Origin of the sequence: Streptomyces sp. DT2A-34 (assembly GCF_030499515.1) — a bacterium.
GTDB lineage: Bacteria > Actinomycetota > Actinomycetes > Streptomycetales > Streptomycetaceae > Streptomyces.
This window is the reverse complement of the sequence record NZ_JASTWJ010000001.1, coordinates 4,813,637-4,870,431: the sequence shown is the minus strand read 5'-3', so window position 1 is coordinate 4,870,431 and position 56,795 is coordinate 4,813,637. Positions and strand designations below refer to the sequence as shown.

The window sequence follows — 56,795 nt, the reverse complement described above, 5'->3', positions numbered from 1 at the left end:
CAGGCCGTCCGGTTCTTGCTCCACAGGGTGTCGTAGGGGACCAGGGCCGGACGGTCCCAGCTCCCGTTGCCCCACGCCTCCGCCCGCTCTCCCGCCTTGGCGAAGCGGAAGGAGTGTGTTCCGAAGGCGCCGCGCGGGAGGCTTCCGTCCTTGTGGTAGACGGCCTTGAAGCGCTTGCCCTCCCGCTCCACGTCGTTGAACCGCTTGGTGGTGTAGTTGCCGTGGGCGGAGACGGACACGTAGCTGGGCCACTGGTCATTGCCGTGGTACCAGACCACGGTGGCCTCGAAGTCGTGCCGGTGCCCGAACTTGTCGACGGCGCCGGCGACGCCCTGGTCCTTCTCGAAGTACAGGGTGTAGACGACGCCGCACCAGCCGGAGCCCTTGTCGCACTTGGCCCGCGAGTAGGTGTTGGCCTGGCCGAGGTGCTTGCTCTTGCATCCGCCGCCGAGCGACCCGCTGTTGTTGAGGCCGCCGTTGAGTCTGCCGCTCGCGTCGACGGCGGCCGCGGGGTAGCAGCCGTCCTCGTCGTAGTCGAAGAGCGGCTGGAACATCTCCTGCTTCACGGCGCCGTCGCCCATGTAGCCGAAGGGCTTCAGCAGGGCGGCGTTGGCGCTGCCGGTCACGCCGACGGTCAGCGCGGCGACGCTGCCCAGGACGAGGGCGGCCTTGCCCAGGCGGGACGTCCTCTTGGTCTTGCCCTTGGTCTTGACTGCCTGCGACACGAGGGTCTCCTGCATGCTCGGTCTGCCGGGAATCCGGCGGTGCGAGATCGAGACTGGAGAGCGGAAAATTGTTCGGTACCCCTTCTGACCAGGGCAATCAATTCCTCTCGGCGTTTTGGAGGGCTGTTCGCCCGGGCGTCATGACCGCCGCTGACTCGTTTCTGTGTCGTTCACCCCGCGTTTTACGGCCGCCGCGCGACAGCCGACCTCCGCGACCGACTCCTGGGACCGGAGAATTGATTGACGCGTCTCCTTTGTCAGGACAATTAAATTCCATGATCAGTGGTGATTTGTCCGGTGATGCGCGTCCTGTTGCCTTTCATTTGCCTGCACGTCGCCGAGGGCGTGCTCGGGCGAAAGGTTCCGCGACGTATGGTCACCGCTCTGACGTCGGTTTCGTCGGCTGTGTGGAGGTACGTGCGCATGGGCCGCCCTGAAAGACCCCTGGACCCGGAAGCCGGTCCCATAGCCCGGCTCGCCCACGATCTCCGCGAGGTGCGCAAGGCCGCCGGCACTCCCTCGTACCGGCGCATGGCCGAGGCGGCCGGGTTCTCCGCGACAACGCTGTCCCAGGCCGCGGCCGGCGAACGGCTGCCGTCCCTCGCCGTCGTCCAGGGCTACGTCAAGGCCTGCGGCGGCGACCCCGCGGAGTGGGAGCCCCGCTGGAAGGAGGCGGACGCGGAGGTCGCCGAGGCGGTGTGCCAGGAGTCGGCGGACACCGCACCGCCGTACCGGGGCCTGGCCCGCTTCGAGCCCGGCGACCGGCACCTCTTCTTCGGCCGGGACCGGATGGTCGAGGAACTGCACCGTCTGGTGTGCGACCACCGGTTCGCGGTGCTGTTCGGGGCGTCCGGCAGCGGCAAGTCCTCGCTGCTGCGGGCCGGGCTGATCCCCGCCCTGCGCGAGGAGATCGCCCGTGGGATCCGGCCGGCGGTGCTGCGGGTGCTCACCCCGGGAGCGCGGCCGGCCGAGACGTACGGACGCCTGCTGACCCCCGCCGAGGACGAGCCGGAGAGCTGGGTCGTGGTCGACCAGTTCGAGGAGGCCTTCACCCTGTGCCGGGACCGCGAGGAACGGGCCCGCTTCATCGACCTGCTGCTCGCCGCCCGGTACCCGGGCAGCCGACTGCGCGTCCTGATCACCGTACGGGCCGACTTCTACGCCCGCTGCTCCGAGCACCGGGGCCTGGCCGACGCGGTCTCCGGCGCCGGGCTGCTGCTCGGGCCGATGACGGCGGACGAGCTGCGCGAGGCGGTGACCAAGCCGGCGCAGGCCGCCGGGCTGCTGGTGGAGCGGGAGCTGGCGGCGCGGATCGTCGGCGAGGTCGTCGACCAGCCGGGCGGACTGCCCATGCTCTCGCACGTCCTCCTGGAGACCTGGCGGCGGCGCAAGGGCCGGGTGCTCACCCTGGCCGCGTACCAGGCGGCCGGCGGGGTGCGCGGCGCGATCGCGGCGACGGCGGAGGAGGTGTACGAGCAGCTGACCGAGGACCAGGCGCGCACGGCCCGCCAGCTGCTGCTGCGGCTGGTCGAGCCGGGCCGGGGCACCCCCGACACCCGGCGCCCGCTGACCCGTGCCGACCTGGCGGAGTGGACCGGTCCCGACGTGCCGGAGGTGGTCGAGCGGCTGGCCCGCGCCCGCCTGCTCACCGCCGACGAGGACGGCGTCCAGCTCGCCCACGAGGCCCTGATCACCTGCTGGCCGCGCCTGTCCGGCTGGCTGGACGAGGACCGCGAACGGCTGCGCCACCACCGGCGCCTGACCGAGGCCGCCCGCGCCTGGCTGGAGCACGATCGCGACCCGGGCGGGCTGTACCGGGGCAGCAGGCTGGCGCGGGCCGAGGAGCTGTTCGGGGACGACGACGGCACGCTCACCGTGTCGGAGCGGGGGTTCCTCGTCGCCGCGCTGGAGGCCCGGGAGGCCGAGCAGCGGGCCGCCGCGCGGACCGCCCGAAGATCCCGGGCACTGGTCACCGCCCTGTCCGCCGTCCTGGCGGTGGCGCTCGTGGTGAGCCTGGCCGCGTGGAGCCAGCACCGCGACAACGAGCGGCAGCGCACCGACACCGCCGCCCGCCGCATCGCCGCCGTCGCCGACTCGCTGCGCACCACCGACCCGCGCGCCGCGATGCTGCTGGGGGTCGCCGCCTGGCGCGTCTCCCCGCTCCCCGAGTCCCGCCGGGCCCTGCTCGGCGCCCTCGCCCAGCCCGAACAGGACATCTTCTCCGACCCCGCCCCCGGCGAGACCCCTTTCCGCTACCTCACCGCCTCCGGCCGCACGCTGCTGAACATCGAGGACCGCACCTGGCGGACCTACGACGTGGCCACGCACCGCCGCACCGGCTCGGGCCGGCTGCCGGTCGAGGACCACGAGGTGGTGGCGGTCTCTCCGGACGCCAAGGTCATGGCGGTGAGCGGAGCGGACGGCATCCGGCTGTGGGACACGGCCACAGGACGCTGGACCGGCGGTGGACCGTGGCCGCTGCTCTCCGACGTCGTCATCGGGGACCACGCCTATCTGGTGACCGGCCCCGAAGGCGAACGGGCTCGCGTGCGCTCCGTCACCGACGGCAAGTCGATGTTCGAGAGCCCGGCGGCCGACCGCACGGACATGGCCCCCGACGCACGCACGGTCGCCTTCTGCCCCACGGGCGGCCAGGGCGCAAAGCCACCACAGGTGTGGGACACCGCCCGCCACCGGCCGCTGCCCGGCGAGTGGACGCAGGACCAGAACGTCTGCGCCGACAACGACTCGTCGCTGATCATGGGCGCCGGGCAGCGGATGGCCGCCGTCTCCGCGTCCGGCATCCGCGTCTGGGACACCGGCTCCGGGCGGCTGCTGGCCGATCTCACGGCCCCGGGCGTCGAGTACACCTCCTTCAGCAGGGACGGCAAGTTCCTGGCGGCGGCCGACGGTACGGAGATCAAGGTGTGGCGGCTGTCGTACCCCGACGCCCCGGTCTACCGGCATTCCCTCAACAACCAGTACGCGTACGGCGGCCTCGCCTGGGACCCCGAACAGCCCGTCCTGCGCTACCTGGAGGCCGGTACGGTCCACTCGCTCGACGTGGCGACGGCGGTGACGCCGGCCTGGCACGACGACGACAGTGCCCTGTCCGGCGTCCGCCTCGCCCCGGACGGCCGCGCCCTCGCCACCGCCGAAGTCAAGGACAACGGCTACCGCTTCCAGCTGCGCGACACCCGCGACGGCCATGTCGTACGGACGCTGCCGTCGCCGCCGGTGCCCGCCTCCCTGGCGGGTACAGACCGGGCCGCCGCTCAGGCAGGCACAGACCAGGCCGCCGCTCAGGAGGGCACAGACCAGGTCATACTCGGCGACACCCAGGCCCTGACGGCGTTCAGCCCGGACGGCGGGTTGCTCGTCTACGGCGTCTCGGCGCCGGGCCGAGAGGCGGCCCCACAGCGGATCACGATCTGGGACCTGCGCCACAACAGGGTCCGGGACACCCTGGACCTGGCCACCGCCGACTCGGATGGGGCGGTCATCGACCTCGCCCTGGGCTCCGGCGGCCGCACGCTGTACGCCGTGCGCACGCCCGCTGTCGGAGAATTGCGCGACGAGGTGTGGGACACGGAGAGCCACCGCCGCCGTTCCGTGGTGACCGGCCTGGACAGCGGCAACCTGGCCGTCCGCCCCGACGATGGACTGCTGGTCGGCGACAACCGCGTCGCCCGCCTCCCGAACGGGTCGGTGACCGGAAAGGACCTCGTCCAGGGCGACCAGATCGGCGCCATCACCTTCAGCGCGGACGGCTCACGGCTGGCGGTGGGCGACGGGACCGGACGGGTCGCGCTGTGGGACGGGGACGTGCGGCACAAGGCCGGGGTCCTGCGCAACGTCTTCCCGGCCCGGCTCGGCGACACCCCGGAGGGCGTCAGCGCGCTGGCGCTCAGCCCCGACGGCCGCACGCTCGCCGTGGGCGGCAGCTCGGGCACGCTCCAGCTGTGGGACGTCGCCACGCAGCAGCCGCTCGGCGACCCCCTGCCGACGCCGGGCGAGGAGATCGTCTCGGTGGCGTTCAGCGAGGACAGCGGCACGGTGTACGCGGCGGGGACCCATGTGCCGCTCCAGCGGTACGTCGTCGGCCCCGAGCGGGTGGCCGAGCGGGTGTGTGCCCGGGTGGGCGGGCAGCAGCTGACGCGGGCGCAGTGGCGGACGTATGTGCCGGACGCGGCATACCGGAAGGTGTGCGGGGACTGACGCCCTGAGCTGTCCATTGGTTGATTGCCCTGATGAGACGGGCTGCCCATCAATTCCCCGGCCTGTCAGCCTCGTTCCAGCCGTGGCGCGGGCAACCTCCTCCGCTCGCGCCGCGGCGGGCTGCCCCGATCAGGGCCGCGAAGGGCAGCGCCCGACACGACCGAACCGGGAGATCCCTCCACAGGAAGTCCATCAAGAGCGGCGGCCGACGCCTCGCCGTGCTCGCTCCCGCCCTCGCGCTCGCCCTGATCCCCTTCTCCACGGGCACGGCCAACGCGGCCACCCCGGCTGGGGCTCCGACAAGCCCGACGTGATCGGCGACTGCAACGCCGGCACGCCCGACCTAACGTGTTCAACGACTGCCAGGGCACCGACAACGCCACGTACGCGCGTGCCGCCGCCTACGAGACCAACACCTCCTACTCCTACGGCACGAAGCAGACCGTGGAGGTCAGCGCCGGTTTCTCTCCGACGAGATCCAGTCGGGCATGAAGGCCGGCGTGGAGAGCAACGAGACCTGGACCGTGGGCGACAGGCGCACCGTCACCGAGACCCTCACCAACACCGTCCGGCCCGGCTACAAGGGCCAGTACTGGTACCAGCCGCTCATCCACCACTCGCAGGGCGGCAGGGGCCTACCGACAGGGCAGGGACCTACCGACCGGGCGAGGACGGGCGCGTGCCAGAACCAGCGGAGCGTGGCCGACGGGCTGCGGCTCGGCGTGCGCGCGCTCGTGTACGCCCTGCTCGGCGGCGCCGCCCTCATCGCCATCGCCACGGTCGTCTCGGTCCTCGGGCCGATGCTCGCTCTCCTCCTCTTCCCCCGCCCTCGGCTCCTACAGCGCCGAGCGCGAGGCGGCGCAGCGAGCGGCGCAAGGGTCGGGGCCTTCCCGGCGCTGGCGGCCGGGAACCCGGTGGAGCTGACGGTGGCGGAGTTCGGTTCCCGGGCGATCCACGACAGCGGACGGTCGCTGGCGGGCCGCACGGTCCGGCTGACCGGCTTCGTCACCCGCGACGACGACGGCGCCTGGTACGTCACCCGCCTCCTCGTCGCCTGCTGCGCCGCCGACGCCACCACCGGCAAGGTCGAGATCGGGACGCGGACGCCCCGCCCGTCGACGCCTGGGTCACCGTCACCGGCACCTGGCACCCCAAGGGCGCGCTCGGCACGCACGCGGCATGGCCGCCGGTCCTGGACGCGGCGTCGTGCGGCGGATCGCGCAGCCCGCGAACCCGTACGAGAAACGGTAGAGGCGGTCGCCGCGCGGCGGCCGGCGGGGTTTCGCGGGGCGTGCCACGGGTAGTCGGGCGGCGTCCGGGCGAGCGGTGGAAGGACCACCCGAGGGCCCTGGACAAGCAGGCCGCTCTCACGATGAGGAGGCTGCCGTGCGGCCCGAAGACGGTCATCCTGATGAGCGGGGACGAGAGCGGACCGGTGCCACGGACGCGATCGCCGAAGGCGTACGCGGTGCGGGCCCCGGCGAGATCCCGGCGCGGCTGTGCGACGTCGCCGTGGAGCTGCTGCCCGTGACCGGCGCGAGCGTGTCGCTGCACAGTGACGGCATGCCCGTCCAGCTGGGCGCGAGCAGTGCGCAGGCCGCGTTTGTGACCGAGATCCAGGCCACCTTGGGCGACGGCCCCTGCCAGTCCGCCGCACAGAGCGGTGCGCCGGTGCTGGCCTGCGACCTGACGGCCGGGCGGGACGTCCTGCGCTGGCCGGTCTTCGCCCAGCAGGCCACGGCCGCCGGGGTGCGGGCGGTGTACTCGATGCCGCTCGGCAACGACACGGTGTGCGTGGGCACGCTCGACCTCTACCGGGACACCCCCGGCGACCTCACCGACCGGGACCTGCGGACGGCACGGCTGGTGGCCGGGATGATGACGGTGGCGCTGATGGCACTGCCGCGCGCGGAGGACGCGGGCGACCAGGACGAACAGTGGCTGAGCGGCCTCGCCGCCGACCACGACCAGGTCTACCAAGCCACCGGCATGATCATGGCCCAGCTGGGCGTCGGCACGGACGAGGCACTGGCACGGCTACGGGCCCACGCCTTCGCCGACGGAAGCACGGCACTCGACGCGGCACGGGACGTGGTGGAACACCGGTTGCGGTTCGACCGGGAGTAGGCCGGAGTGAGCCCTGCGGGCCCTGCGGGCTCACCTATGATCGTCGATCATGGACATAGTGGGTCTCTTCTTCGTGCTGGCCGCGTTCGCGGGCATCATCACCATCCAGAGCAGGATTTCCCGGACGGATCAGCGAGTTGCCCGGGTCGAGCGCAAACTCGACCTGGTTCTCGACCACTTGGGGCTGCAGGAGGACGAGCCCCGCATGGACGAGGTCCTCGTGCTCCTGCGGAACGGCAAGAAGATCGAGGCGATCAAGGTCTATCGGGAGATCACCGGGGAGGGCCTGAAGGAGGCCAAGGAGGCGGTCGAGCGTCTCGCCGAGCGCATGGTCTGACCGAGCGCATGGCCTGACCGAGCGGTCAGACCTCCACCCGACCCCGTTTCCTGACCTCCGCCAGGCGCTGGGCGCCCAGTTCGACGGCGGCCAGGGTGGCGTCGCCCGGCACCTCGCCGAGGCCGCCGTTGGTGACGGTGATCGCGTCGTCGCCGACGCGGACGACGGCGACGTGGAGGGTGAGCGTGGGCGCCTCCTCGTCCTCGGAGACGCCGCTGAGGACGATGTGCAGGCCCCGCCGGGCGTCGCCGACCTCCGGCATCTGCGCTTCGCCGACCTCCACGGTCATCATCCCGCCGCGCGCGGTCCTCGCCATGAACTGCCCGCACGTGTCCGGCAGGCTGCCGAGCCACTCCAGCGTCCGGTCCACCTCGTCCGGCCGGTGGGCCACGACCTGGTAGCGCAGCTGGGCCTCGTCGTACTCGTCGTCCAGCCCGACCGAGGCGCGCGTACGGGCGTCCGGCCCGAACAGCTCCTCCGCGTACAGGGCGTCGAGCAGCCGCCGGCACTCGGCCGACTCGGCGCTCGCCTTCAGCATGGAGTCCCGCCAGGTGGCGACGCCCTGGGTGGGGACCCAGGGTTCCCCGAGATCGGCCTCGCTGATGAGGGCGGCCCGCGCCTGCGCCTCGGTGAGGGTCGGGGCGGCCGCCGGGGTCGGGGGCCCGGTGGCCGTGTCCGCGGGCGAGACCGCGGCGGGGACACCCGAGACCGTCCTCTCCGGCTGGGCGAGGGAGCAGGCGGAGGCGGTGGTCAGCAGGCTGGCTGCCGAGAGCGTCGAGGCGATGACGGCGCGGGCCGGGGGACGGGGCATCGCGGGCCTCCTGTGCTGGGTCAGGCGTGCACTCAAGATCGGTGCGTGCTCTTAAGGCATCACCCCACGAGTACGACCACCAGCGCGCCGAGCCGTCCGGGTGACGTGGTCCGCTCCCCCCGCGGGCGGGCCGGATCGCCGATTCGGGCCACGCGGAGGCGGGCGGGCGGGGAGGATGCGCGGGTGACGACGGAGATGTGGCGGAACGTGGCGGTCGAGGACGACGCCCGGTCCGTCCTCTCCGCGCAGACCCGGTACGCCGCCACGCTGGGCGGCACCGATGCGCCCCGCGCCGCCCGGTGGATCGCCGACGCGTCGCAGGCCCCCGTCACCGCCGACGAGTGGGAGGCCGCCATCAGAGTCGTCCCGTACATCGACTCCGACCAGTACGACGTGGCGCACGCCGTGACCCAGGTACGCGCCTATCTGGCCCTCGAGCCGTGAACCGCTACCGCGCCGAGATACCGGGCCTCGCACCGTTGCCCGAGCCGACATAGCCTACGAAGGCGCCGTATGCCTCCGGCGAGAGCGTGAGGGTGCCGACCTCGGGGTTCTTGGAGTCGCGGACGGCGATGCAGGGGGTGAGGTCGGCGACCTCGACGCATTCGCCGCCGCTGGTGCCGCTGTAGGAGGACTTGCGCCAGGCGGCGGTGCCGAGTGGGGCGCACTCGACGCAGTCGCCGCCGTTGGTGCCGCTGTAGCTGGACTTACGCCACGTCGCGGCCTTCCGCTGCTTGCTGGTGTCCATAGCGTTCCTCCATCACGCGGGCGATCAGGTCGGCCGACTCATCGAGTGAGAGGGCGGCGGCCTGCAAGCGAGCGTAACCGACCGAACGTTCCCTGATTACCTGCGGGTTGGCAGTCATGTGGCCCTGGTCGTAACTCTCGCTGTAGAAGAGGTCCGGGTGCTCATCGAAGCGCAGGAGGTTGAATGAGCCCACCATCCCGGTGTGCGCACCCGCGGAGTACGGCAGCACCTGGATGTGCACCGACGGGTTGTTCCGGAAGCTCAGCAGGTGGGCGAGTTGCTCGCGCATGACGTTCCGGTCGCCGACCATCCGGTACAGCACCGACTCGTCCAGGACCACCCACAGCGCGGGCGGTTGTTCACGCTCCAGGACGCGCTGCCGTTCCATGCGGGCGGCGACCATGTCCTCAACCTGGTCCGGTTGATCCACGCACAGCAGCGCCGCCGCGTACGCCTTCGTCTGCAGCAGCCCGTACACCAGCTGGCACTGGTACGTGGAGATGTACGTCGCCTTCGCCTCCATGTCGGCGTACGGCTGGAACCAGGTCGGCAGCTGGCTGCGCAGCACCAGCCCCACCAGCCGCGAGAAACACCCGTCCGTTCCCAGCGCGACGTCCACCCGCTCGGAGAACGGTCGCGTCGGCACCTTCAGCGTCGTCTCGATCTGGCCGATCAACGACCCCGTGCAGAAGACGATCGAGCCCAACTGCTTCAGGGTCAGCCCCGCTTCCTCCCTCCTTCTCCTCAGCTCCCAGCCGTAGTAGTCCAATGGCGAGGCCGTGGGATCGAGTTGACGAATGTGAACCAAGGCGTACACCCCCAGAGTCCGGTCTGTAGCTGAGCGTAACCGCACGGCTTCACAGTGGTGATGTGAATCGGGAAATCACCGCGACCTCCCCGCCGACCCCCTGTTACGGTCCCGGCATGCAGCGCGCCATCCCGTCTCTCACGACGACGCCGGACCCCGTCCCGGCGCGCTGACACCTGAGCGAATCCGAAGCCCCGGGGCGAGTGCCCCGGGGTTTTGTCGTGGGTGCTCGTCCGTATCCCCTGGAGGAGCAGCCATGCACGACCACCGCCGCCTCGGCCGCGAACTCGACCTCTTCGACACCGACCCGCTGATGGGCGCGGGCCTGCCCTACTGGCTGCCCGACGGGGCGATCGTCCGGCACGTGCTGGAGGAGTACATCCGCGAGGCGGAACGCGAGGCCGGGTATCGGCACGTCTACTCGCCGGTCCTCGGCAAGCGCGAGCTGTACGAGATCTCCGGGCACTGGGACCACTACAGCGACGACATGTTCCCGCCGATGGAGCTCGGTGCCGAACAGGTCGTCCTGCGCCCCAGCCTCTGCCCCCACCACGCCCTGATCTACCGCTCCCGCTCCCACAGCTACCGCGAACTTCCCCTCCGCATGGCCGAGTTGGGCGGCATGTACCGCTCTGAGCTGTCCGGCGTCCTGGGCGGCCTCACCCGCGTACGGTCGATCCAGCTCAACGACGCGCACATCTTCTGCACCCTGGAGCAGGCGGTGGAGGAGGCCCGCGCCGCCCTGCGACTCATCGCCCGCGCTTACGCCGATCTGGGGATCCGGGCCGCCCGCCACCGCCTCTCCCTCCCCGGCGAGGGCGAAGGCGGCGGCAAATACGTCGCCGATCCCGAGCTGTGGCGGCGAGCCACCGCGCTGCTGCGCGAGGTCCTCGACGGCTCCGGCATCCCGTACGAGGCGGCCGAGGGCGAGGCGGCCTTCTACGGCCCCAAGATCGACGTCCAGATCACCGACCCGGCGGGCCGCGAGGCGACCCTCTCCACCGTGCAGATCGACTTCCACCAGCCCGAACGCTTCGACCTGCACTACATCGGCCCCGACGGGGCCAAGCACCGCCCGGTCATGGTCCACCGCGGCATCATCGGCAGTGTGGAGCGTGCGGTCGCCCACCTCATCGAACAGCACGGCGGCGCTTTCCCGGCCTGGCTCGCGCCGGTGCAACTGCTGATCCTGCCCGTGTCGGAGGCCCAGCTCGCCCCGGCCCAGCGGCTGCTGCGCCGGGCCCTGGACCAGGGCCTGCGCGCGGAACTCGCCGGTCCCGAGCACGGCACCCTGGGTGCCCGCATCCGCGCGGCACGCCTCGTGCCGTACCAGGCGGTCATCGGAGAGCGGGAGGCCGCGGCGGACGGTGACCTCGTGGCCGTACGACTGCGGGACGGGCGCAGGCCGGGCGCCGTACCCGCCGCGGAGCTGCTCGGCCGGATCGCCGCTCGGGTGGCGGCGCGCGGCCCGGAGCTGTGGGACGCGGTGGTGGACGCCGCATGACGCCGCACGCACGAGCCGCACGACGACGCCATACGGCGACGCACTCCACCTGCATCACACCGTAAGGTCGCTTTCTCGGACCCCGCCACCGCACAGCCGCCGCCCGTGAGAGGAACCCCGCCGTGACGAACGCCGAAGGGCAGCCCATCCCGGTGATCATCGACTGTGACACCGGTGTCGACGACGCCCTGGCGCTGCTGTTCGCCGTACGCCATCCGGGGCTCGACGTGCGCGCGGTCACCTGTGTGGCGGGCAACACGGACGTGGACGGCGTCGTACGCAACACCCTCACCGTCCTGGAGCAGGCCGGCGCCCCCGACATCCCCGTCGCGCGGGGCGCCGGCGTCCCGCTGATCGAGCTCGCCCGCTCGGCGCGGCATGTGCACGGCGACGACGGCATGGGCGACCTCGGCCTGCCCGCCCCGACCCGCGCCCCGGCCGACGTGGACGCGGTGACGCTGCTGCGCCGCGAGATCCTGGCGTCCCCGCGCCCGGTCACCCTCGTCCCCACCGCGCCCCTCACCAACATCGCCCTGCTGCTGCGCACGCACCCGGAGGTGACCGACAACATCGAGCGGATCGTCTTCATGGGCGGCGCGGTGGCCTGCGGGAACGCCACGCCGGTCGCGGAGTTCAACGTGTGGCACGACCCGGAGGCGGCCGCGATCCTGCTCACCGCCGGGGTGCCGATCACCATGTACGGGCTGGACGTCTTCCAGCGGGTCGTGGTCCCCGGGGCGGACGTACGGCGCCTGCGGGCGAGCACGGAACCCGGCGCCCGGCTCGCCGGCGACCTGCTGGCCCACCGCCCGGCCACGCCGGACGTCGACGCCGACTCCGAGGCCGGCGGCATCGGCGACGCGGGCGCGGTCTGTACGGTCGTGGACCCGGCGGGCATCACCACCCGCCTCCTCCCCGTCGAGGTCTCCCTCGCCCCCGGCCCCACCCGAGGCCAGACCCTCGTCGACCGCCGCCCCCGCCCCGGCGAGTCCGAGATCCACACCGGCATGCGCGAACAGGCCCTGGTGGACGTGGCGTTGGACGTGGACGTGGCCCGCTTCGTGCAGCTGTACCTGGCGACGGTGGAAGGCGTCTGACGGCCGTTCCCATCGTCTGCCGAGCGTCTGGCCGATCGCCTGTCGAAAAAAAGTTGCCAATTAAATTGAATTGGCGCATTGCTTTTACATGTCCCGCACGCGCAAACACGGTTTCTGGCCAAGTGGCCTCAGGCTGTGTTATTTTCTCTCTGCGTCGAACACCCGTCCTGACCAGCGGCGTTGAGACGCAAGGACCCCGTAATCCAGCACCCGTGGGTTTGGCCTTACCGGCCCCCTATGGGGCTTTTTTCGGCGTGTCCGCAGAGAAGTAATCGGGGGAAGAAGTCCGGGGGGACCCTTTTCGGTTTCCACGCCTGTTCAGGTCGCCCGCACGGGCTTCCTCCCCTTGCGATTGAACGCAAGGGAGATTCTACATGACCCGCAATACATTGCGTATGGCGGCGGTTTCCGCCATGGCCGCGGTGGCGCTCGGCTCCGGTGCCGCTCTGGCGCAGGCCGCGGAGGCCACCCACGCCCGTACGGCGTCCACCGCTGAGGTGAGCCTGTCCGCGGCTCAGGCCCGCACGTTTCTCGCCAACCCGACCGTCAAGGCCGAACTGAGCACGCAGGACGTGCAGTCGGTGCGCGCGGTGGCCGACGGCAAGGCGACCAAGGCCCAGACCCGTGGTGCCGCCAGCAGCGCCGTCAAGGCCCTGTACAACCTGATGAAGCGGCACGGCGGCAAGCTCTACGACGACGCGGTCAAGGCCGCCAAGGCGGGCTGGGGCAAGTTCCGCGGGTACATGAACGGCCTGCCCTGGTACCACCCGGTCCGTATCGCCTGGGTCGCTGCCGGCGGTGAAGTGCAGTACGCGCTGTGGAGCTACATCAACAGCCTGTTCTAGAAGTCGAGGTGGCGTCCGGGGGCCGGTCGGAGAAACGGCCGACCCCCGGGTGCCCCGCCCAATAGCGAGGAAGAACTCATGGCCTCCACCACCGAAATGTCCTCCGCCCTCAAGAACCTGTGGGCCTCGCCCTTCTGCTTCATCACGGCAGCGTTCATCGCATTCCACGTGGTCGGAAACAAAGACGCGGGCTGGGCTCTGATGGCCGCCGGGCTCATTGGGCCGCTTGTCGCCCTCGTCTGGGGCGCGGCCCGGCGCGAACGGCCCGACTCGTTCGTGATCGTTCCGATGGGAGCAATGGTGCTGTTCACCGTTCTCTTCATCATCAACAAAGGATTTCCCTGGTCCTGACGCTCCGTCAGGGACAGGTTCGTAGGTTGGGTCCACGCACGGAGGAACACGCTGTGCCAAAAGGCGACGTACTGGCCGAAGCACGGGACCTGAGACGCTCGTTCGGCAGCAGAACGGTCCTCGACGACGTGTCGCTGACACTGCGCTCCGGCGAGGTCACCGGCTTCGTCGGCGCCAACGGCGCGGGCAAGACCACCACCATCCGCCTGATGCTGGGCCTCGCCCACGGCGAGGGCACCAGTCACTTCCTCGGCCGCCCGCTGCACGCCTGGGGCTCCCCGGGCGCGGTCGTGGGCGCAGTCCTCGGCGGCATCGTCGGCCACCCCAAGCACCGGGTGCGGTCCCATCTGCGGATGGTGGCCGCCGGGTGCGGCGCGTCGGACCGGCGCGTCGACGACATGCTGGAGCTGGTGGGCCTCACTCAGGCGGGCCGGCTGCGACTGTCCCAGCTGTCCCTGGGAATGGCCCAGCGCGTGGGCATCGCGCAGGCGTTGCTCGGCGATCCGCCGGTGCTCATCCTCGACGAGCCCGCGAACGGACTCGACCCGCACGCGATCCGCTGGCTACGGGACTTCCTGCGGGACCAGGCCGCGCAGGGCAGGGCCGTCATGGTGTCCAGCCACCTGCTGGGCGAGATGGAGCAGCTCGCGGACCGAGTGGTCGTGCTGTCGCGCGGCCGTGTCGTGGCCGACTCGCCGATCGCGGAGCTGCTGTCCCGGGCGGGCAGCCGGAGCGTGGTGACCGTGCAGACGCCGGACCTGCCGAAGCTCACGCGTCTGGTGGAGGAGCAGGGCGGGCGGCTGAGCCCGGCGGGCGGGCCGAGCGCACACGTCACCGGACTGGACCGGATCCGGATCGCCACCCTCGCGGCGGACGGCGGCGTGCCATTGCACTGGCTGTCCGAGGACATGCCTTCGCTGGAGGACTTCTACCTGTCCATCGCGGAAGAGGAGTTCAGGATCTCGTGACCCCTGACGTGACACACACCCCTCGGACGGTTCCCGCCGGTGAGGCGTTGCGCAACGCGTGCCGGTACGAGTGGCGGCATCTCACCGCGCTGCGGTCCACCTGGGTGTTGCTCGCCGTGGTGGCCGTGCTGAGCCTGCTCACCGGCCCGGGGATGCTGTTCGACCTGGACAGGACGCGGCCCATGGGTGCCGCGGCGATGGGCGACCTGCTGGCATGGGCGCCGATGACGACCCAGATCCCCATGCTGTGCTTCCTCGTGCTGATCCTCGGCACAGGCCCGGTCTCCACCGACCTGGTGCGGGGCGCGGCGCGTACGACGTGGCTCGCAGTCAACGGCCGGCGGACCGCGTACCTAGCGAAGAGCGTGGTCGGGTTCCTGGTGGGTGCCGGGACGGCGGCGACGAGTGCGCTGGTGGGCGGGGTGTCGGCGGCGGTCGTCCTCGCCGTGTCGGGCGCGCCGCAGCCGGCGTGGGGTGCGGTTCTGGTGCCGATGCTGCGGTTCGTGCTGTGGATGGGCTGCTGGGCGCTGGTGTGCATGGCGCTGGTGGCGCTGATGCGGAGCAGGACCGTGCCGGTGGTGGTGCTGTGCCTGTGGCCCATGCTGGGCGAGCGGCTGACCGGGCTGCTGCTGGGATACATCCCGGGGCTGGACGGGGTGGGCAACTGGCTGCCGTTCTCGGCCGGCCGGGCGATGCTCACCGATGTATCGGCGTTTGCGGGCGATGAGCGAACCTTCGTGGAAGCAATGGTCGGGTCGGATCTGTCGACCCCGGTGGCCCTGGTGGTCTACCTGCTCTACACGGCCGCGCTGACCGCGGCGGGCTACTGGGCGTACTCGCGCCGGGAGGCCCCGACCGGCTGAGGCGAGACTGTGCGGAACAGAAAGGGGCCCAGGGAATCACCCCGGGCCCCTTCACATTGCCGTTGATCAGGAACGCGCCGTACGCCGCCGCTTCGACGCCACGACGAACGCCGCGCCGCCCGCCAGCAGCACCACCGCGCCGATGGCGATCGGGCCGGTCGCGCTGCTGCCGCCGGTCTCGGCGAGGTCACCGCCGCCGCCGTTGGGGGAGGGCGCCGGGGCGGACGTCGACTCGGAGGGCTCCGGGGTCGGGGTCTCGGTCGACGGGGTCTCCGAGGCCGGCGGCGTCGTCTCCTCAGCCGGGGTCGACGGCTCCTCGGACTCCGGCTGAGACGGCTCGACCGGCGGCGTGGTCGGCGGCTCCTCGGTCGCCGGCGGCTCCGTCGTGCAGTCCTTCGTGCCGCCGTTCCAGGCCGCGATCAGCTTGTCCTTGATGACCGGGCGGTCCGGGCCCTTGGGCAGGTCACCGTGGACGAAGCCGTCGTTCGCGTCGAGCTTGCCGTCGAACTTCACCGCGCCCCGGTACAGGTCGATCTGCGCGAAGCAGCCCGCGTCCGGGACGGCGATGTCGAGGGTGTCGGTGCCGCCGGGCTTGACCGTGACGGTGTCGAAGTCGACGAAGACCTGCTCGCCGGAGGTGGCGAAGGTCGGGCCGTGGGCGAGGTAGGAGGCGAGCGAGGCGGTGCAGGTCGTGGCGTCGGCGGCGGCGCGGACCGTGATGTGGACCTTGCCGTCGTCGGTGACCTTCAGGTTCTGGTCGTCGACCTTGACGGAGTCGTAGAAGTTCGCACCGTCGAGCGAGAACTGGCAGCGGTCGGTGGCCGTCTCCGTGCCGGCGCCGGTGCCGGGCTGGTAGGTGCCGCCGGACTTCCAGCCGTCGCCGCCGTGCGACCCGGTGGCCCAGGCGCCGGAGGCGGAGGCGACACCGGCAGCGCAGAGAACGAGCGACGCGGCGCCCGTCCCCAGTAGGCGTCGCGCCATGACACGTCTCGCTATGGACATGCGTATCCCATCGTGGGGTGAGTGGTCGAAGAAGCATCGACGAAGTGGAATCACAGAATCGCTGGGCTCATTGGTCACATGCGCCACAGTGGTGAGCACATCGTCGGGTGGCGGAAGAGCACTGTCAACCTGCGAGAACGCAACGGAACTTCAAAGCGAAATCACGATTCCGTCACACAGGGAACGAGCTGATCCGCTCTTCGTGGTGTTCGCTTTCCCGGCGAAGTGGACAGAGTTCTCACCTGGTCTCTTGTGGGGAGGCCCCCGGCGTTCACGCCGGGGAGGAATCGCATCCCGTGACAGTGACGCGGAGCGTCGCCGTATCCGGCTTCCCAGGCGTGGAGCGCCGCTGCGGTCTGCCCGGCGGAGTCCGGTGAAGGCGAACGCGCGTGCCCGTGTTCGCCGATTGGGGTGATCGTGGCGAGAGACAGGTGCGGGTGTGCGGATCTCCGTCAGATCACGAAGTGCGCCTGGAGTACTGGCTGCGAGACATCTTCGAACAGCTTGGTCGGCGCCACCATCTGAACGATCACGCAACGTCGTGTGATCCATTACTGGCAAAGACTCAACGCATCCCTTGAACTCTCAATCTGTCATGACATACTCACCTCCTCCATGCAGTTCGTCCCGAATCGTTTGCGAGAGCGAATTCCTGTGAACGTGAGATGCCATGTGCAGGAGCGGCCGTGAGCAGCCGACAGCGGGGACGCCCCGAGCGGCTGCTCGATCCCGACGCGGGGCCGGTGCAGCGCTTCGCCCACGAGCTGCGGTCACTACGTGCGCGGGCCGGCTCCCCGTCGTACCGGACGATGTCCGAACAGGCCCGCGTCTCGGTGGCCGCCCTGTCACGGGCGGCCTCGGGCGAGCGGCTGCCGTCGGTGGCGGTCGTGCGCGCGTACGCGCGGGCCTGCGAGGCCGATCCGGACGAGTGGGAGAGCCGGCTGGCGGCGGCCACCGACGTCGCGGCCCGCGGAACCGAGGGCGGCGAGTCACCGTACAAGGGACTCACCCAGTTCGAACCGGCCGACCAGGAGCTGTTCTTCGGCCGGGCCGAGCTCGCCGAGGACACGGTGAGGCTGATGAAGGAGCACCTGTTCGCGGTGCTCGTCGGCGCATCCGGCAGCGGCAAGTCCTCCCTGCTGCGGGCCGGCGTGCTGCCCCTGCTGGAGAAGGTCGTCCAGGAGGCGGGCTGTGCGGCGGAGTTGCGGCTGATCACACCCGGCTCGCGGCCGGTCGCCACGCACGGCCGACTTCTGGCGCCGGGACCGGGCGAGCCGTACCGCATCGTCGTGGTCGACCAGTTCGAGGAGATCTTCACGCTCTGCCGCGACCGGGCCGAACGGTGGCTGTTCGTCGAGCAGCTGCTCGCCGCCAAGGACTCCGGCGGCCGCCTGCGCGTGGTCGTGGCGGTGGGCGCCGGCTTCCACGGCCGGTGCGCCGAGCACCCCGGCCTCGCCGAGGCACTGCGGCACACGAGCCTGACGGTCGGCCCGATGACCCGGGACCAACTGCGGGACGCCATCGTCAAACCGGCCACGGCGGCCGGCCTGCGGGTCGAACGGGAACTCACCGCCCGCATCGTCGAGGAGGTGTACGGCCAGCCCGGCGCGCTGCCGCTGCTCTCGCACGCCCTGCGCGAGACCTGGCGCCGCAGACGCAGCGGAGTGCTGACGCTCGCTGCCTACGAGGAGACGGGCGGCGTCCACGGAGCGATCGCCGCGGCGGCCGAGGAGGTCTACGGCAGCCTGTCGCCCGACCAGGCCGGCACCGCCCGCCGGCTCCTGCTCGCCCTCATCGCCCCCGGCGACGGCACGCCCGACAGCCGCCGCCCGGTCAGACGGGCCGACCTGCGCGAATGGCCCGACCCCGAGGTGCCCTTCGTCCTCGAACGGCTCTCCCAGGCCCGGCTCGTCACCGTGGACGAGGAGAACGTCGAACTCGCCCACGAGGCCCTCATCACCGGCTGGCCCCGGCTGCAGTGCTGGCTCGAGGAGAACCGCGAGCGGCTGCGCATGCACCGCCACCTCACCGAGGCCGCCCGCAACTGGCAGGAGCACGGCCGCGACCCCGGCACCCTGTACCGGGGGATCAACCTCGCCCTGGCCGACGTGCTGTTCACCCGCGAACAGCAGGACGACGACCTCGCCGCACGGGAGCGCGCCTTCCTCAGCGCCTCTCGGGTGGCCCACCGCATGGAGCGCTGGACGGCCGCCCGGGCGCAGCGCCACATGCGAAGACTCGTCGGGGCGCTCATCTTCGTCGTGTGCGGGATCCTGGTCGCCGGGCAGATCGCCTGGCACGAGAGCGACGTGGCGGAGAGGGAGCGCAGCCTGGCCGGAGCCCGCCAGGCCGCCGGCCTCGTCGGCGGGGAACGGGTGACCGATCCCCGCACCAGGACCCTGCTCGGCATCGCCGCCTGGCGGCTCGCCCCGCTGCCCGAGAGCCGCGCCGCCCTCTTCGACGCCCTCGCCGAACCCGAACGCGACGCCTTCACCGACCCCGACCAGAACGACGACACCCGCGACTTCCTCGCCGACTCCGGGCGCACCCTGCTCGGCGTCGGCGGCGGCCGGTGGTCGGCCTGGGACGTGGCCACACATCGCCGTACCGGATCGGGACGCCTGCCGGACCGTGCGGTGACCGCGGTCAGCCTCGACGGGCGGACCCTCGCCCTGGCCGGTACTGACGGTGACGGCGCCTCCCGGCTGTGGCGGCTGCCGGCGGGGACGGAGGACCCCGTCGGGTATCACGGGGCGGCCGACTCGGAGCTCGGCGTCGGCGCGTACGTCGTGAACGGCCCCGATACGACGGCGCAGTTGAGCGCGTTCACGGACGACCCGGTGGTGCTGGAGCGTTCCGCCGCAGGTGCCGCCAGTGCCATGGACGTCGTCGTGCCGAGTGCGGACGGGCGCCTGGCGGCCGTGTGCGCACAGGGCCAGCCGCTCATGCTGCGGGACATCGTCCGCCACCGCACGGTCACCGGCGCCTGGCAGGACTCGTCGGCGGTGGAGTGCTCGTCCGCCGCCCTCGTCTTCGACCGGGCCGGGACGCGCTTCGCGGCGGTCTCCGACGCTGCGATACGCGTCTGGGACACGGCCTCGGGCCGGGAGCTCGCGGACATCGCCCAACCCGGCGTGTCCCACCTCGCCTTCACCCCGGACGGGCGGTTCCTCGCGGTGGCCGGCCCGGACGGGACGACGGTCTGGCGCATATCGGCGGCGGGGGCACCGGTGTTCCGCCACGCCCTCTCCGACGGGCCCGTCACCGCCCTCGCCTGGGATCCGGACGGCCCGACCCTGCGCTACCTGGCCGACGGCACCGTGCACTCCCTCGACCTCGCGGTGCCCCTCACCTCTCCGTGGCTCGAACGGCCGCTGGACCGCGAGACGTTCAGCCCGGACGGCCGCCTGCTGGCCACCGCCGAACGGCACGGCGACCACTACCGCTTCAGCCTGCGCGACACCCGGACGGGTCGTGTCCTCGCCCGGCTGCCCTCACTCGCGGCAGCCGACGGCCGGAGTGGGGCCGGGGGCGTCGGGCCGCTGATGACGTTCAGTCCGGACGAGCGGGACTTCGCGTACGGCGTGGGGGAGCCGGAAGCGTCCGGCGCGCGGTTCGTCGTATGGAATGTGACAGATCACCGAGTGCGGGCGGTCCTTCAGCCTGGCGGATCGTCCCCGGTCCGCTCCATCGCGCTCACCCCGGGCGGCGGGAAACTGCTCCTCTCCCGGGCGACGGCCGCCGGCTCGCCCACCGGAGAGGTGTGGAACACCGCCCGCGGAACGCGGACCGACCGGCCCGAAGCCCTGACCGCGACCCTGAAGTCCGCCCTGGCCTCCGGTTTCACCGGCCCGGCCTCCGCGCTGCCGTTCGGCCTGGACACCGACGTACCGCTCGGCCCGGACGGCGGCGCGGAGGTTCTCGCTCTCAGCCCCGACGGCGTCCACCTCGCCACCGGTGGCGGCTTCGGCAGCGTCACGGTCTGGCACGGCCGTACCGAACGCCACCGGGAGGCCGTCATCCCGCCCGTCGCCGGAGTGGCCGGCGACGGAGCGATCGGCGCCCGGGTCACCGCGCTCGCCTTCAGCTCCGACGGCCGCACCCTCGCGGTGGGTTACGCCTCCGGCGCGCTCCGGCTGTGGGACACCGCCACCCGGCAGCCTCTCGGTGGCAGCCTCACCACGCCCGGCGAGGCGATCCGTTCGCTCGCCTTCGACGGGCACGGCGACTCCGTCCACGCCAGCAGCGCCCATGTCCCCGTCCAGCGGTACGCCGTCGGAGCCGCCCAGGTGGTCAGCCGGCTCTGTGCGCGCGCCGGCCGCAACCTGACCGCCGACGAATGGCGGACCTACCTCCCCGATGTGCCCTACCGGCGCCTGTGCGCCGTGTCCGGCACCGCCGACCCGGTCGCGGAAGTCGGCCCCGCCCCAGCCGCTTCGCCGAAGCCGACCGGGACTCCGGCGCCGGCGCGCACCACCTCGTCGCCGCCCGTCGCTCGGCAGCACGCGTCCCGGAAGCCCGGCGCGTCCGCGCACGGCATCGTGACGCCGGAGGCCGTGCCGCCTCCCGGAGCACGGCGCGAAGCCGCGTCTCCCTCGGCCGACGAGGCACATCCGCGCTCCAGGCCAGGCAAGACCGCACGCCGGCCGCTCGTAGGAAAGGCCCCCGGTTAATGGAGCGTGAACGGGTTGTAACGTGTCCCGTTTCCGTCCTCCAATGGGTTGTTTACGCCTCTGACCTGCATTGATAGACAAATCCAGGGCGCCAAAAGTGGGGCTCACCCGGTTCGCTGCACCCCCCCGGTCAGTGAAACCGGCGGGCAGCCGACGGCGATCCCGTCGGCTGCCCGGAAAACAGACCGACCGCTTCATCCCCCCCTCTTCATCCCCGTCACTGGAGTCACCGATGGCATTCGCCCGCCGCAAGACCTCCTCCTCGTCCCCCAAGCGCGCCCTCCGCACCGCCGGGGCCGTCGCGGCTCTCGCCCTGGGCGCCTCGCTGATGGCCGCCCCGCAGGCCTCCGCCGCCGACAGCCCCACCACGAAGCAGCTGCTGGACGCGTGTGGCCACAGCACGGACCTCTGCGAGTTCCACGCCACCGACTACTGGACCTACACCGGTCCCAAGCACCAGGTCGGCTCCACCGCCTACAACTGCGGGAGTCAGACCAACCAGCACACCGTCGGCGGGATGGACACGACCGGCTCGACCAACACCTTCGGCATCGCGATCAGCGCCGAGTACAAGTGGTTCGAGACGTTCTCCACCGAGGTCACGGCCAGCTACAGCCACAGCTGGGTGGCCTCGCACACCGACACCGTGACCGACACCGTCAACATCCCGTCCGGCTACAAGGGCTGGCTCGAGCGCGGCACCTCCAAGCAGCAGGCCAAGGGCTGGTACGAGCTGCACTTCGGCAAGCGCTACTACGGCCACTACATCTGGTACATCAACAACTACCAGTCGGCCGGCTTCAACGCCGACCAGCCCAAGTCGGGCTATGTCAACTTCAAGGACGCGCCGATGAACTCGGGCGACCGCGCAGCCCACTGCCGCTGAGCCAGGACGGACAACGGCATGTGGTGCTCCGCGACCTCGGCAACCCGCTCCCGCTCCCGGCTCCGGCTCGCTGCCGCCGCCGTATGCTCGCTGGTCCTCCTGACCGGCTGTGCGGCGGGGGCGACGAGCAAGCCCGACACCGTGTACGCGGACGCTGTCGGACCGACGGTGATCGGCACCGACACCTCGGCGGAGAGCCGGGTGGTGGCGGCCATGTACGGCGAACTCCTCACCGGGGCCGGGCAGAAGGTGCGGATGGCGACGACGAGCTACGCCTCGCCCTCCGCCACCGCCAAGGCCGTGGTGGCGGGCAAGCTCGGGCTGGCGCCGGCGTACGAGAGCACCCTGCTGCGCACGTTCCCGGGCGGGGACACCCTGCCCGGGAACGTGTCGACGACGCTGAGCATGGCGCTGCCGATGGGCATCACCGCCCTGCCCCCGGCCGCGGCCGACCGCGGTGTCGTCCTCGCGGTCACCAGGGCCACCGCCCAGGCCCATGACCTGCACAGCCTCGCCGACCTCCCCAAGGCCGGCAGCCGCCTCACCCTCGGCGGCGCCGCCTCGAAGGACCCCGACGCCCCGACACCCTCGTCACTGAAGAAGGCGTACGGCGTCACTCTCACCACCGCCGGCACCTCGGCCACCGCCGACGTACTGGCCCTGCGCAGCACGGACCCGTCCCTCACCGAGGACAAGCTGGTCGTGCTGACCGACCCCGAGGCCGTCATCCCGCCCGAGCACGTCTTCCCTCTCATCCAGGCCCCGTACGCGGGCCTGGCCGCGAGAAAAGCCCTGGCCCGAGTCAACTCGGCGCTGACGACAGATCAGTTGGCCGCGCTCGCCTCCTCCGTCGACGCGGGCGAGTCCCCCGCGAAGGCGGCGCGGACCTGGCTGCGCTCCAAAGGGCTGCTCAGCTGATCCCCCTCACTCGAACAGAATGGTGACAGTGAAATGCGTGATATCAGAAGGAAGTTCGCCGTAACCGCGCTCACTGCGGCCGCCGTCCTCGGCGGCCTGGCCCTCCCCACAACGGCCAGCGCCGCCGACGGGGTCCCCGCCATACAGATCACGGTCTGCAACGACTCGAACTCGAACCTGCGGTTCTGGGTCAGGGGCTACAACCAGCACAACGAGTGGGACGACTCCCCGGTCTGGGACGCCTGGGCCCACACCTGCGCCACCATGTGGGACTACTGGTGGAAGAAGAACTCCTCGGTCGAACTCCACTCCAAGTTCGGCAGCGGCGCCTGGACCTGGAAGCAGAAGTACGTCCCCAATACGAAGGGCCGGACGACGACGTTCCACGTGTCGTAGACCGCATGGGCGGGACTCGAAAGGGTCCCGCCCCCCTGCTCGTCGAGACGGCATGGGCGGAAACCCGTACGGAGATGAGCACCCGCACTCATGCCTGAGCGCGCCCCCCGGTCCACCGTGGAGAACACCCCTCACGGACCGATCCGCAGGGACCCGCCATGTCGAACGCCTCCCGCCCGCGCCCCTCTCCCACGGCTGCACCGACTACTCGCGCTCGCCACGGACAACCGGCCCGTCCGCGGCTGTCTGGCCGTCTTCGCCTCCTCCGTGCCGATCGCTTTCGCTTTCTCGGGAAGCGTGTACGCCACGATCCCGCTCCTGCTCACGGAGCCGCTCTCCCTCCTTGGCGCGGTCCTCCCGTCGGCCCCGGCAGCGTGGAGGGCAGCGGACCGGCTGCGGTGCTCGCCGCCGGGGTCTTGGGTGTCCGGGTCCTCCTCTGCGCCCTGGTGAACGCCGCCGTAATCGGCGCCCTGGCCCACCACCTCCGCGCCACCCGGCACGCGTGTCCCACCGCGGTGTTCCCGCCCACCCGGCGGTCACGCCGGCACGGTGCGGGAGCCCGCTGAAAGCGTCTCGGCCCCGATGCTCGCAGCTCGCCTCAGCCCCACCCCGGCTCAGCGAATACCCGGCACCGAACCTGCTTCCCGATCGCCGACCCCCGCACATGCCACCCCGGTGCCGGCAGCTCGACCAGGCCGGGCCTCCGTCCGCTCTCGGCGTCCGCACTGTCGAGCACCGTCGCCCGGGGCCTCGGCAACGCGCCGGGGTCCGGATCGTGCACGTTCACGGCGATCCCGTACGACGTCACGTACACCTCCACCACGAACGGCACGTGCTCACCGCAGGCCCGCACCGAGTCGCCGACGAGTTCGGAGTGAACGAGCTGCGCGGAGTCGACGGCGTCGTCCGCGATACCGTGGGCGAGGAGTTCGGTTCGGGTCAACGCCCGTACAGTGCGGCCGCTCAGCGAACTACGGTGCCGGATGCCTGGTCGACGACGGCGACCAGGTGCGGCTGCCGGGTCCCGGCACGGGCCGCACCCCGCATGATCTTGCCGTCGAAGGCCACGGCTGCCGGCGTGTTCCCCGCGACCGCCGGATCCGCGCTCAGCACCTGGGCCACCCAGAGCACAGCGCGTCGTCCAGGACGTCGGAATCGATGCCGCGTCAGGCCCGCCCGAGCGTGCTGTCCACCGACGCCCGCCACACCGCGTGCCGGCCCAGGCCGAGGCGCTCCAGTACCGCCCGGTGCGCCGCGGATCCAGCGGGCCAGGCCGAGCAGGGAACGTGCGCCGCACACCACCGCGACCGCCGAAGCCGCCGGCAGGAAGCCGAACTCGTAGCGGGTCCTGCGCCGCCCGCGCGGATCAGGCACCCGCGCCAACACATCCACACCTCCCCCACTGCCTTAAGGGCGTGGGGGGACCCCAGCCGCTGGGAGAGCGCACCTACACCTGCACCGCATGCGGAACCGTGAGCCCACGGGACAAGAACTCCGCACGCGTGATGCTCATCCGGGCTGGTCTCAACCCGGCTGGCGCTGAGGGCATAAGACCACCAGGGGCGCTGCCTCAGGTGGCTTCCTGAGCCAGGAATCCCCTCCCGTCAGGGAGGGGAGGATTCAATGTCGCCCGTACGCACCCGTGAGGAGTCCGCGTGACCGTCCGCACCACCACGCCCGACACCCCCGACCTCTCGTCCCGCAACCCCGACTGGTGGCGCCAGGCCGTCATCTACCAGGTCTACCCCCGCAGCTTCGCCGACGGCGACGGCGACGGGCTCGGTGACCTCAAGGGCGTCACCCAGCGCCTGAACCACCTCGCCGCCCTCGGCGTGGACGCCCTGTGGCTCAGCCCCTTCTACCCCTCGGAACTGGCCGACGGCGGCTACGACGTAGCCGACTACCGCGACGTCGACCCGCGCCTGGGCACCCTCGACGACTTCGACGCCATGACCGCCGAGGCCCACCGCCTCGGCCTGAAAGTCATCGTCGACCTGGTCCCCAACCACACCTCGCACCAGCACGTCTGGTTCCAGGAGGCGCTGCGGGCCGGCCCCGGCTCACCCGCCCGCGACCGCTACGTCTTCCGCGACGGCCGCGGCCCGCACGGCGAACTCCCGCCCACCGACTGGCAGTCCGTCTTCGGCGGCAGCGCCTGGCGCCGCGTCCCCGACGGCCAGTGGTACCTGCACCTCTTCACCCCCCAACAACCGGACCTGAACTGGGAGAACGACGATGTCCGCGCCGACTTCCGCACCACCCTGCGCTTCTGGTCCGACCGCGGCGTCGACGGCTTCCGCGTCGACGTGGCCCACGCGCTCGCCAAGGACCTGAGCGAGCCGCTACGAGACCTGGGCGCCCCGGAACTGAGCCGAGAGGAGGCACTCCCCGCCTTCCCGCCCGGCACCCACCCCTTCTACGACCGCGACGAGGTCCACGAGATCTACCGCGACTGGCGCAAGATCCTCGACGCCTACCGCCCGCCCCGCATGGCGGTCGCCAAGGCCTGGGTGAACCCGTCCTCCCGCCGCGCCCTGTACGCCCGCCCGGACGAACTGGGCCAGGCGTTCAACTTCGAGTACCTGCAAGCCGGTTGGGACGCCGAGGCGCTGAAGCGGGTCATCACCGACTCCCTCGCCACGGCCCGCGCGGCGGGCGCCTCCGCCACCTGGGTCCTGTCCAACCACGACGTCGTTCGCCACCCCTCCCGCCTGATGCTCCCGCCCGGCACCGACGACAACGCCTGGCTCCTCTCCGGCGGCCGCGCACCCGCCGTCGACGAGTCCGCCGGCCTGCGCCGCGCCCGCGCCGCGACCCTCCTCATGCTCGCGCTGCCCGGTTCGTCGTACGTCTACCAGGGCGAGGAACTCGGCCTGCCCGAGGTCGCCGACCTGCCCGCCGAGGTCCTCCAGGACCCGATCTGGGAACAGACGGGGCGCGTCCGCAAGGGCCGCGACGGCTGCCGGGTGCCGCTGCCGTGGACGACGACGGGGCCGTCGTACGGCTTCGGCGCGGGCGGCTCCTGGCTGCCCCAGCCGTCGGGCTTCGCGGCGTACGCCGTGGAGGCCCAGGACGGCGTCGAGGGCTCCACCCTGGAGCTCTACCGCCGGGCCCTGCGCCTGCGCCGCAAGCTCCTGGCGGGGGAGGAACTGGAGTGGGCCCCGGACAGCCCACCCGGCGTCCTGCACTTCGTCCGCTCCGACGGCTGGCGGTGCGTGGCCAACCTCTCCGCCACGGCGGTCGAGCTGCCGCCGGGGGAGGTGCTGATCGGCAGCGGGCCGCTGGAGGGGCGCCTGCTGGGGCCGGACATGACGGTCTGGCTGGCGTAAGAGGTCGCGCGGACAGGCGCGGTGGTGGCACCCGGCAGCAGGACAGGCAGCAGCGGCTGCCGGGCAGGCCCGTCCAGGCCCGGCCGGCGGCACGCGCCGACGCCGTCCGAGTGAGAGGCGCGGGTCGCTCGCGTGGCGAACCGGGCAGCGCCCGCCCGCTGCCCAAGGATCCGGACGCGTGGCACGCACCTTCGACGAACTGGTCGCCATGCAACGGGCGGCGGACCAGGCACACAGCAGGGTGGAGGAGCTACGGGACCACTACGGGCCACCCGCCCACACACCGTGGACCGAGCTCCAGACCGACACGTACGAGACCGCCTGGCGCGCCTGGCGCGACCTCGCCCGTGACGTCCAGAGCGCGGTGACCGAGTACGCGAAGGAGCAGGGCGCCGCGCGCAACCAGGTCGAGGAGGACGTGAGGAGGGCGGTACGGCACCCGGAGCCGGACGCGGAGACGGACGAGTGACACTGAGGCAGGGCGGTGTACGCCTACGGTTCGCCGCCCGGACGGGTGGTGCGCGGCGCGTACGGCCGAACAGCGCGCGTCACCCGCGGAGCGGGCCGCGAGAATCGCGGGCAGGGGTGCCGCCGATGTACGTGTGAGGAGCTCCGCCGACGATGAGCAGGTCCTGGAAGACGACGATCTTTGGGTTGCTCGCCGCTGCGGGCGTGGTGACCACGGCCGGAATGGCAGCTGCGGCCGGGACGGCCTACGGCGGTGAAGGCCCGACCCGAACGGTCGGCCGTGACCTGTGGGCGACCGCGACCATCGAGCCCGGGCGGGAGGGCATCGTCGAGGTCGGGGGTTACGAGGGGATGCCGCTGGGCGAGGGCTCGGTACTGACCCTGACGGCGCCGGCGCAGACGAGGGTGACGGGTACGCCGTTCGCCGCGGGCGGGTACCGGGGGGCGGTGGCTCTGGGCGGAATCAGCGGGACGTACACCTTTGTGGGGTCGCCTGCCGCGGCTGAGGGGTCGGCAGCCGATGGATCGACGGCAGATGAGCCGGCGACGGACGAATCGGTGGCTGACGAGTCGGGGGCTGACCAGTCCGCATTGGCGACCTGGAAGGGCCGTACGTTCCCCTTCGTCCTGTCGGTCCCCGCGAACGCCGAGCCCGGCACCCGGCTCCCCGACTGTGCCCTGGTCCTGCGGGACGCGGACGGCACGGTGCGGCAGAAGGGCACCTGCACCGTGACGGTCGGGCTGCCCGCGCCGGTCCTGTCCCGCCCCCAGTCGGGCGTGCCGCTGGGCGCGTTGCCGAAGATGTCGGGGTCGGCCTACCCGGGAGCCCAGGTCACCGTGCGCGACGCGCAGGAGGAGGAGGTCTGCTCGACCACTGCCGCGCCCGCCGGCACATGGTTCTGCGTACCGTCCCACCCCCTCCCGCCCGGCCAGGGCCGCCTCCAGGCGACGGCCGCGTTCAACGGGGTGAGCGCGACGAGCGAGCAGATCGACATCATCGTGACGGGCTCGGCGGACGCCCAGCCGGACACGGCGTCGAACGCTGGGGGCGGACCGCTTTAGACGCTGCGCGATCGCATGACGAAGAACACCGTCGTCCGCCACAGCGGCGACACGAGGCGCACCGTGCTCATGGGATCGAACCGCTCCCACGTCCCCTCGGGGATGTGGAAAAGGGATCCGGGGCCCACACTGGGCGCCGGTCAGTAGCGCACGGCCCTGGCCACCTCCGTCCTCACCTCGCCGTCCAGGTCACGCGTGCTGCGCGCGGTGGCCTTTCCGGTCCCGCTCGCCGGCACGTCCGACACGGTCACCACCGTCGCGTCCAGCAGGTTGCCGTCCCCGTCGCGGAAGTTGATCTGCGCGGCGAAGGACTTCGTCGCGTCGGTCGTGTTCCGCGCCGCGACCTCCACGGTCGTACGGCCGTCCGCGTCGGTGCTCGGATCGCCCAGGCTCACCGCGTCCTTGGCGTCGATGCCGCCCTTGATGTCGTCCAGTTGGCGGCCCGCCTCCGCCGTCGCCGAGGCGAAGGCCGATGCCGCCTTGCCGGCCACCGAGGAGGGCGTGTCGTCGTCGGTGCAGGAGGTCGTCAGGGCGAGGGTGGCGGCCACGATGGCGGTCGTCGTGAGGATCGCGGTTGTGTTCCACCGCGTTCGGTGACCGGGCATGGCGCCTCCAGCGGGTCGGTTCCGGTCCGGTTCCCTCAGTGAAGATCCGTGCGCTGCTGTCCGCACCTCAGGGGCACTCCAGGGCGCTCCAGGGGACCGGGCTCACCCGATCGGCCCGTCTCCCGTGGTGGCCGCCCCGGGGCCCACCCATCGTCGTACCGACCGCAGAACCCGATCGTGGAACACGCGAGAAGTGGGGTACGGCAGCCATGAGCCAGCAGCAACAGCCGCAGTCGCCGTCGCACGCGACCGACGCGGCACACAGCCCCGCTGGATCCCCGGGGTCCGCTGGAATGCCTGCGTCCCAGGCGACCTGGCCTTCGGCCGGCCCCGGTCCCGGCCCCGGTCCCGGCCCCGGTCCCGGCGGATATCAGCCCGCCCCCGGCTGGGCCGCCGGCGGGCTCGTCTTCGCCGGTGTGCTGATGCTGGTGAACGGTCTGCTGGCCATCCTCCAGGGCATCTCCGCGATCGCCGGGGACGACGTCTACGGCCGTATCGGCGACTACGTCTTCGAGATCAACCTCACGGCCTGGGGCTGGGTCCTGCTCGCCCTCGGTGTCGTGGTCGCCTGCGTCGGCTACGGCATCCTCAAGGGCGCCTGGTGGGCTCGGATCACCGGCATCTTCGTGGCGTCCCTCAGCATGGTGCTCCACTTCCTGTTCCTGCCGTACACGCCGGTGTGGTCGGTGATCATGGTGGGGGTCGACTTCTTCGTGATCCTGGCGCTCGCCACGGCCCCGGACGTCCCCAGGGCCGGCGCTAGCGCTTCAACGCGCGGTAGCGCCTCAGCAGCGCGCTGATCCGGGTCGGGTCCTTGCCGCCGTTGAGCTCGGCCAGCAGGTCGTCGGGGCAGAGTTCGTAGAGGTCGCCCCAGAAACGGCGGCCGTGGTTGTCCCAGATGCGGTAGCCGCCGGGGACGCCCCTGGCCACGTAGCGTCGTCCGCTCGATCCGCTCCCCTGCCCGGACCCGGACCCGGACACGTACACGCACGTGCGGGTCCGGGCAGGATGGCATCGGGCAGCCGCTCCCGTCGCCTGGATTTCCAGGCTCAGCCGTGCCCCAGACCGCCCCCGCCGAAGGCCCCGCTCTTTCCGGGCAGCCAGCGTTTGCGGTGCTGGTCCTCGCTGCGCCTGCTGCCCGCGTGGTGCAGCTCGTGCGGCAGGAGCCGTTCCTTGCCCACCGCGTGCGGTACTTCGTCCGGCTCCCTGATCTCGCGCTCCTCATGGACCGGACCGGTGTCGGGGAGGTGCGGCTGCTCGTCGGGCGTGGGCCGGGGCAGCTCTTTGTCACGGACCCGCATGCCGAGCTGCACGGCCCAGATCAGGGCGCCGGCGATGAACAGGCCACCCACAAAGGCGGCGACCACGTTGAGTACTTCGCTCGACGCGGCCGCTAGTACAAACGTCGCTGTACTCATGCCCCAATTATCACCGAAACGGGCGAATAAGCTCCTCCGGAAGCGTCAAACCGGCGTCCGCTTTCGCCGTCTACGCGCGTTTCGCCCCGTCGCCCGCGACAGCGGTTCCGGACGGATCGGGCATCGGGGCCGGCAGCACGACAGCCCGGTCGGCAGCCCGAGCACCGGAAGCGTGCGCCACGGTCCCGGCATCGGGAGCCGCGGCGCACGGTGCCGCTGTGGGGCGGGCTGTCACGCCCTCTCGGTACGCATGCCGCCCGTGGCCCGCTCAGCCGCCGGTCACGGGGTGACCTGGGTGCCGCCGAAGGTCACCACGAGACGCCCGTCCGAGGCGAAGGACCAGCCCAGGGCGCCGCTGTACGACGAGCACCGGGAGCCGTTCGTGCCCGACCAGAACTGGTTGGAGCTGTCGGAGTCGCCGATGATCCGGTCGTTCGTGCCGCTGCCGCTGCGGCACGAGGTGTTGCCGCGGAACACCGACGTGCCCGCGTCGAAGTTGAAGTTGCGTTCGGTGCTGTCGATGCTCACGTTGTTCGAGATGGTCATCGATCCCGGGTTGCTGTTGTACGTGAACCCGTGCTTGCCGTTGTCGTAGGCGATGCTGCGCCGCACGACATGGTTGATGGGCACGTCCTCGCCGCCGAGCTTGTAGCCGTTGCGGTCGCCGTTGCCGGCCTGCGAGCCGTCGCTGAGGGTGCCGTTCTCGTAGGAGAGGGAGTCCTCGATGGTCACCACGCCGATGGGGTCGTAGTCGGAGTAGGTGTAGAGGTCCCAGCCGTCGTCGATGTTGTTGTGCGCGACGGCGTAGCGGAAGACGTTGCCGCCGCCGACGGTCAGCTTCGCCGCGAAGCCGTCGGCGTCCTCGCCGTCGGAGTCGGCGTTGTCGTGCGACTCGGCGCTGAGGACGAGGTTGTTGGAGGGCCACTGGCTGGTCGGCGTGGAGGAGGCGATCCGGCCGAGCTGGAGCCCGGTGTCGCGGTTGAAGCGGGTCACCGTGCGCTCGATGACGTTGTTGCTGCCGCCGACGAAGATGCCGTTGTCACCGGCCCGCTCGACGACGATGCCGTAGACGTGCCAGTACGACCCCATCACCTGCAGCCCGCGGTTGGACGAACTCTCGCTCTGCGCCGAGAAGTTCAGCACCGGCTTCTCGCCGGGATAGGCGGACAGCTTCGTACGGGCACTGGACGTGCCGTTGTTGCCCACCGGGATGGTGACGGTGGAGGACTGGTTGTACGTCCCCCCGCGCAGGTAGATCGTGCCGCCCGCGGCGATACGGCTGATCGCCGAGGTGAGCGTGGTGGGCGCCGACTCCGTGCCGGCCGCGCCGTCGGTGCCGTTCGGCGCCACGTACAGGACGGGGCCGGTCGGTGCGGGGGTCGTGTCGCTCGTCACCACGTCGGCGTAGTCGATGTTGGGGAGGCCGCCGGAGGTGGTCGGGTTGAGCCGGATGGTGTTGCTGCCCGCGTTGACGGGGACGGTGAGCGTCTTCGTCGTCCAGGTCGTCCAGGCGCCCGTGCCCTCGAAGGACGGTGTCTGGACGGTGGTCCCGTTGACGATCAGGGAGGCGGGGCGGGCGGTGGTGGTGCCGTTGGCGAAGCGGATGTTCAGGGTCGCGGTACCGGCCGCGGGGGCGTTCACCGTGAACTGGGCGTAGGCGCCGGTGGCGTTGGTGCCGTTGCAGAACCCGGTGCCGGAGTAACCGGCCCAGTCGGAGTCGATGGTGCCGGTGCAGACCGCCGGGGAGGTCTCGGCCTCGTAGCGGGTGGTCGCGGCCTCGGCGGTGGTGCCGGTGAGCGCGACGAGGGTGGTGGTGAGGAGGGCGGCGGCGGCCAGGGCCGGAGTGCTGCGTCTGACGGAGTGCGGGTGCATGGGCTGACCCCTTTCTGTTACACGTCGTGGCAGATAGGGAAAGCGCTTTCTCAAGATGGGACGTTCGGGACCGTATGGGCCTGCCGCATACACGTCAATAGATGTGTACGTGATTCAAATTCACGACCATGAACAACTTGGGGCCGGGGCTGTTGTCGACGGCCCCTCGCATGACTTTGCCTTCTCTTTACAACCCGCCCCACTGCCGCGTCGTCTCTCCGCTCGACCGTCACCCAGCCCGTCCCGTACGCGAGTACGGCCGGGCCGACGAAAGAGAGCGACTCAATGCGCCGAACCGTCCTCAGCGCCATGGCACTGACCTGCACGGCCCTGCTGGCAGGCAGCACGCCCGCGTTCGCCGACAGCGCTGCCCCGACCCCGGTCCCCAGCCCGACGGTCACCGTCCCCTCGGAGACGGCCGTCCCGACGCCCAGCGCCACCGAGCCGCCCCGGGAAGCGACCCCCGCCCCCTCGCAGCCGTCGGCCGAGCCGACCCGCGCGCCGGACGGCGGCCAGGTCTCCGTCGTACCGTCGGGGGCGCCCGACACCGGAGTCACGGCGCCGGCTTCGGGTTCCGGGAACGGACAGAGCGGGCTGATCGGCGGGGGAGTCGCCGCGGTGCTCCTCGCCGGAGGCGCGACGGCCTTCGTCGTACGGCGTCGGCGGACGAACGGCGCATGATGCCGCTGTCCAGGCGCGCGTTCGCCACGGCGGCGATGGCCTCGCTGCTGGTGGGCTGCGGCGGCCACGAGGCGGGGCAGGCCGCGAGCGCGCACTCCCGGCGGACGAGGGGTGCGGAGGGCAGCGCGGCCGGCACGGCGACGACTCCGCGGCCTTCCGCCTCCGCGAACCCGCCGCATCCCCTTGGCCGTTCGGCCCCGGTCGGACTGCGGATCCCGGCGATCGAGGTCGACACCCCGGTCATGCGGCTGGGGCTGGCGCCGGACGGCACCGTGCAGGTGCCGCCGATCACGGCCGACGACCGGGCGGGCTGGTACCGGCACTCGCCGACGCCGGGTCAGGTCGGCCCGTCGGTCATCCTCGGCCATGTCACCGTGGGCGCCTACGGGGACGGGGTGTTCCGCCACCTCGCCCGGCTGCACCGGGGCGACCGGATCGTGGCGCGCAGGCAGGACGGCACGTCGGCGGAGTTCGCGGTCAGTGCCGTACGGACGGTCGCCAAGGCGGACTTTCCGGCGGACGACGTGTACGGGGACGTGGACCACCCGGAGCTGCGGTTGATCACGTGCGGAGGGCCGCGGGCCGGGGACGAGTACCGCGACAACGTGATCGTGTTCGCGAAGTTGAGGGCTGCGACGAGTTGAACGCTACGACGAGTTGAGGGCCGCGACGAGTGGAGTGCTACGGCCCCCTGACGGCCCGTGGAACGCATGCCGACGGTCCGGCATCCCCCCGAGCGACAGTGCCAGCCCAAGCGACAGTGCAAGCCCAAGCGACAGTGCAAGCTTCCGCACGACCATGGAGAGCGTTGTAGAGCGTTGAAACGGTCCCGAGACAGGGCGGCGTCCGAGCTGTTCGCCGCCCTCTATCCGCGCCTCGCCGGCTGGTGCCGCCGGCTCGTCGACGATGACGAGACGGCCCACGAGATCGCCTCCGAGGCCTTCACCCGGCTCTGGGCCCGTTGGAGCCGGGTGGAGGAGCCGCGCGGTTTCCTCTACGTCACGGCGGCGAACCTGGTCCGGGACCACTGGCGCAAGCTGGAGCGGGAGCGCAGGGCGATGCGCCGGGTCACCACGGAAGCGGCGGTCAACTCCCGTACGGAGCAGGCGGACCCGTCCGTACGCCTGCTGGTCCAGTCCCTCCCCGAACGCCTGCGCACCCCGATCCTCCTGCACTACTACGCTGACATGCCGATCCGGGAGGTGTCCGTGCTGACCGGGCGCAAGGAAGGGACCGTCAAGGCCGACCTCCACGCGGCCCGCGAACTGCTCCGCGTTCATCTGAGGAGAAGCCTTGACCACACGCTTTGACGACGACGCGGACGGCCCGGAGTCGTCCCCCGACGACCCTCTCGCGGTGATCCTCCGCCCGTCCTCGGACCACCTCGCCCCACCCCCCGGCAGCTACGCGGCCATCCGCCGCCGGGCATCCCGCCGACGACTGGTGCGTACGGCGATCGGGGCGGGCGTGACCTGCGCCGTCGCGGTGCTCGTCGCGCTGCCGCTCCACCTGGGGACCTCGCCGGGACCGGCCTCCCCCGCGCCCCCTCTCGCCCCTCCGCCCGCGAGCGGCCGTACGACGCCTCCCGCCCCGTCGGCGATCCCGACCCCGTCGGCGTCGTCGCCCCGATCGGCGTCGCCGACTCCGACGGTGCCGTCCGAATCCGCCACGTCCGAGCCCGCCGCCGACTCCCGGACCGACGAGTCCCGTACGCCGAGCAGTCCGGCGGCCCCGACCAGCGCGCCGTCGGCGACACCGACGTCGCAGGGGGCGGGACCGTCACCGGATCCGGCGAGGGGCGTCACGGCGACGGAGACGGGCACGCCTCGTTCGTAGGCGGCCGAGGGGCGGGAAAGTGGCGCGATCCGGCGTTGCGGAGGGGGCATGTGGGGGCGCAGCCTGGCTGTGATGGGAGCGCTCCCACACTGGCTCTCGCACCTTTGCGTCACCAGCACCCCTGTACCACCCACACCCCCATCCCCCCACCTTGAAAGAGGGAGACCGTGCTGCAACATCAAGCTTGTCATGATCACATCACAAACCCCCTCGCGCCTGCCCCCACACGGCGCCCCGTGCCCCGCCCGGCGCTCCTCCTGACCGTGCTCGCCGCACTGCTCCTCTGCCTGATCCCGGGGAGCGGGACGGCTGCCGCTCACGGCTCGGTCGTCGACCCGGCGTCCCGCAACTACGGCTGCTGGCTACGCTGGGGCAGCGACTTCCAGAACCCGGCCATGGAGCAGGAAGACCCCATGTGCTGGCAGGCCTGGCAGGACAACCCGAACGCCATGTGGAACTGGAACGGCCTGTACCGCAACGGCTCCGCGGGCGACTTCCAGGCGGTCATCCCCGACGGCCGGCTGTGCAGCGGGGGTCGGACCGAAGGCGGACGCTACAACTCGCTCGACGCCGTGGGCGCCTGGAAGACGACGGACGTGGCGAGCGACTTCACCGTGCGGCTCTACGACCAGGCCAGCCACGGCGCGGACTACTTCCTGGTGTACGTCACCCGCCAGGGCTTCGACCCCACCACCCAGCCACTGCGCTGGAGCGACCTCCAACTGGTCGCCCGCACCGGGGAGTACGCCCCGAGCCAGAACTACTCGATCGACGTGAGCACGTCCGGCCTCAGCGGCCGCCACGTCGTCTACACCATCTGGCAGGCGTCACACATGGACCAGACGTACTTCCTGTGCAGCGATGTGAACTTCCGCTGAGCTGTGGGCGTCCGGAGCCGGCGGTTCCCATCGGATGCGGTGCGTCCGGTGGGAACCGCGCCCTGCGGCGCTGCTGCCCGCTCGCTCAGGGGTGCTGAGGTGCGATGCTCACGGCGCGGTAGTCGTACCCGTCCTGGGAGAAGCCAGGGGCTTCCCATGTGAGGTCCACCTTCTGTCCTGGTGACAGCGTGGCGAACCCGTCCGTCTGGATGGCGGAGAAGTGCCCCCAGCAACCACCGGGGGTTTCAGGGGAGTCGAGCACGCCCCACCCTTCCTCGTCGTGCCACTCGCGGACCGTCGCAGTCACCATGAACCAGACCCTACGTCGCCGTCCGCGCCGACGTGCCCGGCGCCCTGGTCAGCCGCAGCCGCACCCCGCCGCGGCGGGTGCCGGTTCCGCTTCGCCGGCCTGGCTGGTGCAGCAGCCGTCCCCGGTGGCCTCGGGGTCGGTGCTCTTGCCGAGCGTGTCGGCGTCGGCCTTGACCACGTAGACCTCCCAGGGTTCCCGGCCGGGGCCGTGCACCCACACCTTGTCCTGGAGGGCGTAGCAGCAGGAGGTGTCGTTCTCCTCGAAGGTGGCGAGGCCGGCGTCCTTCAGCCGGGTGGTGGCGGCGGTGACCTGCTCGGCGGATTCGACTTCGACGCCGAGGTGGTCCAGGCGGGTCTCCTCGCCGGGCTCGCCCTCGATCAGTACGAGCTTGAGCGGGGGCTCGGCGATGGCGAAGTTGGCGTAACCCGCACGCCGCTTGGCCGGTTCGGCGCCGAAGAGCTTCGCGTAGAAGGCGATCGACGCTTCGAGGTCACTGACGCGCAGAGCGAGCTGTGCTCGGGACATGATGCCCCTCCCATCTGCATGCATTGGTGTTTGTCAATACAGAGCTTGCGCCTTGGATCGATGTTTGTCAACATAGAAGAATGTCGAAGCAGGAGTTTGTGGTGCTCGGGCAGGACGACCGGCCCGCCGCCTGCTGCCCGGGGCTGGTGGCCGCGCCTCTGGAGGAGGACCAGGCGGCCGAGCTGGCGAAGACCTTCAAGGCGCTGGGCGACCCGGTGCGGCTGCGCCTGCTGTCGCTGATCGCGTCGCGGGCGGGTGGCGAGGTCTGTGTGTGCGACCTGACCCCGGCCTTCGATCTGTCCCAGCCGACCATCTCGCACCACCTCAAGCTGCTCCGACAGGCGGGTCTGATCGACTGCGAGCGCCGCGGCACGTGGGTCTACTACTGGGTGCTCCCCGCCGCCCTGGACCGCCTCTCGACGTTCCTGACCCCCGCGCAGAAGGCAGGGACGACCGCGTGAGCGCGTCGCTCGGGCGCCGGGCCCTCGCCGAGGCCGTCGGCTCGGCCGCCCTGGTCGCGGTGGTGGTCGGCTCCGGCATCCAGGCCACCGAGCTGACCGACGACGTCGGCGTGCAGCTGCTGGCCAACTCCCTGGCCACCGTGTTCGGCCTGGGCGTGCTCATCGCGCTGCTCGGCCCCGTCTCCGGCGCGCACGTCAACCCCGTCGTCACGCTCGCGGCCTGGTTCACCGGCCGCCGCACCCCGACGGACCGACCCTTCGGGACGTGGCCGTGTACCTCCCCGCCCAGACGGCCGGGGCGATCGGCGGCGCCGTCCTGGCCGACGCCATGTTCGCCAAGCCCTTGGTGCAGTGGTCCACCCATGACCGCTCGGCCGGCCACCTGTGGCTCGGCGAGCTGGTCGCGACAGCGGGCCTCGTCTTTCTGATCTTCGGGCTCACCCGTAGCGGCCGGGCCCACCTCGCCGCGGCGGCCGTGGCGTCCTACATCGGAGCGGCGTACTGGTTCACGTCCTCCACGTCGTTCGCCAACCCGGCCGTCACCGTCGGCCGCGCCTTCACCGACACCTTCGCGGGCATCGCGCCCGCCTCCGTCGGGCCGTTCATCGCGGCGCAGATCGCCGGTGCCGTACTCGGCCTCGGTCTGATGGCCGCCGTGTTCGCCCAGTCCGCACGCCCGCCCGCCCCCGCATCGGAGGCCGTGCCCGCATCGGGTGCCGTGCCCGCCCAGGGCGAACCCGAACTCGCCGCTCCCTCCGGCTCCTGAGCCGTCCCGCCCAGAAAGACACCGCCATGACCACTCCCGCCGAGCGCCCGACCGTCCTGTTCGTCTGCGTCCACAACGCCGGGCGCTCACAGATGGCCGCCGCCTTCCTCACCCACCTGGCAGGCGACCGCGTCCAGGTCCGCTCCGCCGGCTCCGCCCCCGCCGACACCGTCAACCCCGCCGTCGTCGAAGCCATGGCCGAAGCGGGCATCGACATCTCCGCCGAGGTCCCCAAGGTGCTCACCGTGGAGGCGGTCCAGGCGTCCGACGTCGTCATCACGATGGGCTGCGGCGACACCTGCCCGGTCTTCCCCGGCAAGCGTTACCTCGACTGGCAGCTCACCGACCCCGCCGGGCAAGGGGTCGAAGCCGTCCGCCCGATCCGCGACGAGATCGAGCAGCGCATCCGGGGTCTGATCGAGGAGATCGCCCCGGCGAGCTGACCTGACTCGGGCTGCCGGGATCCGGCCGGCATGCCGTCACGAGATCAACCGTCCCTGCCAGGACCCGAGGCAGAGCTGACACGGCCGGTCGCCGGGGGGTCGGTCATGCGCCCGGTACGGAAAGATCGCGGGACCGTCGCTGGATTGTCGCGGGACTGAGGGAGGGCCATGACTCCGCGCTTGGGGCCACTGGAGCTGGTCGGGGACCGGTGGGTGATCGGGGATCCGGCGCGCAAGGACGGCCTGTGCGTCGAGCTCACCCCCGAGGGCCTGGAGCACCACCGGCGCGGGGAGACGGCACCCCAGCTCGTGCTCCCGTGGTCCCGGTTCGTCGAGCTGAAGGTGCGGGCCGCCTACGTGAGGTGGCACGCCACCCCCGCCGGGGGCTTCGTCGGAGCGTTTGCCCCCGGCGCCGACATGGGCCGCGACTGCTGCTCCCTGTACGGCATCCTGCGCCATCCGTACGAGCTGTGGAAGGTCCGCTACACGCATCACGAGCGCCGCTATGCGGCCGGCCACGCCATCGTGCTGAAGGCCCTGTTCGACCAGCTCACCGAGGCGAGGGCGCTGGACCGGCTCGGCGATCCCGAGTGGCTGGGAGCGGCGGTCGCCAAGCTGTCGCCGTACACCTCGTGGTACGCCCCCAAGGGCGACCGTCTCGTGGAGGCGACCATCCGGAGCCTCGGCACCTGAGCGGTCAGCGCGCCGCGAACTGGAGCCGGGTCGGCTGCAGGGCGTCCGGCCGGATCGCCAGGCCCTCGACCGCCAGCGCCTCTCCGTAGATGTCGGTGACTCTGATCTCGCCGCCGCAGCCGCTGCCCTGCTCGGAGAGGAAGTAGTTGTACTCGGCGCGCGGCAGTTGACGCCAGCCGCTGCCGTCGCGAACCTCCAGCCGGGCCAGGGGGTTGCGGTGCCCCACCGCCTGGATGCCGCACCAGTGGCGGCTGGACCCCGTCTTGTAGCGGATCGAGATCGTGTCGGACGTGCTGGGGCTCAGCAGGCTCCAGGTGACCGGGATCCGACCGGCCGAGGGCGCGGCGAGCTCGGCGAACGCCTCGGCGCTCAGGTCGAGTTGGCCGGGGGCGCAGGGTAGGGGGCACTCGTTGGTGACGCGGACCGTGACGGAGGCGCCGTTCGCCGCGCGGACACGTACGTACGCGCCGCACGCCTTGGACGTCTCGTAGTCCGTGTGGTTCATCGCCGCGGTCATGACGTCGTCGGTCGGGCCGTAGAGGCAGGCGCCGTCGCCGTTGCCGGTGTCGTAGAAGGTGGCGACTCCTTCGTAGGTGACGTCGGGGCGTAGCCGTCCCGCCAGCGGGGCCGTGGCCGACGCCGGTCGGGGCGTCGCCTTGGCCGAGGGGCGTGCCGTTGTGGGGGTCGCACGAGGTCGTGGGGTGGTCGTGGCGGGCGTTGCGGCGGGGGTGGTCGCCTTGGTGGGCTTCGGCTTCCGCGTCGGATGGGGCATCGGCGTCTTCCGTGGGGACGTCGACTGCGTGGCGGCTGCGGGGGCGCCCGCCGCGTGACCGGCCGTCGTCTCCCCATCGGGGCGTAGGACCATGAGCAGGGATGCCGCGAGTGCGACGGCCGCCACGACCGCGGCGGGGACGAGGGCCGTGTGCCACTTGCGCGGGGATCGGCGGTGGGAGCGGGATGCCACGGATGAGTCCTTACGTGGTTCGGCGGAAGCAGAGCACGTGGTTCTTGCGAGGCCGCCCCAGCCGTACGGCAGAGGGCCTCACGCGTATCGGTGGTCGCGCAAGCCGGAAAGGTTGCCGCGTGCGAGCGGCGTACTTTCGGCAGGCGTACCTCCGGCGTACCTCCGGCGTGCTTCGGCGTACGTCGGTGTCGGGTTTCGAAAGGCGCCCGCGGCGGTGGTCGTGTCGGTCGGGGCAGAACTCGTGCTTCCGGCTGGAGAGTCGGGGACAACCGGTTGCCACACGGCGGGTCGGGTCGGCTCCCCGATTGTTTTCGAAAATCGGTCCTTTCCCTTGACCAGGCCTCCCATACGGCCACAAGATCGGGCCCGCCTCATCTCGGCAACCGGTTGCCATCACCGAGGAGTCCTCATGACCTCACCCCTCTCCCGCCGATCCACTCTCCAGGCCGCCGGAGTCCTCGCGGCCGCCGGTCTCGCGAACAGCCTCGCCGGTACGGCGAACGCGGCCACCGCCTCCGCCACTGCCGCCTCCGCCGGGGACGAGGCCGCCGGGAACATCGTTGTCGCCCACCCCACGCTGCCGTCCGTCCCCGTCAACAACGCCTTCACCGTCAAGGTCCGGGCCGCCGGCGGCAGTTGGCAGAGACTCGACGTCTACCTGGCCAAGCTCGCGCTCATCGACCCCGTCACCGGCAGCAACAGGGCGCAGAACTCCTCCTGGGCCGCCTTCGACTTCTCCGGCACCGTCGAGGTCGAGGTCACCTACAACCCGGGCAGCGCCGAGAAGTTCCGCATCCGCCCGGACTCGTACGGCATCAAGCCCGAGGTGCTCGGCAGCACCGCGCGCTTCACCCTGGACCGGCCCCGCAACGTCGTCGTCCAGGTCGACGACAAGATCTTCGACTGCCTGCACCTGTTCGCGAACCCCGTCGAGCAGAACCCGCCCGCCGAGGGCGACAAGAACGTCATGTACTTCGGGCCCGGTCTGCACACCACCTCCGACCGGTTGCTGAAGGTGCCCAGCGGCACCACCGTCTATCTGGCCCCCGGCGCCGTCCTCACCTCTCAGGTGATCTTCGAGAACGTGGAGAACTCCCGGCTGACCGGCCGCGGCGTGCTCTACAACTCCCCGAACGGGGCGCTCTTCGTCCGCAAGACCGAGAACGTCACCATCGACGGTGTCACGATCCTCAACCCCCGCTACGAGAACGTCCGGGTCGCCGAGTCGCAGAACCTCACCATCAAGAACCTGCGCGCCTTCAGCCACCAGGGCTGGGGAGACGGCATCCAGCTCTACTGCTCCGAGAACATCACCATCGACGGCTGCTTCCTGCGTACGTCCGACGACTCCGTCGCCCTCTACACCCACCGCTGGGACTTCTACGGCGACACCCGCAACATCACGGTCAAGAACTGCAGCCTGTGGGCCGACGTCGCCCACCCGATCAACATCGGTGTGCACGGCAACTCGGACACCCCCGAGATGCTGGAGAACCTGACCTTCGAGAACATCGACATCCTCGACCACCGTGAGCCGCAGGTGACCTACCAGGGCGCCATCGCGTTCATGGTCGGCGACAGCAACCTCGTCCGGGACGTGAAGTTCGACAACATCCGCGTGGAGGACTTCCGCTGGGGCCAGCTCATCCACATGCGGGTCGAGTACAACCCGAAGTACAACACCTCGCCCGGCCGCGGCATCGAGTCCGTCTACGTCAAGGACCTCAGCTACAACGGCAAGAACGCCGACCTCTCGGTGATGATGGGCCTCGGCGAGGACCGTCTCGTCAAGGACGTCACCTTCGAGAACCTGCGCGTCAACGGCCGCGTGATCGCCGACAGCACGGGCAAGCCGAGGTGGTACCTGGCCTCCGACGGCGTGCCCATGCTGGTCAACGAGTACGTGCAGAACCTGCGGTTCCTGACCACCGAGGAGGCCGCGGCTCTTTGATCCTCGGCGGATCGCGGGCGAGTGGGGTGACGCTCGCCCGCGAACTGCCTTGACTCGGCGGGCCCGTGGAAGACGACGGACGTCACGAGCAACTTCACTGTCCGTCTTGTACGACCAGGCCGGCCACGGCCCGGACCATTTCGAGCGACGTGAGCCCGTCGGGCCTCGCCGGCCGCGACCGGCAACCGCGTTGCCCGCCTCGGCCGTTCGGCCGGAACCGGCCGGGATCCGGGCCACCGCCCTCGGCCGTTCGGCCCATCCACAGGGCACCCGGTGCCATCTACAGTGCTCCGCGTAATCTTCCTGATGTCCCTGGCTGTTGGCCATGGACCGGGGGGGGGTGCCCCTATGGGTTTCGTCAAGCTGATGGGGCGGGTTGGGGGTCGTAGAAGGTGCCGTCGCGGAGCATCGCGAAGAGCACGTCGGCTCGTCGTCTCGCGAGGCAGAGGAGGGCTTGGGTGTGGTGTTTTCCCTGGCTGATCTTCTTGTCGTAGTAGGTCCGGGAGGCCGGGTCGGCCAGAGCCGCGAACGCGGACAGGAAGAAGGCCCGTTTGAGCTGCTTGTTTCCGCGGCGGGATGGTTGTTCGCCGCGGATCGAGGAGCCAGAACTGCGGGTTGTGGGGGCGAGGCCGGCGTAGGCGGCGAGGTGGGCGGCGGTCGGGAACGAACGGCCGTCGCCGACGTCGATGAGGATGCGGGCTCCGGTCCTGACGCCGATCCCCGGCATGGACGTCAGGACCTTGGAAAGAGGGTGGTTCTCCAGCAGTTCCTCGATCCGGGTGGCCAAGAGTTTCCGCTGGTCAAGCACCGCTCGGAGCGAGTTGGCGAGGCTGGGGACGATCAGAGCGGCCGCGTCGGTGCCCGGGACGACGACGGTCTGTTCGTCCAGTGCGGTGAAGATGTCCTCGACGAGCCGCTCGGCCATCCGCGGTGCCTTCGGGCGTATCAACGCAATGAGCCGTCGGCGTCCGGCTTTGCGGATCTGGGCCGGGGAGCCGAACTGGTCGAGGAGCTTGAGCACGGCCGGGTGTTGGACGCGTGGGCCCAGGATCCGTTCCAGCGACGGGTGGATCTGGGTGAGCAGGCCCCGCAGGCGGTTGCTGATGCGGGTTGCTTCGCCGGCCAGGTCGTCGTCGAAGCCGACGATCATCTCCAGCTCGGCGATGGTCTCGTCCTGGAGGTCGACCGAGCGGAGCGTGTGAGGCATGACGCGGGCCGCGTCTGCGATGACGAACGCGTCGCGGGCATCTGTCTTGGCCTCGCCGGGATAGAGGTCGGCGATCCGCCGCATCGTCAGGCCGGGCAGATAGGCGACCGGGCAGCCCATGTCCCGGGCCACCGCCAGCGGCAGAGCCCCGATCGAGGCCGGCTGGTCGACCACCACGAGCACGGTCCCGTGCTTGGCCTGCAGTTTGCCGAACACTTCGCGGAGCTTCGGCTCGCTGTTGGGCAGCCGCTTGTCGAAGGCCTTCTTCCCGGCCGGGGTGACGGCGGTGGCGTGGTGTTCGCCCTTGCCGACGTCCAGGCCGAGGAAAGCGCCGATGTCACTGACGTCGATCACGTGCGTCCTTCGGTCGTCCTCGCCCGGCCGTCCCACGGCACCGATCGCCACATCCACATTACGAAGAGCCTCCCGACCTGCGAAGAAGCCGGTGGTCATGCCCCTAATCAGCGGTCTGTCGATGCCTCCGGAGCCGGTGACACCACCCCCCAAGACATGCGATCGACAGGGGGAGAAAGTCATGCCAACTCCGAAGGCCGGGCGCCCCATTGCGGGGCTACCAAAAAGGTAATGGGGGGGACACCAGTCACCCGAGTCACCGAGCGAATCCGAAGGATCAGCGAACGTGTCATTGAAGAAAATCCGCCCCAGCGTCGCCGCCCTGGCCCTCATGGTGGCGCTCGCCGGCCTCGCCACGGCAGGACCAGCCGCAGCAGCCACGTCCCAGACCACCACGGCGACGTCCACGGCCCTGACCAGCCAGACGCCCGCCATACCGACCGAGTTCGTGGACCTGCCCACGAGCACCCTCGTCGCCGACGACGACGGTCACGAGGTCACGGTCACCTACCGCAACGCATCGTCGGCGGACCGCACGGTCGCCCCGCAGCTCCTGGTGGAGTCCCCGGACGCCGGGCCCTTCCTGGACCCGTCGGACATCCGGGTCGAGCGGCGCACCGCCACCGGCTGCTGGGAGCCCGTGACCCTCGGCACCCAGACCGGCACCCTGTTCACCGACCTCACCACCGCCCAGCGCACGCTGCACGCGGGGGGCACCCTCACCGAGGTCTACCGGATCACCGTCCTCGACCCGGAGGCCGAGGGCACGGTGCATCCGCGGGTGGCGCTCTACGCCTGACCCCTCAGCCATCACCTGCACCACGTCGTGACATCGCCGGCCCCGAGGCCCTCGCCTCGGGGCCGGCGATGTCACGGGCGGATGCCATCCCCGCGGTGGACCTGCACCCCGGCCCGTACTGCGTTCTCAGTAGCCGGGATTGTCGGCAGCCGCACGACGACAGGGCACCCCCGCTCCGAACAGTCTGGGCAGACGTTCGAGTCCCAGATGCGGAGACCCCCTGCCGTGGCTACTTTCCTTTATCGAGTGGGCCGTCTGGCCTTCCGGCGGCGCTGGTACGTCGCCCTGGTCTGGGCGGCCGTTCTGGCCGCCGTCGGCCTGGGTGCCGTGAGGGCGCCGGGAGCCTCCGACGAGGAGTTCTCCATGCCGGGCAGGGCTGGACCGGATCCTGCCCCGGGTGGATGTGGAGGGCGAGGCGCTGAGCCGACGGCCCGAGACCCCGGATTCCGTACCCGCCGACCTGGAACCGGCGCGCACCTGATCCGGTCGCCCCACCCCCGCAGGGACCGCCCGTGACGAAGGACACGGGCGGTCCCGTCGGCCGTTCGTTCCCGGAGACGCCCACCATGGACCCAGCCCACCGACCGGAGAGCCGGAGAGCCGGATGAGCACCAGCCCGGAGCGGCGTTACGCGGACCGCCTCGACGAGTTCGCGGGCCGTCACCCCTTCGTCGTCGACCTGGCACTGGTCATGGCGCTGATGGGCTGCGCCACCCTCGGCAGCATGCTCACCCTGCCCGGTGCCGACCCGCCGGACCAGGACAGGACGGCCTCCGTCCTCCTCGGCGTGGCCTGCCTCGCCCTGCTGAGGTACCGCACGCACCCGCGCGCCGCCGTCGTCGTGAACGCGGCCTGCACCACGGCCGTGATCGGGCTGGGATACCTGCTCACCCCCCTGCTGCTGGCACCCGTCATGGCGGCGCTGTACTGGCTGGCCACCCTCACCGACCGCGCTACCACCCGCGCCTACGGCATCGCCACCATGGTGGCGGTGACCATCGCGGCGGCGATCTCCGACTCCATGGACCATGTGTCGCTGCTGCTCAGGACGATCGGCCCGTTCTTCTGGCTGCTGCTGCCCCTCGCCGCCGGCAGCATGACGCGGCTGCGGCGCGCCTACCTCCAGGCCGTGCAGGCCCGCGCCGAGCACGCCGAGCGCACCCGGGAGGAGGAGGCCCGCCTGCGCGTCACCGAGGAGCGCATGCGTATCGCGCGTGAGCTGCACGACGTCGTCGCCCACCACTTGGCCCTGGCCAACGCCCAGGTCGGTACGGCCGCGCACCTCGCCCTCGACAACCCGCCGCAGACCAAGAAGATCCTCACCGATCTGACCGGCACCACCTCCTCGGCGCTGCGCGAGCTGAAGGCCACGCTGGGGCTGCTGCGGCAGAACGACGACCCGGCCTCCGCCCCGCTGGAGCCGTCGCCGGGCCTCGCCCGCCTGCCCGAACTGGTCTCGGCGTGCCGGTCCGCCGGACTCACGGTCACGGTCACCACCGAAGGGGAGCCGCAGTCCCTGTCACCGGGCGTCGACCTGACCGCGTTCCGGATCGTGCAGGAGGCGCTCACCAACGTCACCAAGCACGCCGCCGCGGAAGCCGCGCACGTACGGTTCGAGTACTCCGGCTCCCGCCTGATGATCACGGTCAGCAACGACGGCCCCGCGGCCCCCGCGTACTCCGAGGCCGCGCAGAACCGGGGCTTCGGCGTCATGGGTATGCGCGAACGCGCCCGCTCCGTCGGCGGCGAACTCTGCGCCGGTCACCGCCCCGAAGGCGGCTTCGAAGTCTCCACGGCACTGCCCCTCCACCCGCACGCCGCCGAAGGCGAGGGAACCCCTTGACCCGGAGGGGCTGTGAGCGGGCGGTCGGGGCGGTCTGCCCGAACGCGTGTCCGTCCGTGTACAACCCTTGGCTCCCCTCGTGCGTCATGTACACGGCCCCCCACGCCTACCTCTGCCCTCCGAAACTGGAGCAGTCTTGCGCCTACGCACCATGTCCGTCGCCGTGGCCGTCGCCGCGGCGGCCGCGGGCCTGTCCCTCACCCTCGTCCCCACGGCGAGCGCGGTCACCCCCAAGGCCGACGACTTCAACGGCGACGGTGTCGCCGACCTCGTCGTGGCCACGCCCGGCGCCCCCGTCGGCAGCTACCCGGCCGCCGGTTCGGTCACCGTCCTCTACGGCTCCGCCAACGGCGTGTCCCCCGCCCGTTCGGCGACCCTCACCCAGAACTCCCCCGGCGTCCCGGGTGACGCCTGGTCCAACGAGCTCTTCGGCAGCACCTACGCCACCGGTGACCTCGACGGCGACGGCTACACCGACCTCGTCGTCGGCGCGCCCGGCGAGCGGGCGCCCAACAGCAGTTCCTACGGCACCCTCACCGTCCTGTGGGGCGGCGCGAACGGCCTGAGCGGCGACGGCATCACGCTCGCCAGCCCGCTCGCCACCAGCCAGTGGGACGCCGAGAAGGACTACGGCAAGAAGGTCGTCGTCGCCGACCTCGACGGCGACGGCACCCCGCAGCTCGCCGCGCTCAGCCGCAACAAGCTGTGGGTGTACGACGACCTGGCAGGCCGTACGGCGCCGACCGGCGCCCGGTACTCCGAGAACTTCAACGCCTACATCGAGCCCCGCACCCTCACCGCCGGAGACTTCACGGGTGCCGGGCGCGCCCAGCTCGTCGTCACCGGTCCCGAGAACTGCGACGGCACCACGGGCGGCTGCCAGCACACCGGCGTCTACACCTGGGGCGCCGAGAGCCTCGACGAGGTCTGGGTGACCGACCCGGCCTCCGGCACCGCCGACGCGACCGAGGCCCCCACCGTCGCGGCCGCCGCCGGCGACATCGACCGCGACGGCTACGCCGACCTCGTCACCGGCCACATCCCCGCGTCGGCGACCGGCACGGGCGAGTACTCGGACGCCGTGGGCTTCGTCCACGTCCGCTACGGCAGCCCGGAGGGCCTCGGCGCCCACCGCACCGCCACCCTCGACCAGAACACCGCCGGCGTCCCCGGCTCGAACGAGCCCGGCGACAACTTCGGCGCGTCCCTCGCGGTCGGCGACGTCACGGGCGACGGCTACGCGGATGTGGCGGTCGGCGTGCCGGGCGAGGCGGTCGGCGACGTGGCGCAGACCGGCGGGGCGGCCCTGCTCAAGGGCACGGCGACCGGCCTGACCGGCACCGGAGCGCAGGCGTTCTACCAGACCACCAGCGGTGTGCCCGGTGCCGCCGAGGCGGACGACTGGTTCGGTTCCGCCGTGCGGATCGCCGACGTCGACGGCAACGGAGCGGCCGACGTGGCGATCGCCGCGAAGGGCGAGGACGTCTTCGCCGGGTCGACGCGGGACGGCGGTGACTGGGTGCTGCGCGGCTCGGCCACCGGACTGACGACAACCGGCGCGCTCTCCTTCAGCGAGCGGGCTTTCGGCTTCACCTACCCGAACGCCGAGTTCGGCTCGGTCCTGGGCAGCTGAGTCCCGGCTCACCAACCAGGCCGGTGGTGAAAAGCGCGTGGGGGCGTCCGGCAATGTGCCGGACGCCCCCACGATGCCGTGTGGCCCCTTCGGGCCGTACGGGCTACTTCGTGGCCGTCACCCGCAGGGAGTCGAGGTCCGGGCTCGGAGCCGACCCGGCCCCGGCGGACTGCGGCTGAGCAGCCGTGGTCTGCGGCGCCACGCCCTTGTAGTACGGCGTGTAGACGTAGTGGGTACCCACGCCGATGGCCGCACCGATCTGGGGAAGGACGGACGCGTCGACCGATCCGCTGCCGCCGAAGACGGCCACGTGGTGCAGGCTCGACGACATCCCCATCAGGTACCGCTTGGTGTCGTACGGCAGTGAAGTCACGTCCGTCCACAGCAGTGGACCGTAGGTGGTCATCGCCGACGCCGCGGAGACGCCGCCGCGCCAGCTGCCCACGGAGGCGACCGCGGCGTCGGACGGCAGCGACCACCAGAACCGGGCGAGGCGTGCGGCGTTCGACTGCGGTGTGCCGCCGGCCACCCGGTAATAGGTGTAGGTCCTGGGCCAGTTCGGCATCTTGCCGGCGTTGTACGCCTTGGTCAGCGCCGACTCCGCGTCGGTCCCCACCGTGATGATCTTCGTCGTGCTCGGGCTGTACTTGTTGAGGTAGCCGTAGACCGACGCGGTCATGGTCGACCCCTCGGTCAGCAGGACGACGGCGGTCCCCGAACCGCCCATGGAACCGGCGGCGGAGCTCGCCGCGAGGGCGTTGTGGTAGGTGGTGCCCGTCGCCAGGAAGACGTACTTCGGCGTGCCGGTGACGGCCTTGGCCACGGCCACCGAGGTGGAGTAGCGCGAGACGTCGGACAGCCGCTTGGCCACGTACCCGAGCGCGGTCACCTTGGACGCCACCGCGCTGCTGAGGATCTTGGTGCCGCCGATCAGATAGACGGTCTTCCCCTTCGGCAGCATGCGCTTGAGCTCCGTCTGCACCGAGGAGTCCACCGCCGTGCCGGAGGTCATCAGCACCGGCCCCCGCTTCTTGCCGGCCAGTGACGTCGCCGTGGTGGCGTACGCCGCGTCGGACTTGCTGATGAGCACGGCCGCGCCCGCGTTGCTCAGGCCGGGCTTGGTGGTGCCGACCGTGTTCCAGGTCCACTTGGACGCGGCGATGTTGGTGTCGTAGGTATCGGCGCCCCAGACGCGGGAGATCGCGTTGTCACGGAGCGGCTGCCAGGCCACGTCGGTGCCGTTGGCCTGGGGAACCTGCGTCCGCGTGCCCGTGCCGAGGTCGTGGATCCACACCTGCGGGCCGCTCGGGCCGGTGTCCGGGCCGCCGGTGAAGTGGATGTCGTACGCGATCCGGTCGCCCCGCGGCGACCAGGCGGGCCGGTTGTGGTCGACGGCGTCCGTGGTGAGCTGGGTCAGCCCGGTGCCGTCCGTCCTGACCGTGAAGAGCTGCCTGTGTCCGTCGACGGACCGTGTGAAGGCCACCGACTGGCCGTCCGGGGAGATGCTCGGCTCGCTCGCGTCGTCGGCCAGCTTGGTGAACGCGCCGGTACGGCCGTTGTGGACCCACACGGCGGGAGTGCCGGCGGTGCCGCAGTCCGTGCCGGTGCGTACGAAGGCCAGCATGCCGTTGACGGCGCCGCTGGGCTTGGAGTCGCAGCCGTCGACGTCGGTACCGAACAGCGCCTTGGGCGCGCGGGTTCCGTCGGCCGCGGTCAGCCGCAGTCGGCCGCCCGCCGCGAAGACGATCTCGCCGCCGCCGTACCGGAAGGTCGGGTCGGTCGGATGCCATCCGCTGCCCGTCGGCATGGCGATGTCGACGCCGGTGCCCTCCGAGTCGGCCCACGCCGTGCGGATGTGGTCGTCGTACGGGTTCACGAACGCGACCTGGCTGCCGTCCGCGGACCAGGTGCCCTGGTCGCCGGTCGGGCTGAACGAGCGCCATGCGGTGCCGTCGGGGTTGACGAACGCCATCTCCCCGCGGAACTCGGTGTACAGCAGCTTCCCGTCGCTGGCCGGCCAGCTGCCGGAGGCGGCCACCGCCGACCCCGGAACCGTCGTGACGAGGCCCGCCGCGAGCGCGGCGACGCCGGTGAGCGCCGCGAGTGTGCGGCGCGTACGCGTGTTCAATGTGCCCCCACAAGTGAATGGATGGCCGCCGGACCTCTCCCCCGAGGTGAAGGGACGGCGTCATCACTCATCCACACGGCAGCGGCGACACATTAATGGGCGGCCGGTCGGCTGTGAAGATCAGGGCGGGCACTCCGATCGGGGACTGCTGTCACCCGGGTCGCCGCCCCGATTCGGGGTGAACAGATCAAAGACGGTCGACCGGAGATCTCAGCGCGTTCTCTCCCGTCTCGATATCGATCGCCACCCTGGTCAACGCTGTGTGAGTGACGGTCAGAGGCCGAACTCCTGGGGAGACAGGTTGAGCACCGAGCACGCCTCACGCAGGACCTGCTCCTCCGCCGGCGCGATGTACCCGTCCGCACCCGCGACGACGAACCCGGTCTGTACGACCGCCCTGGCCTCGGTCGGCTTCTTCGCGGCCTTGGCGATCTCCTGCAGGGCCTCGGCCTTGCCCTGCTGGAAGTTGAACCCCATCTGGTCGACATGCTTGTTGAAGCGCTGCCGCAGCTGTTCGGACGGGAAGTTCTGCAGGACGTCGTTGTTCAGGATCAGCGACTCCACATGCTGCCGCTCGGCCGGGTCGACCTGCCCGTCGGCCGCGGCGACCAGGGCGCACATGGCCATGCTGGCGTCCCGGTAGGCACCGCTCTTCAGCTCCGTCTTCAGCGAGGTGAGCTGGGACTTGAGCGCGCTCACCAGCTGAGCCTTCGATCCCCCGGAGGACCCCGAACCCGGCCGCCCGTGCCCACCGGCGGACGCGCCCCGCGCCCCCTGCGCCTGCTGCAGACCCTTCGCCTGGTCCTTGATCCGATCCCACATCGCCATCCGTGCCACCTCGGCTTCAGCCCGTGTCGTTCCGGTCGTCCGCGTGAGTTCCACGCGTCCTCCTGCCAACTCCTGCGAGCCCGCCGAAGTTCCAGCCACCGATCACCGTTCACCGATCCAGCCACCGATCACCGATCCGGTCACCGATCACCGATCCGATCGACGACCGGCCGGGTTGCGGTTGCGGTTGCGGTGATCGTCCCCGGCGCCAAGCATGGGGGCAGGGCAGGTGAACGCGACAGAGCCTTCGGGCGCGGCACGTCCCGGGGAGAAGCGACGCATGATCGACGACGACCGGCCGCTGCGTTGTCTGGTCACCGGCGCCACCGGTTACCTGGGCGGCAGACTGGTGCCGGAGTTGCTGGCCGCCGGGCATGGCGTGCGCTGTCTGGCCCGCTCGCCCGGCAGGCTGCGCGACCATCCGTGGGCCGGGCAGGTTCAGGCCATGCGTGGGGACGTCACGGACGAGGGGTCCGTGCGCGCGGCGATGGAGGGCATGGACGTCGCGTACTACCTGGTGCACGCGCTGGGCACAGGGCGGGGTTTCGAGGAGACCGACCGGCACGCGGCCAGGATCTTCGGCGAACAGGCGCGCGCCGCCGGGGTCCGCCGGATCGTCTACCTCGGCGGGCTGACCCCGTCCGGCGTACCCGAGCACGCGCTCTCACCCCACCTGCGCTCCCGCGCCGAAGTGGGCCGCATCCTGCTGGCCTCGGGCGTGCCGACCGCCGTACTGCGGGCAGCGGTGATCATCGGTTCGGGCTCGGCCTCCTTCGAGATGCTGCGGTACCTGACCGAGCGGCTCCCCGTGATGGTGACCCCCAGCTGGGTGCGCACCCGCATCCAGCCGATCGCCGTCCGCGACGTGCTCCGCCTGCTCGTGGGGTGCGCGCGGCTGCCGTACGACGTGAACCGTGCCTTCGACATCGGCGGGCCGGACATCCTCACGTACGAGGACATGATGCGGCGGTACGCCGCCGTAGCCGGGCTGCCCAGGCGGGTCATCCTCCCCGTGCCGCTGCTCACCCCCCGGCTGTCCAGCCTCTGGGTCGGCCTGATCACGCCGGTGCCGGGCGCCCTCGCCCGCCCGCTGGTCGAGTCGTTGAAGCACGAGGTGGTCTGCGCCGAGCGGGACATCGTCCACTACCTGCCGGACCCGCCGGAGGGACCGGTCGGCCTCGACCGGGCGATCCGGCTGGCCCTGCGGCGTGTGCGGGACGCGGACGTCGCCACCAGGTGGTCCTCGGCCTCGACACCCCGCGCCCCCAGCGATCCACTGCCGACCGACCCCGACTGGGCCGGCGGAAGCCTCTACACCGATCACCGTGAGCGCACGGTCGCCGCGTCGCCGCAGGAACTGTGGCGGGTGGTCGAGGCGATCGGCGGCGAGAACGGCTGGTACTCCTCGCCGCTGGCCTGGTCCCTGCGCGGCTGGCTGGACACGCTGGTGGGCGGGGTCGGTCTGCGCAGGGGCCGCCGGGACGCGACCCGGCTCAGGGCCGGCGACAGCCTGGACTTCTGGCGGGTGGAGGAGATCGAGCCGGGCCGGCTGCTCCGGCTGCGCGCGGAGATGCGGCTGCCGGGCCTGGCCTGGCTGGAGATGACCGTGGACCGGGATCAGCGGGGACACACGGTGTACCGGCAGCGGGCACTGTTCCACCCGCACGGACTGGCCGGGCACGCCTACTGGTGGGGCGTGGCCCCCTTCCACGCCGCGGTCTTCGGCGGCATGACCCGCAACATCGCCGCCGCGGCCGAGTCGGCCGCCCAGGAACCCGCCCGTACCCACTGAGGGAGGTCGAGGAACCGTGCGCGTCTCGGTCGCCCTGTTCACCGCCGACCTGCGGGTGCACGACAACCCGGTCCTGGTGGCCGCCCTGAAGGACGCCGAGCGCGTGGTCCCGCTCTTCGTCGTCGACACCGGCATCCGCCGCACCGGCTTCGCCGTCCCCAACCGGGCGGCGTTCCTCGCCGACAGCCTGGCCGACCTCGACGCGGCCCTGCGCGCCCGGGGCGGCCGGCTGGTGGTGCGCGTCGGCGACGTGGTCGAGGAGACCTGCCGGGTGGCGACGGAGACCGGGGCGGCGGTGGTGCACCTCGCGGGCGGGGTGAGTCGCTACGCGATGCGGCGTGAGGAGCGGCTGCGCGCGGAGCTGGCCGGTGACCGACGTGAACTGCACGTCCACGAAGCGTCGTTGACGGTCGTACCGCCCGGGGCGCTGACGCCCGCGGGCAAGGACAAGGACCACTTCGCGGTCTTCACCCCGTACTTCCGCCGCTGGGAGGGCTTCTCCGTACGCGGTGTCCTCCCGGCCCCGGACACCGTACGGCTGCCGGACGTACGCACGGCCGGCCTGCCCGGCCCGCAGTCCCTGGCGTCGGGCCCCACCTCGCCGGGCCTGCCCACCGGCGGTGAGTCCGAGGCCCGCCGCAGGCTGCGCTCCTGGCTGGCGGGCCCCCTCTGCGCATACGACGACCAGCACGACGACCTCGCCGCCGACGCGACCTCCAGGCTCTCCCCCTACCTGCACTTCGGCTGTCTGTCACCGACCGAACTGCTGCACCGGGCGCGCGAACAGCACAACCCCGGTGCGTATGCGTTCGTCCGCCAACTGGCCTGGCGGGACTTCCACCACCAGGTCCTGGCGGCCCGCCCCGACGCCGCCGACCACGACTACCGTCCCCGGCACGACCGCTGGCGCCGCGGCGCGTTGGAGACCGAGGCCTGGAAGGAGGGCCGCACGGGCTACCCCGTCGTCGACGCGGCCCTGCGGCAGCTGGGCCACGAGGGCTGGATGCCGGGCCGCGCCCGCATGCTCGCGGCGAGCTTCCTCACCAAGACGCTGTACGTGGACTGGCGGGTGGGGGCCCGCCACTTCCTGGACCTCCTCGTCGACGGCGACATCGCCGACAACCAGCTCAACTGGCAGTGGGTGGCCGGTACCGGCACGGACACCCGCCCGAACCGGGTCCTCAACCCACTCGTCCAGGCCCGCCGCTTCGACCCGCACGGGGAGTACGTACGCCGCTGGCTCCCCGAACTCCGCGGCCTCGACGCCGCGACGATCCACCGCCTCCCGGACCTCGACGACGCCACCCGCGCGGACCTGGACTACCCCGCCCGGATCGTGGATCTCGCGGAGGGCGCCGCCCGGTTCAGGGAGGGGCGGGGGATTGGGCGGGAGACGTCCTAGCCGCCCCGGCGCTCAGGCCGCGGTGCCGTGCTCCGGCGTGGCACGAGGCGGGTCGGGACGAGGGTGGTGCCGTGCGCGGTGCCGGCGTGCCGCATCTTGCCGATGACGCCCTCGACGCAGAGGCGGCCCACTTCCGCGAAGTCCTGGTGGATGGTGGTGAGCGGGGGCAGGAAGGACGCGGACTCGGGGATGTCGTCGAAGCCGATGACGCTGACGTCGTCGGGGACCCTCAGGCCGCTTTCGTGCAGGGCACGCAGCAGGCCCAGCGCCATCTGGTCGTTGGCGGCGAACACGGCCGTGCAGTCCTGCTGTTCGGCGAGTCGCAGACCGGCCCGGTAACCGGATTCGGCCGACCAGTCGCCGCGCACCAGGGGCGGCGGGACCGCGCCCGCCTCCGTGAGGGTGGCGCGCCAGGCGTTGGCACGGCGCTGGGCGGCGAAGGAGTCCTCCGGCCCGGCCAGGTGCCACACCGTGTCGTGGCCGAGGTCCAGCAGATGCCGTACGGCGTCGCGGGCGCCGCCCGCCTGGTCGGTGTCGACGACGGTGTAGCGGTCGCCGGCGTCCGAGTCGGCCACCACGACCTGCACGCCGGGCGGCAGGGAGACCGTCGCCGCGTCGAGCAGATGGATCTCCATGATGACGATGACCGCGTCCACGGCGAGTTCCCCGAGCCGGGAGAAGGCGCCGTTCACCTCGTCCTGGGTGGGGACGGCCACGGGCAGCAGCGTGACGGCGTAACCGTGCTGGGCGGCGGCGGTCGCGATCGCCTCCAGCGTGCGGATGTTGCCCATGGTGGACAGGGAGAAGGTGATCACGCCGAGGGTGCGGAACTCGCCGCGCTTGAGCGCCCGCGCGGCGCTGTTGGGCCGGTAGCCCAGCTCCCGCATCGCGGCCATGACCTGCTGCCGGGTCTCCTCGGTCACGCCCGGGAAGCCGTTGGAGACACGGGAGACGGTCTGGGAGGAGACGCCGGCGAGGCGGGCGACGTCGGCCATGGAGGCGCCCTGGCGGGGGCGGGCGGCGCGCTTGCGCGTACGTCCTCCCGCGGTTGGCGTGTCCATCCGTGCGCCGCTTTTGTCGGTCGTGTCCACTCCGCCCCCTGGCTGCGCAACTTTCGGCCCGGACGACTCCTTGACCGCTGAGATTCGCACAGTGTAGACATCCCGCCAGCGGATGTTTACGTAAACATTACGAGCCAAAACCATACGAGAACGCACCGAACCGCACCGAACCGCACCCTGCGGTCCCGATCTCTGTGCCCCGCCGGGACGCGCGGCGCACAGAAGAGCTGGAGTACTCGAGATGGCACACCGCACCCTTAGGGCCCTTCTGATGGATCTCCGCGGCGTCGCGGCGTCCGGCACGCACTCTCGCCGCACGGCGCGAAGGGACAGGTGGCTCCGCCACATGACCCTTCACACCGCACGCCGAGAGCACGCACCGGACGCCGCTCCTTCCTCCGCGGAGATCCATCAGAAGGGCCCTAAGAGAAGCCTCCTGGGGATCGGCGTCACGGCCCTCGCGACCGGGACCGTTCTGGCCGCCACCGCACTGCCCGCCGCGCACGCGGACACGACCGCGACCGCTGCGGTCACCGTCCAGCCCGACCCCTCCTACAAGCACGAGAAGTTCGAGGGCTGGGGCACCAGCCTGGTCTGGTTCGCCAACGCCACCGGCGACTACCCGCCCGCGGTACGCGAGAAGCTGGCGAAGCTCCTCTTCGGGGACGACGGGCTCGCGCTGAACATCGCCCGCTACAACATCGGCGGCGGCAACGCCCCGGACGTCAAGGACTACCTGCGCGCCGGCGGCGCGGTCGAGGGCTGGTGGAAGGCCCCGGCGGGCACCACCCGCGAGGACGTCGACTGGTGGGACGCCGACGACCCCGCCGACTGGAACGACAAGGCCGACAAGACGCAGCGCTGGTGGGTCGACCGCATCAAGAAGGACATCACCCACTGGGAGACCTTCAGCAACTCCCCGCCGTGGTTCATGACCGAGAGCGGCTACGTCTCCGGCAACTTCGACGCGGGCAAGGACCAGCTCAAGACCGAGTCCGTCGACGACTTCGCCAAGTACCTGGTGGGTGCCACCGAACGCCTGGAGAAGGCGCACGGCATCAAGGTCGACACCCTGGACCCGTTCAACGAGCCGAACACCAACTACTGGGGCACCAAGCTCGGCGCGGACGGCGAGCCCGTCGGCGGCCGTCAGGAGGGCGCCCACATGGGCCCCGAACTCCAGCAGAAGGTACTGCGCGCGCTGGCCCCGACCCTGGAGCAGTCCAAGAGCGGCGCGGAGATCTCCGCGATGGACGAGACCAACCCCGGTACGTTCGCCACCAACTGGAACTCCTACCCCCAGGAGGTCCGCGACCTCGTCGGCCAGATGAACGTCCACACCTACGGCACCGGCCAGCGCACCACCGTGCGCGACCTGGCCAAGGCCGCCGACAAGCCGCTGTGGATGAGCGAGGTCGAGGGCGACTGGGGCGACGGCCAGAGCTTCACCGACATGCGGCCCGGCCTCGGCCTCGCCCAGCGCATCGTCGACGACCTGCGCGAACTGGAGCCCCGCGCCTGGGTGTTCTGGCAGCCCGTCGAGGACTACGACAACATGAAGCCGGGCGGCGAGTCCGCGAAGGGCGGCAACTGGGGCGAGATCCAGCTGTCGTTCAGCTGCACCTCGAAGGACACCCTGGAGTCCTGCCCGATCTACACCAACACCAAGTTCGACACGGCCCGTAACTTCACCCACTACATCAAGCCCGGCGACCGGCTGATCAAGACGAACGACACCTCCAGCACCGCGGCGATCGCCAAGAAGGGCGACGCGGCGACCGTCGTCCACGTCAACAGCACCACCGAGGCGCGCGAGGTCACCCTCGACCTGTCGAAGTTCGGCCGTATCTCCTCCCGCGCCACCGTCACCCCGGTGGTGACCAGCGCCGACGGCAAGCTGGAGCGGCAGCAGGCGGTCCGGGTCACCGGCAAGCAGGCCACGCTCACCGTGCCCGCCCAGTCCGTGACGTCGTTCCTCGTCAAGGGCGTGTCCGGCGTCGCGAAGGACGCGGCCGAGCTGCGCGCCGGTCACACCTACCGGCTGACCGGCGTCCAGAGCGGCAAGGACCTCACCATCGCCGACAACGGCACCGGCCTGGTCATCAAGACCGCCGACGCCGCCGACCCCAGCGGTCAGCAGTGGCGGCTGGAGCAGATCAGCGGCACCGACAACCGCAAGCGGTACGCCTTCACCGAGGCGACCGCGGGC

General features: G+C 71.4%; 52 protein-coding genes and 3 pseudogenes (2 of these 55 running past the window's edge). 36 read left to right on the top strand and 19 right to left on the bottom strand.

All coding sequences use genetic code 11. The annotated features are described in order from the left end of the window. Positions 1–725: the 5' portion of an NPP1 family protein gene (locus tag QQM39_RS21530; protein WP_301998901.1), read on the bottom strand. The gene continues 124 nt to the left of window position 1, outside the view; only the first 725 of its 849 coding nucleotides appear in the window; the start codon lies at positions 723–725; its stop codon lies beyond the left edge, outside the window. A 423-nt stretch (positions 726–1,148) separates the two neighbouring features. Between QQM39_RS21530 and QQM39_RS21525 the strand changes: the two genes are divergently transcribed. The 5 genes and pseudogenes from QQM39_RS21525 to QQM39_RS21505 all read left to right on the top strand — a co-directional run bounded on the left by QQM39_RS21525 (position 1,149) and on the right by QQM39_RS21505 (position 7,407). Continuing rightward, positions 1,149–4,943, top strand: a complete 3,795-nt coding sequence (locus QQM39_RS21525; protein WP_301998899.1) for a hypothetical protein — start codon at positions 1,149–1,151, stop codon at positions 4,941–4,943. Between the two features lie 348 nt (positions 4,944–5,291). Continuing rightward, positions 5,292–5,435, top strand: coding sequence for a hypothetical protein (locus QQM39_RS21520; protein ID WP_301998897.1), 144 nt, complete (start codon positions 5,292–5,294; stop codon positions 5,433–5,435). A 305-nt stretch (positions 5,436–5,740) separates the two neighbouring features. Beyond that, positions 5,741–6,194, top strand: a pseudogene (locus tag QQM39_RS21515) (TIGR03943 family protein); the annotation flags it as partial. A gap of 135 nt (positions 6,195–6,329) precedes the next feature. Further along, complete coding sequence (locus tag QQM39_RS21510; protein WP_301998895.1) at positions 6,330–7,070, top strand: GAF and ANTAR domain-containing protein; 741 nt, start codon at positions 6,330–6,332, stop codon at positions 7,068–7,070. A 49-nt stretch (positions 7,071–7,119) separates the two neighbouring features. Next, entirely contained in the window at positions 7,120–7,407 is a 288-nt protein-coding gene (locus tag QQM39_RS21505) for a ribosomal protein L7/L12 (RefSeq protein WP_301998893.1), read from the top strand. A gap of 25 nt (positions 7,408–7,432) precedes the next feature. On the opposite strand, the gene QQM39_RS21500 is transcribed toward QQM39_RS21505, so the two are convergent. Then, entirely contained in the window at positions 7,433–8,218 is a 786-nt protein-coding gene (locus tag QQM39_RS21500; RefSeq protein ID WP_301998891.1) for a hypothetical protein, read from the bottom strand. A 183-nt stretch (positions 8,219–8,401) separates the two neighbouring features. Here QQM39_RS21500 and QQM39_RS21495 point away from each other — a divergent pair, with 183 nt between their 5' ends. After that, on the top strand, positions 8,402–8,662 hold the full coding sequence (locus QQM39_RS21495) for a hypothetical protein (protein ID WP_301998889.1): 261 nt from the start codon (positions 8,402–8,404) through the stop codon (positions 8,660–8,662). Positions 8,663–8,666: 4 nt separating this feature from the next. On the opposite strand, the gene QQM39_RS21490 is transcribed toward QQM39_RS21495, so the two are convergent. Further along, positions 8,667–8,966 carry a DUF397 domain-containing protein gene (locus QQM39_RS21490; protein ID WP_301998888.1) on the bottom strand — a complete coding sequence of 100 codons (300 nt, stop codon included), beginning with the start codon at positions 8,964–8,966 and terminating at the stop codon, positions 8,667–8,669. Further along, entirely contained in the window at positions 8,926–9,774 is an 849-nt protein-coding gene (locus QQM39_RS21485; RefSeq protein ID WP_301998886.1) for a helix-turn-helix transcriptional regulator, read from the bottom strand. The genes QQM39_RS21490 and QQM39_RS21485 overlap by 41 nt, the downstream gene beginning before the upstream one ends. 256 nt (positions 9,775–10,030) lie before the next feature. On the opposite strand from QQM39_RS21485, the gene thrS reads away from it, so the two are divergent. The 6 genes from thrS (at position 10,031) to QQM39_RS21455 (ending at position 15,402) form a co-directional block, all read left to right on the top strand. Further along, the gene (gene thrS, locus QQM39_RS21480; RefSeq protein WP_301998885.1) at positions 10,031–11,278 is read left to right on the top strand and encodes a threonine--tRNA ligase; all 1,248 of its coding nucleotides are present in this window, start codon (positions 10,031–10,033) and stop codon (positions 11,276–11,278) included. A 122-nt stretch (positions 11,279–11,400) separates the two neighbouring features. Further along, positions 11,401–12,375 carry a nucleoside hydrolase gene (locus QQM39_RS21475; protein ID WP_301998884.1) on the top strand — a complete coding sequence of 325 codons (975 nt, stop codon included), beginning with the start codon at positions 11,401–11,403 and terminating at the stop codon, positions 12,373–12,375. A gap of 374 nt (positions 12,376–12,749) precedes the next feature. After that, complete coding sequence (locus QQM39_RS21470; protein ID WP_301998883.1) at positions 12,750–13,220, top strand: hypothetical protein; 471 nt, start codon at positions 12,750–12,752, stop codon at positions 13,218–13,220. 78 nt (positions 13,221–13,298) lie between these two features. Next, on the top strand, positions 13,299–13,571 hold the full coding sequence (locus tag QQM39_RS21465; protein WP_301998882.1) for a hypothetical protein: 273 nt from the start codon (positions 13,299–13,301) through the stop codon (positions 13,569–13,571). A 53-nt stretch (positions 13,572–13,624) separates the two neighbouring features. After that, the gene (locus QQM39_RS21460) at positions 13,625–14,539 is read left to right on the top strand and encodes an ABC transporter ATP-binding protein (RefSeq protein ID WP_301998880.1); all 915 of its coding nucleotides are present in this window, start codon (positions 13,625–13,627) and stop codon (positions 14,537–14,539) included. Then, the gene (locus QQM39_RS21455) at positions 14,536–15,402 is read left to right on the top strand and encodes a hypothetical protein (protein WP_301998879.1); all 867 of its coding nucleotides are present in this window, start codon (positions 14,536–14,538) and stop codon (positions 15,400–15,402) included. The genes QQM39_RS21460 and QQM39_RS21455 overlap by 4 nt, the downstream gene beginning before the upstream one ends. Positions 15,403–15,468: 66 nt before the next feature. On the opposite strand, the gene QQM39_RS21450 is transcribed toward QQM39_RS21455, so the two are convergent. Next, on the bottom strand, positions 15,469–16,404 hold the full coding sequence (locus QQM39_RS21450; protein WP_301998878.1) for an LAETG motif-containing sortase-dependent surface protein: 936 nt from the start codon (positions 16,402–16,404) through the stop codon (positions 15,469–15,471). Positions 16,405–17,090: 686 nt separating this feature from the next. Between QQM39_RS21450 and QQM39_RS21445 the strand changes: the two genes are divergently transcribed. The 4 genes from QQM39_RS21445 (at position 17,091) to QQM39_RS21430 (ending at position 23,277) form a co-directional block, all read left to right on the top strand. Continuing rightward, on the top strand, positions 17,091–21,077 hold the full coding sequence (locus QQM39_RS21445) for a helix-turn-helix domain-containing protein (RefSeq protein WP_301998876.1): 3,987 nt from the start codon (positions 17,091–17,093) through the stop codon (positions 21,075–21,077). 232 nt (positions 21,078–21,309) lie between these two features. Continuing rightward, the gene (locus QQM39_RS21440; protein WP_301998874.1) at positions 21,310–21,963 is read left to right on the top strand and encodes a hypothetical protein; all 654 of its coding nucleotides are present in this window, start codon (positions 21,310–21,312) and stop codon (positions 21,961–21,963) included. Between the two features lie 18 nt (positions 21,964–21,981). Further along, positions 21,982–22,881: a glycine betaine ABC transporter substrate-binding protein gene (locus QQM39_RS21435; RefSeq protein WP_301998873.1), complete on the top strand. Its 900-nt coding sequence runs from the start codon at positions 21,982–21,984 to the stop codon at positions 22,879–22,881. Positions 22,882–22,914: 33 nt separating this feature from the next. After that, entirely contained in the window at positions 22,915–23,277 is a 363-nt protein-coding gene (locus QQM39_RS21430; RefSeq protein ID WP_301998871.1) for a hypothetical protein, read from the top strand. A 598-nt stretch (positions 23,278–23,875) separates the two neighbouring features. Here the strand turns inward: QQM39_RS21430 and QQM39_RS21425 are convergent. Both QQM39_RS21425 and QQM39_RS21420 read right to left on the bottom strand, forming a co-directional pair. Continuing rightward, a complete protein-coding gene (locus QQM39_RS21425) occupies positions 23,876–24,220 on the bottom strand; it encodes an ATP-binding protein (RefSeq protein WP_301998869.1) in 345 nt (114 codons plus the stop codon). 20 nt (positions 24,221–24,240) lie between these two features. After that, positions 24,241–24,651 (bottom strand): hypothetical protein, encoded by a 411-nt coding sequence (locus QQM39_RS21420; protein WP_301998866.1) that lies wholly within the window; start codon positions 24,649–24,651, stop codon positions 24,241–24,243. A gap of 56 nt (positions 24,652–24,707) precedes the next feature. Between QQM39_RS21420 and QQM39_RS21415 the strand changes: the two are divergent. The 4 genes and pseudogenes from QQM39_RS21415 to QQM39_RS21400 form a co-directional block, all read left to right on the top strand. Next, a pseudogene (locus QQM39_RS21415) lies at positions 24,708–24,863 on the top strand (RNA-guided endonuclease TnpB family protein); the annotation flags it as partial. Positions 24,864–24,932: 69 nt separating this feature from the next. Then, positions 24,933–26,606: a glycoside hydrolase family 13 protein gene (locus tag QQM39_RS21410; protein ID WP_301998864.1), complete on the top strand. Its 1,674-nt coding sequence runs from the start codon at positions 24,933–24,935 to the stop codon at positions 26,604–26,606. Between the two features lie 178 nt (positions 26,607–26,784). Beyond that, positions 26,785–27,075 (top strand): hypothetical protein, encoded by a 291-nt coding sequence (locus tag QQM39_RS21405; protein WP_301998863.1) that lies wholly within the window; start codon positions 26,785–26,787, stop codon positions 27,073–27,075. Between the two features lie 152 nt (positions 27,076–27,227). Next, on the top strand, positions 27,228–28,136 hold the full coding sequence (locus QQM39_RS21400; protein WP_301998861.1) for a carboxypeptidase regulatory-like domain-containing protein: 909 nt from the start codon (positions 27,228–27,230) through the stop codon (positions 28,134–28,136). A 140-nt stretch (positions 28,137–28,276) separates the two neighbouring features. Here the strand turns inward: QQM39_RS21400 and QQM39_RS21395 are convergent, their stop codons facing one another. Continuing rightward, the gene (locus QQM39_RS21395) at positions 28,277–28,741 is read right to left on the bottom strand and encodes an FxLYD domain-containing protein (protein ID WP_301998860.1); all 465 of its coding nucleotides are present in this window, start codon (positions 28,739–28,741) and stop codon (positions 28,277–28,279) included. Positions 28,742–29,034: 293 nt separating this feature from the next. Between QQM39_RS21395 and QQM39_RS21390 the strand changes: the two genes are divergently transcribed. Then, positions 29,035–29,541 carry a hypothetical protein gene (locus tag QQM39_RS21390; protein WP_367668968.1) on the top strand — a complete coding sequence of 169 codons (507 nt, stop codon included), beginning with the start codon at positions 29,035–29,037 and terminating at the stop codon, positions 29,539–29,541. Here the strand turns inward: QQM39_RS21390 and QQM39_RS21385 are convergent. From QQM39_RS21385 to QQM39_RS21375, 3 genes are all read right to left on the bottom strand, one after another. Then, the gene (locus QQM39_RS21385) at positions 29,501–29,671 is read right to left on the bottom strand and encodes a hypothetical protein (protein ID WP_301998859.1); all 171 of its coding nucleotides are present in this window, start codon (positions 29,669–29,671) and stop codon (positions 29,501–29,503) included. The two genes, QQM39_RS21390 and QQM39_RS21385, sit on opposite strands and share 41 nt — an antisense overlap. A gap of 119 nt (positions 29,672–29,790) precedes the next feature. Beyond that, the gene (locus tag QQM39_RS21380; RefSeq protein ID WP_301998858.1) at positions 29,791–30,159 is read right to left on the bottom strand and encodes a DUF6479 family protein; all 369 of its coding nucleotides are present in this window, start codon (positions 30,157–30,159) and stop codon (positions 29,791–29,793) included. Between the two features lie 279 nt (positions 30,160–30,438). Continuing rightward, positions 30,439–32,031, bottom strand: coding sequence for a CBM35 domain-containing protein (locus QQM39_RS21375; RefSeq protein WP_301998857.1), 1,593 nt, complete (start codon positions 32,029–32,031; stop codon positions 30,439–30,441). A gap of 285 nt (positions 32,032–32,316) precedes the next feature. On the opposite strand from QQM39_RS21375, the gene QQM39_RS21370 reads away from it, so the two are divergent. The 3 genes from QQM39_RS21370 to QQM39_RS21360 all read left to right on the top strand — a co-directional run bounded on the left by QQM39_RS21370 (position 32,317) and on the right by QQM39_RS21360 (position 34,022). Next, positions 32,317–32,712: a sortase-dependent protein gene (locus QQM39_RS21370; RefSeq protein WP_301998855.1), complete on the top strand. Its 396-nt coding sequence runs from the start codon at positions 32,317–32,319 to the stop codon at positions 32,710–32,712. Beyond that, positions 32,709–33,356 (top strand): class F sortase, encoded by a 648-nt coding sequence (locus tag QQM39_RS21365; RefSeq protein ID WP_301998854.1) that lies wholly within the window; start codon positions 32,709–32,711, stop codon positions 33,354–33,356. Before QQM39_RS21370 ends, QQM39_RS21365 begins: the two co-directional genes overlap by 4 nt. Positions 33,357–33,530: 174 nt before the next feature. Further along, on the top strand, positions 33,531–34,022 hold the full coding sequence (locus QQM39_RS21360; protein WP_301998853.1) for an RNA polymerase sigma factor: 492 nt from the start codon (positions 33,531–33,533) through the stop codon (positions 34,020–34,022). A 93-nt stretch (positions 34,023–34,115) separates the two neighbouring features. Here the strand turns inward: QQM39_RS21360 and QQM39_RS21355 are convergent, their stop codons facing one another. Beyond that, the gene (locus QQM39_RS21355) at positions 34,116–34,535 is read right to left on the bottom strand and encodes a hypothetical protein (protein ID WP_301998851.1); all 420 of its coding nucleotides are present in this window, start codon (positions 34,533–34,535) and stop codon (positions 34,116–34,118) included. 249 nt (positions 34,536–34,784) lie between these two features. Between QQM39_RS21355 and QQM39_RS21350 the strand changes: the two genes are divergently transcribed. Further along, complete coding sequence (locus QQM39_RS21350; protein WP_301998849.1) at positions 34,785–35,426, top strand: lytic polysaccharide monooxygenase; 642 nt, start codon at positions 34,785–34,787, stop codon at positions 35,424–35,426. Between the two features lie 85 nt (positions 35,427–35,511). Here the strand turns inward: QQM39_RS21350 and QQM39_RS21345 are convergent, their stop codons facing one another. Further along, positions 35,512–35,736, bottom strand: a complete 225-nt coding sequence (locus tag QQM39_RS21345) for a cold-shock protein (protein WP_301998848.1) — start codon at positions 35,734–35,736, stop codon at positions 35,512–35,514. A gap of 48 nt (positions 35,737–35,784) precedes the next feature. Further along, positions 35,785–36,261, bottom strand: coding sequence for an ArsI/CadI family heavy metal resistance metalloenzyme (locus QQM39_RS21340; RefSeq protein ID WP_301998847.1), 477 nt, complete (start codon positions 36,259–36,261; stop codon positions 35,785–35,787). Positions 36,262–36,341: 80 nt separating this feature from the next. On the opposite strand from QQM39_RS21340, the gene QQM39_RS21335 reads away from it, so the two are divergent. The 4 genes and pseudogenes from QQM39_RS21335 (at position 36,342) to QQM39_RS21320 (ending at position 38,624) form a co-directional block, all read left to right on the top strand. Then, a complete protein-coding gene (locus tag QQM39_RS21335; protein ID WP_301998844.1) occupies positions 36,342–36,722 on the top strand; it encodes a helix-turn-helix transcriptional regulator in 381 nt (126 codons plus the stop codon). Beyond that, positions 36,719–37,488 (top strand): annotated as a pseudogene (locus QQM39_RS21330) (aquaporin). Before QQM39_RS21335 ends, QQM39_RS21330 begins: the two are co-directional and overlap by 4 nt. Before the next feature lie 26 nt (positions 37,489–37,514). Further along, positions 37,515–37,931, top strand: a complete 417-nt coding sequence (locus QQM39_RS21325; protein ID WP_301998842.1) for an arsenate reductase ArsC — start codon at positions 37,515–37,517, stop codon at positions 37,929–37,931. Positions 37,932–38,099: 168 nt separating this feature from the next. Then, a complete protein-coding gene (locus tag QQM39_RS21320; RefSeq protein ID WP_301998840.1) occupies positions 38,100–38,624 on the top strand; it encodes a hypothetical protein in 525 nt (174 codons plus the stop codon). A 4-nt stretch (positions 38,625–38,628) separates the two neighbouring features. Here QQM39_RS21320 and QQM39_RS21315 read toward each other — a convergent pair whose 3' ends face one another. Continuing rightward, positions 38,629–39,588, bottom strand: a complete 960-nt coding sequence (locus QQM39_RS21315; RefSeq protein WP_301998838.1) for an expansin EXLX1 family cellulose-binding protein — start codon at positions 39,586–39,588, stop codon at positions 38,629–38,631. A gap of 409 nt (positions 39,589–39,997) precedes the next feature. On the opposite strand from QQM39_RS21315, the gene QQM39_RS21310 reads away from it, so the two are divergent. Next, positions 39,998–41,539 carry a glycosyl hydrolase family 28 protein gene (locus tag QQM39_RS21310; protein ID WP_301998836.1) on the top strand — a complete coding sequence of 514 codons (1,542 nt, stop codon included), beginning with the start codon at positions 39,998–40,000 and terminating at the stop codon, positions 41,537–41,539. Positions 41,540–41,897: 358 nt separating this feature from the next. Here the strand turns inward: QQM39_RS21310 and QQM39_RS21305 are convergent, their stop codons facing one another. Beyond that, positions 41,898–43,100 carry an IS110 family transposase gene (locus QQM39_RS21305; protein ID WP_302003442.1) on the bottom strand — a complete coding sequence of 401 codons (1,203 nt, stop codon included), beginning with the start codon at positions 43,098–43,100 and terminating at the stop codon, positions 41,898–41,900. A 286-nt stretch (positions 43,101–43,386) separates the two neighbouring features. On the opposite strand from QQM39_RS21305, the gene QQM39_RS21300 reads away from it, so the two are divergent. From QQM39_RS21300 to QQM39_RS21290, 3 genes are all read left to right on the top strand, one after another. After that, positions 43,387–43,899: a signal peptide protein gene (locus tag QQM39_RS21300; protein ID WP_301998834.1), complete on the top strand. Its 513-nt coding sequence runs from the start codon at positions 43,387–43,389 to the stop codon at positions 43,897–43,899. Positions 43,900–44,503: 604 nt separating this feature from the next. After that, positions 44,504–45,742 (top strand): sensor histidine kinase, encoded by a 1,239-nt coding sequence (locus QQM39_RS21295; protein WP_301998833.1) that lies wholly within the window; start codon positions 44,504–44,506, stop codon positions 45,740–45,742. Positions 45,743–45,878: 136 nt separating this feature from the next. Then, positions 45,879–47,375, top strand: a complete 1,497-nt coding sequence (locus tag QQM39_RS21290; protein ID WP_301998831.1) for an FG-GAP repeat protein — start codon at positions 45,879–45,881, stop codon at positions 47,373–47,375. Between the two features lie 103 nt (positions 47,376–47,478). Here QQM39_RS21290 and QQM39_RS21285 read toward each other — a convergent pair whose 3' ends face one another. Both QQM39_RS21285 and QQM39_RS21280 read right to left on the bottom strand, forming a co-directional pair. Continuing rightward, positions 47,479–49,503, bottom strand: coding sequence for a cell wall-binding repeat-containing protein (locus tag QQM39_RS21285; RefSeq protein ID WP_301998829.1), 2,025 nt, complete (start codon positions 49,501–49,503; stop codon positions 47,479–47,481). A 273-nt stretch (positions 49,504–49,776) separates the two neighbouring features. Further along, a complete protein-coding gene (locus tag QQM39_RS21280) occupies positions 49,777–50,331 on the bottom strand; it encodes a tellurite resistance TerB family protein (RefSeq protein ID WP_301998826.1) in 555 nt (184 codons plus the stop codon). A 280-nt stretch (positions 50,332–50,611) separates the two neighbouring features. Between QQM39_RS21280 and QQM39_RS21275 the strand changes: the two genes are divergently transcribed. Beyond that, complete coding sequence (locus QQM39_RS21275; protein ID WP_301998824.1) at positions 50,612–52,123, top strand: SDR family oxidoreductase; 1,512 nt, start codon at positions 50,612–50,614, stop codon at positions 52,121–52,123. Positions 52,124–52,139: 16 nt separating this feature from the next. Beyond that, complete coding sequence (locus tag QQM39_RS21270; RefSeq protein ID WP_301998822.1) at positions 52,140–53,525, top strand: deoxyribodipyrimidine photo-lyase; 1,386 nt, start codon at positions 52,140–52,142, stop codon at positions 53,523–53,525. On the opposite strand, the gene QQM39_RS21265 is transcribed toward QQM39_RS21270, so the two are convergent. Beyond that, entirely contained in the window at positions 53,522–54,520 is a 999-nt protein-coding gene (locus tag QQM39_RS21265) for a LacI family DNA-binding transcriptional regulator (protein ID WP_367669699.1), read from the bottom strand. The genes QQM39_RS21270 and QQM39_RS21265 overlap by 4 nt on opposite strands. Before the next feature lie 412 nt (positions 54,521–54,932). Between QQM39_RS21265 and QQM39_RS21260 the strand changes: the two genes are divergently transcribed. Beyond that, positions 54,933–56,795, top strand: partial view of a glycoside hydrolase gene (locus QQM39_RS21260; protein WP_301998818.1) — the 5' portion only. Its footprint extends 261 nt past the window's final position; 1,863 of the gene's 2,124 nt are visible here — the first part of the coding sequence; it begins with the start codon at positions 54,933–54,935; the stop codon falls past the right edge of the window.

Bases quoted from the DNA above. Each gene is read 5' to 3' on its own strand.
- QQM39_RS21400 (WP_301998861.1), top strand. From the start codon at position 27,228: ATGAGCAGGTCCTGGAAGACGACGATCTTTGGGTTGCTCGCCGCTGCG.
- thrS (WP_301998885.1), top strand. From the start codon at position 10,031: ATGCACGACCACCGCCGCCTCGGCCGCGAACTCGACCTCTTCGACACC.
- QQM39_RS21440 (WP_301998874.1), top strand. From the start codon at position 21,310: ATGGCATTCGCCCGCCGCAAGACCTCCTCCTCGTCCCCCAAGCGCGCC.
- QQM39_RS21265 (WP_367669699.1), bottom strand. From the start codon at position 54,520: ATGGCCGACGTCGCCCGCCTCGCCGGCGTCTCCTCCCAGACCGTCTCC.
- QQM39_RS21505 (WP_301998893.1), top strand. From the start codon at position 7,120: ATGGACATAGTGGGTCTCTTCTTCGTGCTGGCCGCGTTCGCGGGCATC.
- QQM39_RS21310 (WP_301998836.1), top strand. From the start codon at position 39,998: ATGACCTCACCCCTCTCCCGCCGATCCACTCTCCAGGCCGCCGGAGTC.
- QQM39_RS21390 (WP_367668968.1), top strand. From the start codon at position 29,035: ATGCCTGCGTCCCAGGCGACCTGGCCTTCGGCCGGCCCCGGTCCCGGC.
- QQM39_RS21320 (WP_301998840.1), top strand. From the start codon at position 38,100: ATGACTCCGCGCTTGGGGCCACTGGAGCTGGTCGGGGACCGGTGGGTG.
- QQM39_RS21500 (WP_301998891.1), bottom strand. From the start codon at position 8,218: ATGCCCCGTCCCCCGGCCCGCGCCGTCATCGCCTCGACGCTCTCGGCA.
- QQM39_RS21465 (WP_301998882.1), top strand. From the start codon at position 13,299: ATGGCCTCCACCACCGAAATGTCCTCCGCCCTCAAGAACCTGTGGGCC.
- QQM39_RS21490 (WP_301998888.1), bottom strand. From the start codon at position 8,966: ATGGACACCAGCAAGCAGCGGAAGGCCGCGACGTGGCGTAAGTCCAGC.
- QQM39_RS21395 (WP_301998860.1), bottom strand. From the start codon at position 28,741: ATGCCCGGTCACCGAACGCGGTGGAACACAACCGCGATCCTCACGACG.
- QQM39_RS21365 (WP_301998854.1), top strand. From the start codon at position 32,709: ATGATGCCGCTGTCCAGGCGCGCGTTCGCCACGGCGGCGATGGCCTCG.
- QQM39_RS21380 (WP_301998858.1), bottom strand. From the start codon at position 30,159: ATGAGTACAGCGACGTTTGTACTAGCGGCCGCGTCGAGCGAAGTACTC.
- QQM39_RS21325 (WP_301998842.1), top strand. From the start codon at position 37,515: ATGACCACTCCCGCCGAGCGCCCGACCGTCCTGTTCGTCTGCGTCCAC.
- QQM39_RS21280 (WP_301998826.1), bottom strand. From the start codon at position 50,331: ATGGCGATGTGGGATCGGATCAAGGACCAGGCGAAGGGTCTGCAGCAG.
- QQM39_RS21335 (WP_301998844.1), top strand. From the start codon at position 36,342: ATGTCGAAGCAGGAGTTTGTGGTGCTCGGGCAGGACGACCGGCCCGCC.
- QQM39_RS21435 (WP_301998873.1), top strand. From the start codon at position 21,982: ATGTGGTGCTCCGCGACCTCGGCAACCCGCTCCCGCTCCCGGCTCCGG.
- QQM39_RS21275 (WP_301998824.1), top strand. From the start codon at position 50,612: ATGATCGACGACGACCGGCCGCTGCGTTGTCTGGTCACCGGCGCCACC.
- QQM39_RS21375 (WP_301998857.1), bottom strand. From the start codon at position 32,031: ATGCACCCGCACTCCGTCAGACGCAGCACTCCGGCCCTGGCCGCCGCC.
- QQM39_RS21450 (WP_301998878.1), bottom strand. From the start codon at position 16,404: ATGTCCATAGCGAGACGTGTCATGGCGCGACGCCTACTGGGGACGGGC.
- QQM39_RS21340 (WP_301998847.1), bottom strand. From the start codon at position 36,261: ATGTCCCGAGCACAGCTCGCTCTGCGCGTCAGTGACCTCGAAGCGTCG.
- QQM39_RS21525 (WP_301998899.1), top strand. From the start codon at position 1,149: ATGGGCCGCCCTGAAAGACCCCTGGACCCGGAAGCCGGTCCCATAGCC.
- QQM39_RS21370 (WP_301998855.1), top strand. From the start codon at position 32,317: ATGCGCCGAACCGTCCTCAGCGCCATGGCACTGACCTGCACGGCCCTG.
- QQM39_RS21470 (WP_301998883.1), top strand. From the start codon at position 12,750: ATGACCCGCAATACATTGCGTATGGCGGCGGTTTCCGCCATGGCCGCG.
- QQM39_RS21295 (WP_301998833.1), top strand. From the start codon at position 44,504: ATGAGCACCAGCCCGGAGCGGCGTTACGCGGACCGCCTCGACGAGTTC.
- QQM39_RS21430 (WP_301998871.1), top strand. From the start codon at position 22,915: ATGCGTGATATCAGAAGGAAGTTCGCCGTAACCGCGCTCACTGCGGCC.
- QQM39_RS21345 (WP_301998848.1), bottom strand. From the start codon at position 35,736: ATGGTGACTGCGACGGTCCGCGAGTGGCACGACGAGGAAGGGTGGGGC.